Origin of the sequence: Acidovorax sp. FJL06, assembly GCF_003852545.1 — a bacterium.
Taxonomy (GTDB): Bacteria; Pseudomonadota; Gammaproteobacteria; order Burkholderiales; family Burkholderiaceae_C; genus Acidovorax.
This window is the reverse complement of sequence record NZ_QAJR01000005.1, coordinates 56,338-113,040: the sequence shown is the minus strand read 5'-3', so window position 1 is coordinate 113,040 and position 56,703 is coordinate 56,338. Positions and strand designations below refer to the sequence as shown.

Annotated in this window: 50 protein-coding genes and 2 tRNA genes (2 of these 52 cut by a window edge); 38 read left to right on the top strand and 14 right to left on the bottom strand. The window is 65.7% G+C overall.

All coding sequences use genetic code 11. The features are described from left to right. The 4 genes from DBV10_RS03765 to DBV10_RS03750 form a co-directional block, all read left to right on the top strand. A protein-coding gene (locus DBV10_RS03765; RefSeq protein ID WP_124510774.1) for a Cd(II)/Pb(II)-responsive transcriptional regulator crosses the window boundary here: on the top strand, positions 1-157 show its 3' end. Its footprint begins 308 nt before the window's first position; the window shows 157 of its 465 coding nt (coding positions 309-465); its start codon lies beyond the left edge, outside the window; it ends in the stop codon at positions 155-157. Between the two features lie 144 nt (positions 158-301). Next, positions 302-1,102 carry an ABC transporter permease gene (locus DBV10_RS03760; protein WP_124510772.1) on the top strand — a complete coding sequence of 267 codons (801 nt, stop codon included), beginning with the start codon at positions 302-304 and terminating at the stop codon, positions 1,100-1,102. A 22-nt stretch (positions 1,103-1,124) separates the two neighbouring features. Beyond that, positions 1,125-2,135: an MlaD family protein gene (locus DBV10_RS03755; protein WP_124510770.1), complete on the top strand. Its 1,011-nt coding sequence runs from the start codon at positions 1,125-1,127 to the stop codon at positions 2,133-2,135. Beyond that, complete coding sequence (locus DBV10_RS03750) at positions 2,132-2,821, top strand: hypothetical protein (protein ID WP_370451094.1); 690 nt, start codon at positions 2,132-2,134, stop codon at positions 2,819-2,821. The genes DBV10_RS03755 and DBV10_RS03750 overlap by 4 nt, the downstream gene beginning before the upstream one ends. Before the next feature lie 16 nt (positions 2,822-2,837). Here DBV10_RS03750 and DBV10_RS03745 read toward each other — a convergent pair whose 3' ends face one another. From DBV10_RS03745 to DBV10_RS03730, 4 genes are all read right to left on the bottom strand, one after another. After that, positions 2,838-3,215 carry a hypothetical protein gene (locus tag DBV10_RS03745; protein ID WP_233589793.1) on the bottom strand — a complete coding sequence of 126 codons (378 nt, stop codon included), beginning with the start codon at positions 3,213-3,215 and terminating at the stop codon, positions 2,838-2,840. Between the two features lie 142 nt (positions 3,216-3,357). Continuing rightward, positions 3,358-3,543 (bottom strand): hypothetical protein, encoded by a 186-nt coding sequence (locus tag DBV10_RS03740; protein ID WP_124510768.1) that lies wholly within the window; start codon positions 3,541-3,543, stop codon positions 3,358-3,360. Positions 3,544-3,929: 386 nt separating this feature from the next. After that, positions 3,930-4,014: transfer RNA gene (locus DBV10_RS03735), tRNA-Leu, on the bottom strand. A 291-nt stretch (positions 4,015-4,305) separates the two neighbouring features. Then, positions 4,306-4,390, bottom strand: a tRNA-Leu gene (locus DBV10_RS03730). Between the two features lie 19 nt (positions 4,391-4,409). On the opposite strand from DBV10_RS03730, the gene rnr reads away from it, so the two are divergent. After that, positions 4,410-6,740 carry a ribonuclease R gene (gene rnr / locus DBV10_RS03725; protein ID WP_124510766.1) on the top strand — a complete coding sequence of 777 codons (2,331 nt, stop codon included), beginning with the start codon at positions 4,410-4,412 and terminating at the stop codon, positions 6,738-6,740. A gap of 93 nt (positions 6,741-6,833) precedes the next feature. On the opposite strand, the gene DBV10_RS03720 is transcribed toward rnr, so the two are convergent. After that, a complete protein-coding gene (locus tag DBV10_RS03720; RefSeq protein WP_124510764.1) occupies positions 6,834-7,829 on the bottom strand; it encodes an alpha/beta fold hydrolase in 996 nt (331 codons plus the stop codon). A gap of 134 nt (positions 7,830-7,963) precedes the next feature. On the opposite strand from DBV10_RS03720, the gene DBV10_RS03715 reads away from it, so the two are divergent. After that, entirely contained in the window at positions 7,964-8,713 is a 750-nt protein-coding gene (locus DBV10_RS03715; RefSeq protein WP_124510762.1) for an AraC family transcriptional regulator, read from the top strand. 17 nt (positions 8,714-8,730) lie between these two features. Here the strand turns inward: DBV10_RS03715 and DBV10_RS03710 are convergent, their stop codons facing one another. The 3 genes from DBV10_RS03710 to DBV10_RS03700 all read right to left on the bottom strand — a co-directional run bounded on the left by DBV10_RS03710 (position 8,731) and on the right by DBV10_RS03700 (position 12,983). Continuing rightward, positions 8,731-10,260: an NAD(P)H-hydrate dehydratase gene (locus DBV10_RS03710; protein WP_124510760.1), complete on the bottom strand. Its 1,530-nt coding sequence runs from the start codon at positions 10,258-10,260 to the stop codon at positions 8,731-8,733. Between the two features lie 82 nt (positions 10,261-10,342). Next, positions 10,343-11,575 carry an FAD-dependent oxidoreductase gene (locus DBV10_RS03705; protein ID WP_124510758.1) on the bottom strand — a complete coding sequence of 411 codons (1,233 nt, stop codon included), beginning with the start codon at positions 11,573-11,575 and terminating at the stop codon, positions 10,343-10,345. A gap of 49 nt (positions 11,576-11,624) precedes the next feature. Further along, complete coding sequence (locus DBV10_RS03700) at positions 11,625-12,983, bottom strand: amidase (protein WP_124510756.1); 1,359 nt, start codon at positions 12,981-12,983, stop codon at positions 11,625-11,627. A 182-nt stretch (positions 12,984-13,165) separates the two neighbouring features. Here DBV10_RS03700 and rpsB point away from each other — a divergent pair, with 182 nt between their 5' ends. From rpsB to DBV10_RS03600, 20 genes are all read left to right on the top strand, one after another. Beyond that, positions 13,166-13,918, top strand: a complete 753-nt coding sequence (gene rpsB / locus DBV10_RS03695) for a 30S ribosomal protein S2 (protein ID WP_124510754.1) — start codon at positions 13,166-13,168, stop codon at positions 13,916-13,918. Positions 13,919-14,021: 103 nt separating this feature from the next. After that, positions 14,022-14,948: a translation elongation factor Ts gene (tsf, locus tag DBV10_RS03690; protein WP_124510752.1), complete on the top strand. Its 927-nt coding sequence runs from the start codon at positions 14,022-14,024 to the stop codon at positions 14,946-14,948. A gap of 56 nt (positions 14,949-15,004) precedes the next feature. Further along, complete coding sequence (gene pyrH, locus DBV10_RS03685) at positions 15,005-15,727, top strand: UMP kinase (RefSeq protein WP_026436856.1); 723 nt, start codon at positions 15,005-15,007, stop codon at positions 15,725-15,727. 49 nt (positions 15,728-15,776) lie between these two features. Then, positions 15,777-16,337 carry a ribosome recycling factor gene (gene frr / locus DBV10_RS03680; protein ID WP_124510750.1) on the top strand — a complete coding sequence of 187 codons (561 nt, stop codon included), beginning with the start codon at positions 15,777-15,779 and terminating at the stop codon, positions 16,335-16,337. Between the two features lie 23 nt (positions 16,338-16,360). Next, entirely contained in the window at positions 16,361-17,092 is a 732-nt protein-coding gene (gene uppS / locus DBV10_RS03675; RefSeq protein ID WP_124510748.1) for a polyprenyl diphosphate synthase, read from the top strand. A 27-nt stretch (positions 17,093-17,119) separates the two neighbouring features. Beyond that, positions 17,120-17,974 (top strand): phosphatidate cytidylyltransferase, encoded by an 855-nt coding sequence (locus DBV10_RS03670; protein ID WP_124510746.1) that lies wholly within the window; start codon positions 17,120-17,122, stop codon positions 17,972-17,974. Next, the gene (gene ispC, locus DBV10_RS03665) at positions 17,974-19,152 is read left to right on the top strand and encodes a 1-deoxy-D-xylulose-5-phosphate reductoisomerase (protein ID WP_124511005.1); all 1,179 of its coding nucleotides are present in this window, start codon (positions 17,974-17,976) and stop codon (positions 19,150-19,152) included. Before DBV10_RS03670 ends, ispC begins: the two co-directional genes overlap by 1 nt. A 29-nt stretch (positions 19,153-19,181) precedes the next feature. Beyond that, positions 19,182-20,546 (top strand): RIP metalloprotease RseP, encoded by a 1,365-nt coding sequence (rseP, locus tag DBV10_RS03660; RefSeq protein ID WP_124510744.1) that lies wholly within the window; start codon positions 19,182-19,184, stop codon positions 20,544-20,546. Positions 20,547-20,590: 44 nt separating this feature from the next. Then, positions 20,591-22,888 carry an outer membrane protein assembly factor BamA gene (gene bamA, locus DBV10_RS03655; RefSeq protein ID WP_124510742.1) on the top strand — a complete coding sequence of 766 codons (2,298 nt, stop codon included), beginning with the start codon at positions 20,591-20,593 and terminating at the stop codon, positions 22,886-22,888. After that, positions 22,888-23,412 (top strand): OmpH family outer membrane protein, encoded by a 525-nt coding sequence (locus DBV10_RS03650; RefSeq protein ID WP_124510740.1) that lies wholly within the window; start codon positions 22,888-22,890, stop codon positions 23,410-23,412. The genes bamA and DBV10_RS03650 overlap by 1 nt, the downstream gene beginning before the upstream one ends. 36 nt (positions 23,413-23,448) lie before the next feature. Next, complete coding sequence (gene lpxD, locus DBV10_RS03645) at positions 23,449-24,423, top strand: UDP-3-O-(3-hydroxymyristoyl)glucosamine N-acyltransferase (RefSeq protein WP_124511003.1); 975 nt, start codon at positions 23,449-23,451, stop codon at positions 24,421-24,423. A 16-nt stretch (positions 24,424-24,439) separates the two neighbouring features. Then, positions 24,440-24,880: a 3-hydroxyacyl-ACP dehydratase FabZ gene (fabZ, locus tag DBV10_RS03640; RefSeq protein ID WP_094287840.1), complete on the top strand. Its 441-nt coding sequence runs from the start codon at positions 24,440-24,442 to the stop codon at positions 24,878-24,880. 20 nt (positions 24,881-24,900) lie between these two features. Continuing rightward, a complete protein-coding gene (lpxA, locus tag DBV10_RS03635; RefSeq protein ID WP_124510738.1) occupies positions 24,901-25,689 on the top strand; it encodes an acyl-ACP--UDP-N-acetylglucosamine O-acyltransferase in 789 nt (262 codons plus the stop codon). Between the two features lie 9 nt (positions 25,690-25,698). After that, complete coding sequence (gene lpxB, locus DBV10_RS03630; protein ID WP_124510736.1) at positions 25,699-26,862, top strand: lipid-A-disaccharide synthase; 1,164 nt, start codon at positions 25,699-25,701, stop codon at positions 26,860-26,862. Further along, a complete protein-coding gene (gene rnhB / locus DBV10_RS03625) occupies positions 26,828-27,454 on the top strand; it encodes a ribonuclease HII (protein WP_124510734.1) in 627 nt (208 codons plus the stop codon). The genes lpxB and rnhB overlap by 35 nt, the downstream gene beginning before the upstream one ends. Positions 27,455-27,474: 20 nt before the next feature. Then, on the top strand, positions 27,475-28,248 hold the full coding sequence (locus DBV10_RS03620) for an RNA methyltransferase (RefSeq protein WP_124510732.1): 774 nt from the start codon (positions 27,475-27,477) through the stop codon (positions 28,246-28,248). Positions 28,249-28,550: 302 nt separating this feature from the next. After that, positions 28,551-29,714, top strand: a complete 1,164-nt coding sequence (carA, locus tag DBV10_RS03615) for a glutamine-hydrolyzing carbamoyl-phosphate synthase small subunit (RefSeq protein WP_124510730.1) — start codon at positions 28,551-28,553, stop codon at positions 29,712-29,714. After that, complete coding sequence (gene carB / locus DBV10_RS03610) at positions 29,714-32,959, top strand: carbamoyl-phosphate synthase large subunit (protein ID WP_124510728.1); 3,246 nt, start codon at positions 29,714-29,716, stop codon at positions 32,957-32,959. Before carA ends, carB begins: the two co-directional genes overlap by 1 nt. A 201-nt stretch (positions 32,960-33,160) precedes the next feature. Further along, positions 33,161-33,637, top strand: coding sequence for a transcription elongation factor GreA (gene greA / locus DBV10_RS03605; protein ID WP_124510726.1), 477 nt, complete (start codon positions 33,161-33,163; stop codon positions 33,635-33,637). Positions 33,638-33,654: 17 nt separating this feature from the next. Next, a complete protein-coding gene (locus DBV10_RS03600) occupies positions 33,655-34,104 on the top strand; it encodes a DUF4149 domain-containing protein (RefSeq protein WP_124511001.1) in 450 nt (149 codons plus the stop codon). A gap of 94 nt (positions 34,105-34,198) precedes the next feature. Here DBV10_RS03600 and DBV10_RS03595 read toward each other — a convergent pair whose 3' ends face one another. Next, the gene (locus DBV10_RS03595; protein ID WP_124510724.1) at positions 34,199-34,966 is read right to left on the bottom strand and encodes a glycosyltransferase; all 768 of its coding nucleotides are present in this window, start codon (positions 34,964-34,966) and stop codon (positions 34,199-34,201) included. Further along, positions 34,966-35,439 carry a YhbY family RNA-binding protein gene (locus tag DBV10_RS03590; RefSeq protein WP_124510722.1) on the bottom strand — a complete coding sequence of 158 codons (474 nt, stop codon included), beginning with the start codon at positions 35,437-35,439 and terminating at the stop codon, positions 34,966-34,968. Before DBV10_RS03590 ends, DBV10_RS03595 begins: the two co-directional genes overlap by 1 nt. 33 nt (positions 35,440-35,472) lie before the next feature. Between DBV10_RS03590 and DBV10_RS03585 the strand changes: the two genes are divergently transcribed. The 5 genes from DBV10_RS03585 (at position 35,473) to DBV10_RS03565 (ending at position 41,248) form a co-directional block, all read left to right on the top strand. Further along, positions 35,473-36,135, top strand: a complete 663-nt coding sequence (locus DBV10_RS03585; RefSeq protein ID WP_124510720.1) for an RlmE family RNA methyltransferase — start codon at positions 35,473-35,475, stop codon at positions 36,133-36,135. A gap of 173 nt (positions 36,136-36,308) precedes the next feature. Next, positions 36,309-38,231, top strand: a complete 1,923-nt coding sequence (gene ftsH, locus DBV10_RS03580; RefSeq protein ID WP_124510718.1) for an ATP-dependent zinc metalloprotease FtsH — start codon at positions 36,309-36,311, stop codon at positions 38,229-38,231. 138 nt (positions 38,232-38,369) lie between these two features. Then, positions 38,370-39,200: a dihydropteroate synthase gene (gene folP, locus DBV10_RS03575; RefSeq protein ID WP_124510716.1), complete on the top strand. Its 831-nt coding sequence runs from the start codon at positions 38,370-38,372 to the stop codon at positions 39,198-39,200. A gap of 100 nt (positions 39,201-39,300) precedes the next feature. Next, entirely contained in the window at positions 39,301-40,635 is a 1,335-nt protein-coding gene (gene glmM / locus DBV10_RS03570) for a phosphoglucosamine mutase (protein ID WP_124510714.1), read from the top strand. 70 nt (positions 40,636-40,705) lie between these two features. Next, positions 40,706-41,248: a GNAT family N-acetyltransferase gene (locus DBV10_RS03565; RefSeq protein ID WP_124510712.1), complete on the top strand. Its 543-nt coding sequence runs from the start codon at positions 40,706-40,708 to the stop codon at positions 41,246-41,248. A 37-nt stretch (positions 41,249-41,285) separates the two neighbouring features. On the opposite strand, the gene DBV10_RS03560 is transcribed toward DBV10_RS03565, so the two are convergent. Together DBV10_RS03560 and DBV10_RS03555 are read right to left on the bottom strand one after the other, a co-directional pair. Next, positions 41,286-43,538: a bifunctional diguanylate cyclase/phosphodiesterase gene (locus DBV10_RS03560; protein ID WP_124510710.1), complete on the bottom strand. Its 2,253-nt coding sequence runs from the start codon at positions 43,536-43,538 to the stop codon at positions 41,286-41,288. Positions 43,539-43,722: 184 nt separating this feature from the next. After that, positions 43,723-46,674, bottom strand: coding sequence for an EAL domain-containing protein (locus DBV10_RS03555; RefSeq protein WP_233589792.1), 2,952 nt, complete (start codon positions 46,672-46,674; stop codon positions 43,723-43,725). Between the two features lie 207 nt (positions 46,675-46,881). Between DBV10_RS03555 and DBV10_RS03550 the strand changes: the two genes are divergently transcribed. The 5 genes from DBV10_RS03550 to DBV10_RS03530 all read left to right on the top strand — a co-directional run bounded on the left by DBV10_RS03550 (position 46,882) and on the right by DBV10_RS03530 (position 52,374). Beyond that, a complete protein-coding gene (locus tag DBV10_RS03550; RefSeq protein WP_124510705.1) occupies positions 46,882-47,718 on the top strand; it encodes a GNAT family N-acetyltransferase in 837 nt (278 codons plus the stop codon). Further along, positions 47,718-48,590, top strand: coding sequence for a UDP-2,3-diacylglucosamine diphosphatase (locus tag DBV10_RS03545; RefSeq protein WP_124510703.1), 873 nt, complete (start codon positions 47,718-47,720; stop codon positions 48,588-48,590). The genes DBV10_RS03550 and DBV10_RS03545 overlap by 1 nt, the downstream gene beginning before the upstream one ends. Beyond that, positions 48,587-49,678 carry a glycosyltransferase family 1 protein gene (locus DBV10_RS03540; protein WP_124510701.1) on the top strand — a complete coding sequence of 364 codons (1,092 nt, stop codon included), beginning with the start codon at positions 48,587-48,589 and terminating at the stop codon, positions 49,676-49,678. Before DBV10_RS03545 ends, DBV10_RS03540 begins: the two co-directional genes overlap by 4 nt. A 174-nt stretch (positions 49,679-49,852) precedes the next feature. Then, positions 49,853-51,913 (top strand): polyphosphate kinase 1, encoded by a 2,061-nt coding sequence (ppk1, locus tag DBV10_RS03535; RefSeq protein ID WP_124510999.1) that lies wholly within the window; start codon positions 49,853-49,855, stop codon positions 51,911-51,913. Next, entirely contained in the window at positions 51,910-52,374 is a 465-nt protein-coding gene (locus DBV10_RS03530; RefSeq protein WP_124510699.1) for a histidine phosphatase family protein, read from the top strand. The genes ppk1 and DBV10_RS03530 overlap by 4 nt, the downstream gene beginning before the upstream one ends. An 85-nt stretch (positions 52,375-52,459) precedes the next feature. Here DBV10_RS03530 and DBV10_RS03525 read toward each other — a convergent pair whose 3' ends face one another. After that, a complete protein-coding gene (locus DBV10_RS03525; protein ID WP_124510697.1) occupies positions 52,460-52,993 on the bottom strand; it encodes a hypothetical protein in 534 nt (177 codons plus the stop codon). Positions 52,994-53,045: 52 nt separating this feature from the next. Beyond that, a complete protein-coding gene (locus tag DBV10_RS03520) occupies positions 53,046-54,524 on the bottom strand; it encodes a Ppx/GppA phosphatase family protein (protein ID WP_124510695.1) in 1,479 nt (492 codons plus the stop codon). A gap of 262 nt (positions 54,525-54,786) precedes the next feature. On the opposite strand from DBV10_RS03520, the gene pstS reads away from it, so the two are divergent. Both pstS and pstC read left to right on the top strand, forming a co-directional pair. Next, complete coding sequence (pstS, locus tag DBV10_RS03515; RefSeq protein ID WP_124510693.1) at positions 54,787-55,809, top strand: phosphate ABC transporter substrate-binding protein PstS; 1,023 nt, start codon at positions 54,787-54,789, stop codon at positions 55,807-55,809. An 80-nt stretch (positions 55,810-55,889) separates the two neighbouring features. After that, positions 55,890-56,703, top strand: partial view of a phosphate ABC transporter permease subunit PstC gene (pstC, locus tag DBV10_RS03510; protein WP_124510691.1) — the 5' portion only. 206 nt of this gene lie beyond the right edge of the window; the window shows 814 of its 1,020 coding nt (coding positions 1-814); it begins with the start codon at positions 55,890-55,892; its stop codon lies off the right edge, out of view.

Genomic DNA, 56,703 nt, shown 5'->3' with positions numbered 1-56,703 from the left:
CGAGCTGCAGGCGCTGGAGTCCGACCTGCTCGCACTGCGCAGCCGCTGCGATGGCTCGGACGCCACCTGCCACATCATCGAAGCCCTGCACGAGCGCGCCGACGCGCAGCAGGCGGCCCTGCCCGCCCCGGCGGGGCTGGGCAAGCGCCATGTGTGAGGGCATGTTTCCCGGTGGAAGGGGATGCTCTATTTTTGATAGCTGGTAGCGCTGGTGGTGAAAGCCCTGGAGCCAGAAAATGCCGGAAGGCCCCGCCTGCCCGCGGGAGGGCGCCCGCCTGCAGGCCGCCGCTATGATCCGGCCATGATCTCGCGCCTGCCCGGCCTTGCCCTGCCCGAACGTGTGTGGAACACCGCGCGGCGCTGGGCGGTGGCCTGGTGGCGCATCCTGTACCTGGGGGCGGTGGTGCTGGTGTTGGTGCTGTCGCCGTCGAGCTACGGCAAGGGCACGCGCCGGGCATTGGCCCGCCACCTGGTTCTGGACACGGCGCCGGTGCTGCTGGGCTTTACGGTGCTGGCGGCGCTCATCAGCCTGGTGCTCACGCGCATCGTGGTGGTCACGGCGCTGAGCTATGGGCTCTCGCGCTATGCGCTGGAGATGGTGATCCGCGTGCTGGTGCTGGAGCTGATTCCGCTCACGGCGGCTTTGTTCGTGGCCATGCGCTGCACCATCCCCAACGGCGCGCAGCTGTCGCGCCTGCGGCAGGCGGGCCGGTTCGATGCGCTGCGCAGCCAGGGCTCCGACCCCGTGCGCACCGAGCTGCTGCCGCGTGTGATGGCCGGCGTGTTTGCCTGCGTCACGCTGGCGGCGTTGAGCTGCGTGGTGGCATTGGTGCTGGCCTACCTGGGCGTGTATGGTTTCAGCATGGCCGGGCTGTCCGGCTACACGCGCATGTTCGGCCAGGTGTTCTCGCCCAGCGTGACCCTGGTGTTCGTGCTCAAGACGCTGTTCTTCAGCCTGGCCGTGGCGCTGATTCCCATGGCCGCAGGCCTGTACGACGGCGGCGAACGCACCCAGCCCGATTCGGAGCTGGGTGGCCTGGCCCGCATGTTTGCCGTGCTGCTGCTGATCGAGATGGCCTCGCTCATGGGCAACTACTACTGACTTACTGGCTCTACACGACGCAATGACCGACCCCACCCCGACGACGCCCCCCACCGCAGCTGATGGCATGCCACCGGTCGAAACCCTGCGGCCGGTGGCCCACCTGGAGCTGAAGGCGGCGGCGCTGCTGCTGTTCACGCTGGCGCTCATCGTGGGCTCGGGCCTGTACCTGTTGTATGCGCGGGGCGCGTTCGAGCCCACCCAGACCCTGGTCCTCACGGCCGACGATTCCGAAGGCGTGGTGGTGGGAATGGACATGACGTTCTCGGGCTTCCCCATCGGCCGGGTGCGCCGCATCGAGCTGGCCGACAGCGGCAATGCCCGCATCCTGGTCGATGTGCCCCGCAAGGACGCGCACTGGCTGCGCGTGTCCAGCGTTTTCACGCTGGTGCGGGGGCTGGTGGGGGGCACCAACATCCGGGCGTACTCTGGCATCCTCACCGACGATCCGTTGCTCGACGGCGCCGTGCGGCCCGTGCTGCGCGGCGATGCCACCGCCGAGATCCCTCAGCTCATGGCCACCGCGCGCGAGCTGCTCACCAACCTCAATGCGCTGACCGCCCCCGATGCCGCGCTGGGCAACAGCCTGACCAATGTGAAAACCCTCACCGACCGCCTCAGCGGCCCCGGTGGAGCGCTGGGCGTGCTGATGGGCAACGAGGCCGATGCCAGGAAGGTCATTGCCACGCTGGAGCGCACCAACGCGCTGCTGGCGCGGCTTGATGGCATGGCCGCGCGGGCCGACCGGCAGGTGCTGGGCAGCGACGGCAGCAAGGATGCGCTGGTGCCCGAGGTGCGTGCCGCCGTCGCGCAGCTCAATGGCCTGCTGGCCGACACCCGCGCCAGCGTCAAGAAGGTGGACGCCGTGCTGGCCGAGGCCCAGGCCGTTGGCGCCAACGCCCGCGAGGCCACCAATGACCTGGGGGCTTTGCGTGCCGAGGTGGAGAGCAACCTGCGCAAGGTGGAAAGCCTGGTCAACGAGATCAACCGCAAATGGCCTTTTGCGCGTGACACGGAGCTGAAACTGCCATGAAGCCATTTGCGATGTCCCGCCTGCGGGCGCCGGTGCGGCTGGGCGCCATGGCCTGCGCCTTGCTGCTGGCGGCCTGCTCCAGCAAGCCCCCGGTGCCCGATTGGCAGATGAATGCCCAGGCGGCCGCCACCAAGGCCACCGAGGCCTATTTGTCGGGCAATGCGCGCGTCGAGCTGCTGGAGTGGGAGCGGGCCCGCGCCGAAGTGGCCCGCACGGGCCGCCCTGATCTGCTGGCCCGGCTGGAGCTGATGCGCTGCGCTGCGCAGGTGGCCAGCTTGGTGGTGGCTCCGTGTGATCGGTTCGAGGCGCTGCGCCCGGATGCGGCGGCGCAGGAGCAGGCCTATGCCGACTATCTGGCCGGTCGTGTGTCGCCGCAGCAGGTGCCGCTGCTACCCGGGGCGCAGCGCAAGGCGGTCGCTTCGGGAGAGGCCGCCACGCTGGCGGGCATCGAAGACCCGCTTTCGCGCCTGGTCGCTGCCGGCGTCTTGTTCCAGGCCGGGCGTGCGGGCCCTGCGGTGATCGCTGCTGCCACCGACACGGCATCGGCCCAGGGCTGGCGCAGGCCGTTGCTGGCCTGGTTGCTACTGCAGGCACAGCGGGCCGAGGCAGCGGGGGATGCAGAAGCCGCCGCCGCACTGCGCCGCCGCGCGGGCATCGTGGAGCAGGGCGCGGCCCGGGTGAAGTAGGTGGCGGCGGCGCGGCTCAGCGCAGGCGCGCCTGGAGCTGGCTTTCGATGTCGTTGCGCTCTGCAGCAAATTGCTGGGCGTTGATCTCGTTCGATTCAAATTTGCGCGCCGTGGAAAGCAGCAGCACCGTGTTTTCCAGGCGCGTGTCCTGCTGCAGCGACGGTGGCAGGGCCGTGAGGCGGTCAAAGCTCTGCTTGTACAGCTCGCTCCAGCTGAGTGCACCCGCCTGGGCCTGGGCCCGCGCGTTGTCATGCCATCGCGAGAACTCCTCCAGCGCCCCGTCGCGGGGGCTGGAGCAGCCCAGCAGCGTCCCCAGGAGCACCAGGGCCGCCCAGGGCCGGGGCCTGGTGCGTGTGCAAAGAATGTCTGCAGGGATCCGAAAACGTGGGGTCACGATCGTCCTCCATTCCTGAATGCCACCAAAATCAAGGTGTGCAGCGCCGAATGGTACTCTGATGCTATCGTTTTTGCTACGGTGTTGCTGTTTTGACCCACACGCCCGCGTGTCGGGCGTGGTACCCAAGCCGCCAGGGGGCTCAGTGGCTCACAAAACCGCTGGACAAAATCTCGTCCAGCCCGGCAGGCAGGTGCAGCACCGAATCCACCGACTGCACGGCCACGTCCGGCATCAGCACGGTCACCGCCGCCAGCACAGCCAGCACCACGGTGCCCAGGAAGGCGGCCACGGCGCGCGCTCCGGGTGGGAGGGAATGGCGTTTCATGATGAGATCCTCGTCATCAAGAGACAAAAAAGGGTGGGCGTCGCAATGACCGCCCGGGCAGCCTCAATGGCTACTGCATAGGATTTCAGCAAGGTGCCGCAGTTCCGTCTGTAAGACAAGGGCGATACAGGGGCTCCATAGGGAGGCTGTTACGGCTGGTTGCCTTCTTTGCGAAACCGAAATGCGCAGAGAGGTCGATGCGTGGGGGCGGGGCGGGGCAGGGCAGGCAATGCTCTGGCCTTGGGTGGGTTCCCAAAGTCGACGATCTGGCGCCGTCTATGTCAGGGATGCCCGAACGTTTGGGTGCCGATGTTCGAAGGCATTTTTCGATGCAAGAGCGGGTAAAGAAAAAGCCTGCAAGTTTTTCAACTTGCAGGCTTCATATTTGGTGCCCAGGAGAGGACTCGAACCTCCACGATGTTACTCGCTAGTACCTGAAACTAGTGCGTCTACCAATTCCGCCACCTGGGCTTTCAGATCAGCTTTGAATTATAGAGCGTTTTTTGGGGCCTCCGGCCAAATCGCTCATTTTTTTGAAAATTGTGTGCGGCATCTGCTTTTCAAAGGGGAGGGCGCAGTTGATGGGTCTATGCACTGGCGCAGGCGGCTGGTGCGATCTGCGCCAGCCGTGCTGGCATCCGCAGGTTGCTGTCCGCGCAGGCAGCGGTTGGGTACTTGCACTGTGCATTCGAAAAATAAAAAAGCCGCTGTGGGTACAGCGGCTTTGATATTTTGAAAACCGTCGCCGGTTCTCGTTAAACTTGGTGCCCAGGAGAGGACTCGAACCTCCACGATGTTACTCGCTAGTACCTGAAACTAGTGCGTCTACCAATTCCGCCACCTGGGCATTTCAGGAAAGACTCAGATTGTATAACAAAAAAACCACCCCCGGCGCGCAGTCCGCGCATTTGTCGGACGAAATTGAAGGCAGCGTGCAGGGGCACCGTGATGGACACGGTTTCGTCATCCGCGACGATGGCGAAGGCGACATCTTTATTCCCCCCAACGAAATGCGCGCCGTGCTGCACAAAGATCGTGTGCGCGTGCGCATCGTGCGCCAGGACCGCCGCGGCCGCCCCGAAGGCCGCGTGGTCGAAATCATCGAGCGCCCACCCCAGCCCATCATCGGCCGCCTGCTGCAGGAAAGCGGTGTGTGGCTGGTGGCGCCGGAAGACAAGCGCTACGGCCAGGACGTACTGATTCCCAAGGGTGCCACTGGCGCCGCCAAGCCGGGGCAGGTTGTTGTTGTTGAACTCACCGAGCCTCCCGCGTTGTTTGGCCAGCCCGTGGGCCGCATCACCGAGGTGCTCGGTGAGGTCGATGACCCCGGCATGGAGATCGAGATCGCCGTGCGCAAATACGGCGTGCCACACGAGTTCTCGGCCGAGTGCCTCGCCCAGGCGAAGGACCTGCCCGACAAGGTGCGCGCGCAGGACAAGAAGCGCCGCGTGGACCTGACCGACGTGCCGCTCGTCACCATCGACGGCGAGGACGCGCGCGACTTCGACGATGCCGTGTACTGCGAGCCCGCCAAGGTGGGCCGCAGCAAGGGCTGGCGCCTGCTGGTGGCGATTGCCGATGTGAGCCACTACGTGGAGACCGGCAGCGCCATTGACATTGATGCGTATGACCGCGCCACCAGCGTGTACTTCCCGCGCCGCGTGATCCCCATGCTGCCCGAGAAGCTCAGCAACGGCCTGTGCTCGCTCAACCCCGAGGTGGAGCGCCTGTGCATGGTCTGCGACATGCTCGTCACCGCCAAGGGCGAGGTGCACGCGTACCAGTTCTACCCGGCCGTGATGTTCAGCCACGCGCGCTTCACGTACACCGAGGTCGCAGCCATCCTGGCCAACACGCGCGGCCCCGAGGCCAGCAAGCGCAAGGACCGGGTCAAGGACCTGCTCAACCTGCACGACGTGTACCGTGCGCTGCTCATTGCACGCCAGGCGCGCGGCGCCGTGGACTTCGAGACCACCGAGACACAGATCGTCTGTGACGAGAACGGCCGCATCGAAAAGATCGTGCCACGCACCCGCAACGACGCACACAAGCTCATCGAGGAGGCCATGCTGGCCGCCAACGTGTGCAGCGCCGACTTCATCGCCCAGGGCGGGCAGCCCGGCCTGTTCCGCGTGCACGAAGGCCCCACGCCGGAGAAGCAGGAGATCCTGCGCAACTACCTCAAGGCCATGGCCGTGGGCATGACGATTGGCGACGACCCCAAGCCGGGCGACTTCCAAGCCATTGCCGAGGCCACCAAGGAGCGGCCCGACGCGCAGCAGATCCACACCATGCTGTTGCGCTCCATGCAGCAGGCCATCTACACGCCCGTCAACAGCGGCCACTTTGGCCTGGCGTTCGAGGCGTATACCCACTTCACCAGCCCCATCCGGCGCTATCCCGACCTGTTGGTGCACCGGGTCATCAAGGCCATTCTTAACAAAACGCAGTACAAGCTGCCCGCGCTGCCCACGCCGGGCGAGGCGCATGCCAAGCTGGCCAAGCGCCTGGCTTCGCGCGTGGCCGCGCCCGGCATGAAGCCGCGCAAGGACGTCAAACCGCCAAGCCGCGAGACCCAGGCCTGGGAGGCCGCAGGCCTGCACTGCAGCGCCAACGAGCGCCGCGCCGACGAGGCCAGCCGCGACGTGGAAGCCTGGCTCAAGTGCAAGTACATGCGCGAGCACCTGGGCGAGGAATACAGCGGCGTCGTCAGCGCAGCGACCAGCTTCGGCATCTTCGTCACTCTGGATGCGATGTACGTCGAAGGCCTGGTGCACATCACCGAGCTGGGCGGCGAATACTTCAAGTTCGACGAGGCGCGCCAGGAACTGCGCGGCGAGCGCACCGGCATCCGCTACGCCATCGGCGCGCGGGTGCGCGTGCAGGTGAGCCGTGTGGACCTGGACGGCCGCAAGATCGACTTCCGCCTGGTGCGCGAGGGCGAGGAACTGCTGGGCCGCGCGCTCAAGGACAAGGGCGTGGGGGCCGACGGTGCCGGTGGCGGTGCTCGCAAGGCTGGTGGCCGTGCAGGCGCGCGCAAGGCGGACAAAGGCGCTGCCATGTCGGCCACCGAAAAGGCGGGCTTGACGCGCGAGCGCGCGGCGCGTTCGCCCATCCAGTCGCTGAAGGCTTCGGTCAAGAAGGCGGTGGAGGGCAAGCCCGGCAAAGGCAAGGCGCGCAAGCCGCGCCGGGGGTGATCGGCCCCAGGGCCATGGGCGTTGATGGTTGATGCTGGTTGCTCATTAATTGATAGCTGCTATCGCTTTTTGGATGGGCGATAGCGGCTATTTTTATTGAACTCTCTGGGATGCCTGCGTGCTGGCTGGGGCCAGACCATCCAGAAAACGGGCATACCGCTGCGCCGTGTCGGCGGGCGCTTCCATCATGGGCAGATGGCCGATGCCGGGCAGGGTTTCCAGGTGGGCCCGGGGCAGCAGCTTTCGCAGGGGCTGCAGGCCGGAGCGGTCGAACACGCGGTCGCTGTCACCCCACAGCGCCAGCACGGGGTGCTGCTGCAGGCCGCCCAACTGTTGCTCCAGCAGGTAGCGGTCTTTGAGCTGTGCATCCCACAGGCGGGCGTTCGATGGCGCATGGCTCAGTGCCGCCTGCTCGCTGGCGTGCAGGATGGGGTAGGGCAGGAAGGGGCGCTTTTCAAACACCAGATCCATCATGGCGCTGAAAGCTGCCGCGTCGTGGGCGATCAGCGGGCGCTGCCCGGCGTCGATGAGGCGGTCCATGGGGCTGGGCTTGGGCGAGCGGATGCCATGGGGCGCGCCGATGAAGGCCACGCTGGCCACGCGTTCGGGGTGTTGCAGCGCATACAGCGCGGCAATGGTGCCACCCATGGAGTTGCCTGCCAGGTGGGCCTTCTCGATGCCCAGGGCGTCCAGCAATGCGCCCAGGCGCTGGGTGTGCGCGGCGTAGTCATAGGGCTGGTCTTCCAGGCGGGTGCTCTCGCCAAAACCGGGGAAGTCGGGGGCAATCACCCGGTACTGGCCGGTGAGGGGGCGCGCAAAATCCACCCAATGGTCCTTCTCCGCAAAAATGCCGTGCAGCAGCACCAGGGGCGTATTACCCGGGTTGCCAGACGCCGGTGGGGGCGGTGCACCGCTGTCCAGGTAGTGGATGGTGTGCATTGCGGCGGTGGTGGTTTTTTCTTCCATGCCCGAGAGGCTGCGGTTGAGGTGCAGCAGGGGCTCCTTGAGCAGCGACGGCGCGCCGTAGTAGAGGCCGATGCTGCCCAGGGCCAGGGCGGTGGCAACAGAAAAGAAGGCAATGCGTTTCAAGAACCAGTCTCCAGAAAGAAAAGTAAGGGCGACGTGCGGGCGTTGGTCTGCCGCAGCGCGCCGTGCTTGGCGGCACGCACATGGCCCGGGCAAGACTACCGAGAGCCGTGCTTCAAGACTTGTAGGTTTGGGCTATGCCGCAGCGAACGAACACCCTGACGCTGGGCACTGACCGGGCGCTGTATGTGGGTGAGATCCCGGCCACGGGCTGGCATTGCCATGCATCGCCTGTGTTGCTGATGGGGCTCTCGGGCCGGTTTGCTTTGCACTGGGGGCCGGGGCGGGTGGAGACCTGCCGCAGCGCGCTGGTGGATGCGGGCGTGGAGCATCTGTTCGACCCTTGCGGCGAGGTGGTGGCGCTGGTGTACCTGGAGCCGGATTCGCTGGAGGCGCGCAGCCTGCGCAACATGTTCCAGCGGCAAGGCGGGGTGTTGCTGGATGTGGCGGCGCCCGTGCGCACCCGTGCCGCTATGGACGCTTGTCTACACGCCTTTGATCTACCGTCCCTTCTGCATTGCCACCTGCTGGAGGCCGGCCCCCCGCTCGACCCGCGCGTGGCCCGCAGCCTGCAGTTCCTGCGCCGCCCGCAAGAGGAGCAGGGGCGCCTGGCGCGGGCGGGGCTGGCATCTGTGGCACAGCTGTCCGCTTCGCGCTTCAATCATTTGTTCCGCGCCGAAATGGGCGTGAGCCTGCGCAGCTACCGCGTGTGGTCGCAGGTGCGGCTGGCCATGGCCGGGCTGGCGGTCAGCCCGCGCCTGACGGATGCGGCACTGCATGGTGACTTTGCCGACTCGGCGCATTTCAGCCGCATGTTCCGCCAGACCTTTGGCATGACGCCATCGAGTGTGCTCAAGCCGCTGCGGCAGGTCACGCTGCTCGGGTAACTCCCGGTACCCGCCCATCAACCGCCCACGTGCCGCGCCAGTGCACTGGCTGTCAGCGCCTGGCCCGCTGGCCAGGCATCGGCCGCCTGGCCATGTTGGTACACGGCTTCGCTCGCTGCGCGCAGGGCGCTGGCACCGGCGGCCAGGTGCGCGCCCACCATGCCCGCCAGCACATCGCCCGTGCCTGCCGTGGCCAGCCGCGCATTGCCCGTGGGGTTGATGGCCGGAACACGGTCGGGCGCCGCCACCACCGTGCCCGAGCCTTTGAGCACGGCCACGCAGTTGAACTGGGCTGCCAGCTGCTGCGCGGCGCCCAGCCGGTTGGCCTGGACTTCGGCGGTGCTCAGGCCCAGCAGGCGGGCGGCCTCCAGCGGGTGGGGCGTCAGCACCGTGGGTTGCCCGTGCTGGCCGCGCGCCACCACCAGCGCGTGCAGCGCGGCTTCGGTGGCGATGGTGTTGAGTGCATCGGCGTCCAGCACCAGGCGGGCCGCGCGGGTGATGACCTCGGGCAACACCCGCGCGACGGCCTGGCCGCCGCCACAGCCGCAGACCACGGTGAGCTGCTCCAGTGCCAGCGCATCGAAGCGGCGGAACATCAGCTCGGGCTGCTGGGGGGCGAGCTGCTGGTGGCCGTTGTCGAGCAGGGCCACCAGCACACGGCCCGCGCCACCGTGCAGGGCCGCCGACGCGGCCAGCAGCGCGGCGCCCGCCATGCCCTGGCCGCGCGCGGCCAGCCCCTCGCCACCCACCACGGCCACGTCGCCGTAGCTGCCTTTGTGACTGGCATGGACACGGGGCGCGGGCAGAGGGGGGCCGCAGAGCCAGGCCGTGGGCGGCTCGTGCCCGGGGTGGGTGCCCAGGTCGTCCCACCACACCTGGCCCGCAGCATCGCGCCCGGCGGCGGTGAACAGGCCGGGCTTGAGGGTCAGCAGGCTCAGCGTGTGGCGTGCAGGGCCTGGCGTGTGTAGATGATGGTGCTGCGCAGCGTGGGGCGCAAAGCCTGCCGCGAACTGGCCGGTGTCGGCATCCAGCCCGCTGGGCAGGTCCACCGCCAGCACGGGCGTGGGGCTGTGCTGCAGGGCGTGTTGGCAGGCCTGCAGTCGCGCATCGGGCACACGGATGGGGGCTTGGGGTGACGAGGACAGGCCAATGCCCAGCAGCGCGTCAATGCACAGGTCATCTGCGCCGAGGTTGGTGGGGGCGGTGTCGGCCCAAACAATGCCAGCGGCCTGCGCGCGTTGCCAGGACGCCCTGGCATCCACCGGGGCCTTGTCGGGCTGGCCCAGCCAGGTCACCACCACCTGGCGACCGCTGCGCCGCAGGTGCATGGCGGCCTCTAGCCCGTCGCCCCCGTTGTTGCCGGGGCCGCAGGCGATCCACACCGTGCGTGCGTGGGGCGCCAGGGCCTGGGCCAGTTGCGCCACGGCCAGGCCTGCGCGCTGCATCAGCGTGTGCGGGGGCAGGGCTCTGGCCGCCGCCTGCTCGATGCGGCGGGTGGCGGCGGTGTTGAACAGCGGGTGGGGTTGGTGGGGCGTGATGCGGTGCATGGTGGCGGCGGGTGCTGCACGGCGCCATGCCGTGCGCCTGCCATTGTGCGTTGCCGCCCCCAGGGCGACAACGCGCCGTGCGTCAGAACTGCCGCATGCCCAGGCCGTCGAGTGGCACCTCGGGCTCGCGCTGTGCCATCAGGTCGGCCAGGGCGCGGGCGCTGCCGCAGGCCAGGGCCCAGCCACCCGCGCCGTGGCCGGTGTTGAGCCACAGGCCGGGCACGCCGCTGGCGCCCACCACCGGAGCACCGTCGGGCAGCAAGGGGCGTGCGCCGCGCCAGACCTGGACCCCCGAGGACAGCTGCGCGCCGCCCGGGAACCAGTCGTTGAGCGTGCGGTACAGGCGCTGCAACGTGGCGGTGTGGTGCTCGGCATCGGCACCTGCCAGTTCGGCGCCGCCTGCAATGCGCACACGCTGCCCCAGCCGGGTGATGGAGATCTGCTGGGCCACGTCCACCACGCTGGCTTGGGGGGCGTGGGTGGATTCGCGCAGCGGGGCGCTGACGGAGTAGCCATACACCGCCGCCATCGGCAGCCGCAGGCCCAGCGCCGGCAGCAGTGCGGCCGAGGCCATGCCGGCGCACAGCACCACGGCATCAAAACGCCGCAGGTCGGTCTCGCCGTGCACCACCACGCCTGTCGGGCTGGTCCCGATGCGAGCGATGCGGGTGTTGAAGGCGAAGTGCACGCCCGAGCCTTGTGTGCCCTGGCGCAGCAGCTGCGCAAACAGGCGGCAGTTGCCGGCGCGGGCATCGGGCAGGTGGATGGCGCCTGCCAGTGGTGCTTCGGGGGACAGGCCGGGCTCGATCTGGCGCGCCACATCGGCGCCGATCTCTCGCAAGGCCACGCCGCTGTCGCGCAGCACCTGCAGCGCGGGCTGGAGCTGGGTGCGCTCTTGTTCCGTGCGCAGCAGCACCAGCCGCCCTTCGCTGGCTTCCAGGTCGAGTTCGTGCCGGTGGGCCAGGGTCTGGAGGCGGCCCTGGCTGTATTGCGCCAGGCGTTCCAGGGCTGCGGCCGGTGCGCTGCCGGCGCGCGCTGTGCTGCGCCAGCGCCGCAGCCAGGCCCAGTTGGCGCGGCTCCACCCGCCGGCCAGTCGCAGCGTGGCGTGCGGCCCCATCAGCCGCAGGGCATGGCCGAACCCGGGCACGGCCCAGGGGCTGAGCAGGTGGGGGGCGAGCAGGCCGGCCGTGGCAAAACTGGCTTCTTCGGCGGCGGCGCTGCGTTGTTCAAAGACGGTGACTTCATGGCCGTCGCTGGCCAGCTCGTACGCGGTGGTGACGCCGACAATGCCGGCGCCCACGATGGCTATCTTCATGGGTTGGAGTAATTCTGGCGTCTGGCGCTTGATTATCAAGCGCTGGCAGCTATTGTTTTTGTAGTATTTGCTCGATCTGCCGGCCCACATTGAGCACGGTGTCATCCCGCAGGGCCCCGTGCCAGACCATCAGGCCCACCGGGAGTTCCCCCGCTGTGTGGCAGGGCAGGGACAGCGCGCAGCCGTCCAGCAGGTTGACCACGCTGGTGTTGCGCAGCAGCAGGTTGTTGACGCGGAAGAACTCGGCGTCTCTCGCCGCGTCCTGTGCCTTGTCGGCTCCGGTGGCCGGGGCGACATCGGCAATGACAGGCGCCACGATGGGCACGGTGGGCGAGAGCAGCGCGTCGTAGCCTTCCATGTCGGCCTGCATGCGCGCGATCCACTGCTGGCGGGCCTGCAGCAGGTCCAGGTATTCCCAGGCCATGAGCGCGGCACCCCGTTCGATGCGGGCGCGCACCCGGGGGTCGTAGCGGTCACCTGCACGCTGCAGCAGGTCGCGGTGCCATGCGTAGCTTTCGGGGGCTGCAAAGCCATAGGCGGGCTGCTCCAGCGCGGCAGGCAGGGCGATGGTGTCGATGCGGGCGCCGGCCTGGCGCAGGGTTTGCAGGCTGCGCTCGAAGGCGCGGGCCACGGCGGTGTCCAGCCCGTCCAGGAACAGGGTGGATGGAACGGCCAACTTGTACTGGGACAGCGGCGCCAGGCTGCGCGTGACGCGCCGGGCCGCCAGCACCTCGTGCGCCACGATGGCGTCGCGCACGGTGCGTGTCATGGCGCAGGCGGTGTCGAGCGTGGTGGACAGCGGCACGGCGCCGGTGGTGGGCGCCAGGTGGGCGGTGTTCTTGAAGCCCACAATGCCGTTGAGCGCTGCGGGGATCCGGATGGAGCCACCGGTGTCCGACCCCAGTCCAATGAAAGCCGCCCCCGTGGCCACCGACACCCCGGCACCCGAGGAGGAGCCCCCGGGCACGCGTGGTGCGCCGGGCAGGGCGCCAAACCGGGCGTCCCAGGCGGCGGGTGTCCCGTGGTGGGGGTTGATGCCCACGCCGGAGAACGCGAACTCCACCATGTTGGTGCGCCCGATCAGGCTGGCCCCCGCCGCACGCAGGCGGGCGACGGCGGGGCAGTCCTGGGCGGCCGCAGGCGCATCGGCCAGAACGGTGGAGCCCGCAGGCGTGGCCTGGCCTGCGATGTCGAACAGATCCTTGACGGACACCGCCAGTCCCGCCAGAGGCAACTGGGCCACGCCGGCCTGCACCGCCGTGGTGCGCGCTTCGTCGAACATCGTCCGGACAAAGCTGTGGGCATTGGCCGGGGCCTGGGCGGCTTCGATGCAGCGCTCCAGCTCGGCGGGCGCGGTGGCGGCACCGTCCCGCAGTTGGCCTCGGGTGGTGATCAGGTCAAGAAGCATGGTGTGCTAGAATCTTTGGGTTTTGCTGGGAGCTACAGCGCAGGCGGTGCATGCACTGTATGTGTGGTGGCCCTCGCAAAACCAATCGCAAAGCAGCCCCGTCAAGGTGTTGCGGCGTTCGTGGGAAACACGGCGCTGCAAATATGGGGGCTGATTTTAGACCTAACCTTTGGAGTATTTTTATGTCCGTTACCATGCGCGAAATGCTGGAAGCCGGTGTCCACTTTGGTCACCAAACCCGCTTCTGGAACCCCAAGATGGCCCCCTACATCTTCGGCCATCGCAACAAGATTCACATCATCAACCTGGAAAAGTCGCTGCCACTGTTCCAGGAAGCCCAAAAGTTCGCCAAGCAACTGGCGGCCAATCGCGGCACCATTCTGATGGTCGGCACGAAGCGCCAAGCCCGTGAAATCCTGTCCACCGAAGCCCTGCGCGCTGGCGTGCCTTTCGTGGACCAGCGCTGGCTGGGTGGCATGCTGACGAACTTCAAGACCGTGAAGACCTCGATCAAGCGCCTCAAGGACATGAAGGCCCAGCAAGAAGCTGGCCTTGAAAGCCTGAGCAAGAAGGAGCAACTGACGTTCTCCCGCGAAATCGAAAAGCTCGAAAAGGACATCGGCGGCATCCAGGACATGGCTGCCCTGCCCGACGCCATCTTCATCATCGACGTGGGCTTCCACAAGATCGCCGTGGCCGAAGCCAAGAAGCTGGGCATTCCGCTGATCGGTGTGGTCGATACCAACCACTCGCCCGAAGGCATCGACTACGTGATCCCTGGCAACGATGACTCGGCCAAGGCCGTGACGCTGTACGCCCGTGGCATCGCTGACGCGATCATCGAAGGCCGTGCCAACGCCGTGAACGAAGTGGTCAAGGCTGCTGCGTCCGAAAGCTCGGACGAGTTCGTGGAAGTGCAAGAAGCCGCCGCCTGATACCCGGCTGCGCGATACGTCGCGAAGAAAAGCGGGGCCCCTGTGAGCCCCCTTTTTTTTAGGCTGAATCCAATCGATTGAACTGAATACTGAAGGAATAAAGATGGCTGCAATTACCGCAAGCATGGTTGCTGAACTGCGTGGCAAGACCGATGCCCCCATGATGGAATGCAAGAAGGCGCTGACGGAAGCCGACGGCGACATGGCCAAGGCGGAAGAGCTGCTGCGCGTCAAGCTGGGTACGAAGGCTGGCAAGGCCGCTTCGCGCGTCACGGCTGAAGGCGTGGTCGCCAGCTTCATCAACGGCACCACCGGCGCCCTGGTCGAAGTGAACAGCGAAACCGACTTCGTCTCCAAGAACGACAGCTTCATCGCGCTGGCCAACGCCGCCGCCAAGCTGGTGGCCGAGCACAACCCCGCCGACGTGGCGGCCCTGGGCGCACTGGCCTACGAGCAAGACAGCTTCGGTCCCACGCTGGAAGACGTGCGCAAGGGCCTGATCGGCAAGATCGGCGAAAACATGTCGTTCCGCCGCTTCAAGCAATTCAGCGGCTCCAACCTGGCGGCCTACCTGCACGGCTCGCGCATCGGTGTGGTCGTCGAGTTCGACGGCGACGCTGCCGCCGCCAAGGACGTGGCCATGCACGTGGCTGCCATGAAGCCCGTGGCCCTGACCAGCGCCGACGTGCCTGCCGACCTGATCGCCAAGGAGCGCTCGGTCGCTGAAGGCAAGGCCGACGAAGCCAACAAGGAACTCGTCGCTGCTGGCAAGCCCGCACAAAGCGCCGAAATCACCGCCAAGCGCATCGACGGCGCTGTGCAGAAGTACCTGAAGGAAGTCTCGCTGGCCGATCAGGTCTTCGTGAAGGCTGCCGACGGCAAGCAGACCGTGGCCCAGATGCTCAAGGCTGCCAACACCACCATCAAGGGCTTCACGCTCTACGTGGTGGGCGAAGGCATCGAGAAGAAGGTCGACGACTTCGCTGCCGAAGTGGCCGCCCAAGTGGCTGCCGCCAAGGCCGCTGCCTGATCGCTCCCCACAACAACCCCACCCAAGCCCTGCACCACCTACCGGAGAAATTTCCCATGTCCCACGCCGCACCAGCCCACAAGCGCATCCTGCTCAAGCTGTCTGGTGAGGCGCTGATGGGGGATGACGCCTTCGGCATCAATCGCGCCACCATCGTCCGCATGGTGGAGGAGATCGCCGAGGTCACCCGCCTGGGGGTGCAGGTGGCGGTGGTGATTGGTGGGGGCAATATTTTCCGTGGCGTCGCGGGCGGCTCGGTTGGCATGGACCGCGCCACCGCCGACTACATGGGCATGCTGGCGACCGTGATGAACGCGCTGGCCCTGGCCGATGCCATGGACAAGCAGGGCCTGGTGGCCCGCGTGATGTCCGCCATCGCGATCGAGCAGGTGGTCGAGCCCTATGTGCGCCCCAAGGCCTTGCAGTACCTCGAAGAGGGCAAGGTCGTTGTGTTTGCCGCTGGCACGGGCAATCCCTTCTTCACCACCGACACGGCGGCAGCCCTGCGCGGCGCCGAAATTGGTGCCGAACTGGTGCTCAAGGCCACCAAGGTGGACGGCGTTTATACTGCCGACCCCCAGAAGGACCCCACGGCCACGCGCTACACGAAGCTGAGCTTTGACGAGGCCATGTCCCGCAATCTGGGCATCATGGATGCGACCGCCTTTGCCCTGTGCCGTGACCAGAAGCTGCCAGTGAAGGTGTTCTCCATCATCAAGCACGGCGCCTTGAAGCGCGTGGTGATGGGTGAGGACGAAGGTACGCTGGTTTACGCTTGACGACGATGGATGGGCCTGCTGGGATGCAGGCCGGTCCCTAGGAGAAAACATGACGATTGCCGACATCAAGAAAACCACAGAGACCAAGATGGACCAGTCCATCACGGCCTTCAAGAACAACCTGCAGAAGATCCGCACCGGCCGCGCCAACCCTGCGCTGCTGGATACGGTGCAGGTCGAGTACTACGGCTCCATGGTTCCCTTGAGCCAGGTGGCCAATGTGGCCCTCATCGATTCGCGCACCATCAGCGTGCAACCCTGGGAAAAGGGCATGGGCGCCAAGATCGAAAAGGCCATCCGCGAAAGCGATCTGGGCCTGAATCCCGCATCTCTGGGGGATTTGATCCGCGTTCCGATGCCTGCGATGAGTGAAGAGCGCCGTAAGGAAATGACCAAGCTGGCCCGCAACGAAGGCGAGAGCGCCAAGATCGCCGTGCGCAATCTGCGCCGTGACGCGAACGAATCCGTCAAGAAGCTGGTCAAGGACAAGCTGGCGTCGGAAGACGACCAGAAGCGCTCCGAAACGGACGTGCAGAAGTTCACCGACAGGCACATCGCCGAGATCGATGCACTGGTGGCCGCCAAAGAGCAGGAAATCATGGCGGTTTAAGCCCCCAGGGCTTGATCGTTCCCATGTCTGCATCTCCGGTGGTGCCACACCACATCGCCATCGTCATGGATGGCAACGGTCGCTGGGCCACGCGCCGCTTTCTGCCGCGCCTGGCGGGCCATAAGCAGGGGGTGGATTCACTGCGCCGCTGTGCACGCGCTTGCGTGCAGCGCGGGGTCGGTGTGCTCACCGTCTTTGCCTTCTCTTCTGAAAATTGGAACCGCCCGGCCGACGAGGTTTCGGGCCTCATGGAGCTGCTGGCGATGGCCCTGGCACGCGAAGTGCCGCAGCTCAAGAAGGATGGCGTGCGCCTGTACTTCGTGGGTGAGCGTGCGGGCCTCTCGCCCAAGGTGCGGGATGGCTTGGCGCAGGCAGAAGCCGCGACGGCAGACAACACGCGCCTGGTGCTCAACGTGTGCTTCAACTACGGCGGCCGCTGGGACATTGCCCAGGCGGCAGCTTCGCTGGCGGCGCGTGGGGAGCCCATCACCGAGGCCAGCCTGCACGGTGCCATGGGCATGTCCCATGTGCCCGACCCGGACCTGGTGATCCGCACCGGTGGCGAAATGCGGATCAGCAATTTCCTGCTCTGGCAGTCTGCCTACGCGGAGTTTGTCTTCAGTGACCGGCTGTGGCCGGATTTCGATGAGTCGGCGCTGGACGAGGCGATTGCTGCCTTCGGCAGCCGCGAGCGCCGTTTTGGCAAAACTTCCGAACAGATCCTGTCCGCGCATCCCGATCCGATGCCGGGCTGAGAACCCCAGCAGGTTCTGAAAGGCCCCATGCTCAAACAGCGTGTCATCACCGCCCTTGTTCTGCTGGCCATCTTGCTGCCAGCGCTTTTCTATCCGTCCGCCGTGCCGTTCGCCGTGGTGGTGCTCGTGCTCATGGCCGCTGGTGCGTGGGAGTGGGGCCGTCTGAGCGGTTTGGGTCAGGCGGGCTCCGTGGCTGTGGGGGCTATCTGCACGGCGTTGTGTGCTTGTTCCTGGGCGCTGGGCTGGGTGGACCGCCCATTGACGGCGCTGTGGATTGCCGGGGGCGGGCTCTGGGTGCTGGCAGCCGCCTGGCTGCTCCGGGCGGGGGTGCCGGGTTGGCCCCGCATTCCGGCAGCGGTGCGCCTGGTCGCCGGGGTGTTGGCCCTGTGGCTGGCTTGGCTGGCGGTGGTGCAGGCACGCAATGTGGGGATCAACTTCCTGCTGTCGGTGCTGCTGCTGGTATGGGTGGCCGACATCTTTGCCTATTTTTCCGGCCGTGCTTTTGGCCTGCGTTTCACCAAGGGCAAGCTGGCCCCCTCCATCAGCCCGGGCAAGAGCTGGGAAGGGGTGTGGGGTGGCTTGGCGGGCGTGGTGGTGATGGCCTTTGTCTGGGTGGCGGCCGATGCCCACTGGCAGGCGGTCGTGCCCAGTTTCTACAGCCGCATGGCGCAGCAGGGCTGGTGGCTGCTGGTGGTCGCGGCATTGTTCATGGTGGCCATGAGCGTGTCGGGTGACCTGGTGGAATCGCTCATCAAGCGCAGCGCGGGGGTCAAGGACAGCAGTGGACTGCTGCCCGGGCACGGCGGTGTGCTGGACCGGGTGGATGCCCTGCTGCCAACCTTGCCGCTGGCCATGATGCTCACGCGCCTGACGACCCCATGATGAAACAACGAATCACTGTTCTCGGCTCCACCGGTTCCATCGGCACCAGCACCCTCGATGTGGTGGCCCGCCACCCGGATCGTTTTGAGGTGTTTGCCCTGAGTGCGGCCACCCAGGTGGATTTGCTGCTGGCCCAGTGCGCGCAGTTCCGGCCCCGCTATGCGGTGATGGCCAGTGCGCCCCATGCGCAGTTGTTGGCCGAGAAGCTCAAGGCAAACAGCCTTCCAACGCAAGTCCTGCTTGCGGAAGATGCTCTCGAAGAAATAGCATCGCATCCAGAGGTCGATGCCGTCATGGCGGCCATTGTCGGGGCTGCGGGCCTGGCCCCCTGTCTGGCTGCTGCCCGGGCGGGCAAGCGCTTGCTGCTGGCCAACAAAGAGGCGCTGGTGGTGGGGGGGGGGCTGTTCATGCAGACGGTCAGGCAGGGCGGTGCCACGCTGCTGCCCATCGACAGCGAACATTCCGCCATCTTCCAGTGCCTGCCCGAAGACGCCTCCACCTGGCCCGAACGGGTGGACAGCATTTTGCTTACGGCATCCGGGGGGCCGTTCCGGCAGCGCGACCCTGCGACCCTGGCGGAGATTACCCCGGCCCAGGCCTGTGCTCACCCCAATTTTTCGATGGGACGCAAGATCTCGGTCGATTCGGCCACGATGATGAACAAGGCGCTGGAGGTGATCGAGGCGCGCTGGCTGTTTGATCTGCATCCCGACCAGATCAAGGTGGTGATCCATCCGCAGCAAATCATCCATTCGATGGTGCAGTTCAAGGATGCGTCCATCCTCGCCCAGCTGGGCACGCCGGACATGCGCGTGCCCATCGCCTGCGGCCTGGCCTGGCCCGAGCGCATCACCAGCGGTGCGAGCAAGCTGGATTTCTCGACTTTGGGCGCACTCGCGTTCGAAGATGCCGATGCCACCCGCTTTCCGGGTCTGCACCTGTCCTGGCAGGCGCTGAAGGCGGCCGAGGGCACGACGGCGGTGCTGAATGCCGCCAACGAGGTGGCCGTGGGCGCGTTCTTGTCCGGGCGCCTGCGTTTTGACCATATCCATGCGGTCAACCTTGCAACTTTGGAGGCCGTGATGCCCTCCAAGCCAGATTCGCTCGAAGCCTTGCTGGATCTGGACACCCAGGCCCGCAGTGCCGCTGAGCATGCCGCAGGCCGCTTGGCGGCCTGAGCCCTCCCGACCCACGGAATCCTTTCGCCATGCTGCTGACCATTGTTGCTTTCATCGTGGCCCTCGGTCTTCTGATTGCGGTGCACGAGTACGGGCACTACCGGGTGGCGGTCGCGTGCGGGGTGAAGGTGCTGCGCTTCTCGGTGGGTTTTGGCCACCCCCTGCTGCGCTGGCAGCCCAAAGGGTCCCCCACGGAGTTTGTGCTCGGAGCCTTTCCGCTGGGCGGCTATGTCCGCATGCTGGACGAGCGGGAGGCACCGGTGCCGCTCGAAGAGCGCCACCTGGCATTCAACACCCAGCCTCTGCGCTCGCGGGCGGCCATTGTGGCGGCGGGGCCTGTGGCCAACCTGCTGCTGGCGGTGCTGCTGTACTCCATGGTGAACTGGAATGGTGTGGAGGAGCCGCGTGCCCTGCTGGCCAGCCCGGTGGCTGGGTCGGTTGCGCACAAGGCGGGTTTGCGCGGGGGCGAGCTGGTGGAGCGTGCGGCGCTGGGGGCGGACGACATGGAGCCGGTCCGGTCCTTCGAGGACCTGCGCTGGCTGCTTACGCGCGGAGCCCTCGAAGGGCACACCGTGCGCCTGGATGTGAAGCCGCAGGCGGGCGCCGTGCACAGGGAGATCCTGCTGGACATGGCGAGCATCGACAGCCGCGAGGCCGACGCACAGCTGTTCCGCAAGATCGGGATTCTGGGCCCGTGGACACGCCCGGTTCTGGGCGAGGTCATGCCCGATGGTGCTGCGGCCCGGGCCGGCCTGCGCCAGGGCGATGTGGTGCTCAAGGTCGGTGCCATGGACGTGGTGGACGGGCAGCAGCTGCGTGAACTGATCCGCCAGTCGCTGCGGGGCAGCGAACCGCTGGTGCAGGCCTGGCGCATCGATCGTGCGGGGCAGTCGCTCACGCTGGATGTGCAGCCCGAGGCCAAGCAGGAGCAGGGCGCCACGGTGGGGCGCATTGGTGCCTATGTGGGGGCGCCCCCTGAATTTGTCACCGTCGAATATGGCCTGCTGGAAGGCGCCTGGGGGGGGCTGGTCAAGACCTGGGATGTGTCGGTGCTGACCTTGCGCATGATGGGGCGGATGGTCATCGGCGAGGCCTCTCTCAAGAATCTGAGCGGCCCCTTGACGATTGCCGACTACGCCGGGCGTTCGGCCAGCATGGGGTTGACCCAGTACCTCGTGTTTCTTGCCCTGATCAGTGTCAGTCTGGGGGTGCTCAACCTGCTGCCGCTGCCCGTCTTGGACGGTGGGCACCTGATGTATTATCTTTGGGAGGGTGTCACGGGCAGGGGAGTGTCGGACGCATGGATGGAGCGTCTGCAGCGTGGAGGCGTTGCAGTTCTGCTTCTCATGATGTCCATCGCTCTGTTCAACGATATCACCCGGCTCTTTGGCTAACCTTTTGCCGCGCATGCCCTGCAATCGCGGCTCCAGCTTCATTCATGAAAAAACACATCAATCGCCTGGGCGTGCGTACTGCATCGGCCGTTGCAGCCATGGTTTTTGCCGCCAATGCGGCATGGGCTCTGGAGCCTTTCAAGGTGCAGGACATCCGCGTGGAAGGCTTGCAGCGTGTGGAGCCCGGCACCGTGTTCGCCTCCATGGCCCTGCGGGTGGGTGATGACTACAACGATGAGAAGGGTGCTGCGGCCATCCGCGCGCTCTTCGGCCTGGGCCTCTTCAAAGACGTGCGCCTGGAAGCCAGTGGCAACGTGCTGGTGGTGGTGGTCGAAGAGCGGCCCACCATCGCCGACGTGGATTTCGCGGGGGCCCGCGAATTCGACAAGGATGCGCTTAAGAAGGCCATGCGCGATGTGGGCCTGACGGAGGGGCGTCCTTACGACAAGGCCCTGGCCGACCGCGCCGAGCAGGAGCTCAAGCGCCAGTACATCAACAAGAGCCTGTATGGCGCCGAGGTGGTGACGACGGTGACGCCCATTGAGCGCAACCGTGTGAACCTGACCTTCACGGTGGTGGAGGGCGAACCCGCGCGCATCAAGGAAGTGCGCCTGGTGGGCAACAAGGCTTTCAGCGAATCCACACTCAAGGGCTTGTTCGACCAGGACACGGGCGGTTGGCTCAGCTGGTACACCAAGTCCGACCGCTATTCGCGCACCAAGCTCAATGCCGACCTGGAAACGCTGCGCTCGTACTACCTGCAGCGTGGCTACCTGGAGTTCCGGGTGGACTCCACGCAGGTGGCGATTTCGCCGGACAAGCAGGACATCTCCATCACCGTCAACCTCACCGAGGGCGAGCGGTTTGTGGTGTCGGGGGTGAAGCTGGAGGGCAACTTCCTGGACCGTGAAGACGAGTTCAAGTCCCTGGTGACGATCCGCCCTGGCGAGCCCTACAACGCCGACCAGGTGACGGAGACCACTAAGGCGTTCTCCGAGTATTTTGCGCGCTTCGGTTTTGCGTTTGCCCGGGTCGAGGCCGTGCCGGAAATCGACCGTGAAAACAACCGGGTGGCCCTGGTCGTTCAGGCCGAGCCATCGCGCCGGGCCTATGTGCGCCGCATCAACGTGAGCGGCAACAACCGCACACGGGACGAAGTGATCCGCCGTGAGTTCCGGCAGTACGAAGCCTCGTGGTACGACGGCGACAAGATCCGTCTGTCGCGCGACCGCGTGGACCGCCTGGGCTTCTTCACGGAAGTCAATGTGGAGACTCAGGAGGTGCCGGGCGCTCCCGACCAGGTCGATCTGGTGATCAACGTGGCCGAAAAGCCCACGGGGTCGCTGCAGATGGGGGTGGGCTTTTCCAGCGCTGAAAAGGCATCGCTCTCGTTCGGTATCAAGCAGGAGAATATTTTCGGTTCCGGCAACTACCTGGGGATCGATGTCAACACCAGCAAGTACCGCCGCACGCTGGTGTTCAGCACCACCAACCCCTATTTCACGCCCGAGGGGATTTCGCGCACGCTGGACGTGTACTACCGCACCGACAAGCCCTACGAGGACCAGGGGGGCAACTACCAACTGGTCACCAAGGGAACCTCGGTGCGCTTCGGGGTGCCGTTCACCGAGACCGATACCGTGTTCTTTGGTGGCGGGCTGGAGCAGACCCAGATCAAGCCTGGGACCAACATCCCCGCGACCTATCTCTACTACGCCGACCGCTTCGGCTACAGCAGCACGTCCATTCCCCTGACCGTCGGCTGGTCGCGGGACGACCGTGACAGTGCGCTGGCGCCCAACTCGGGCCGCTACCAGCGCCTGAACTCCGAGTGGTCCGTGGCGGGGGATGCGCGCTATGTGCGCGCCAATTACCAGTACCAGCAGTACATACCGCTCAACAAGCGTTTCACCGTGGCCTTCAATGGTGAAGCGGGCATTGGCAAGGGCATGAATGGCCGCCCCTTCCCGGTGTTCAAGAACTTCTACTCGGGGGGGCTGGGCTCGGTGCGTGGCTTTGACCAGGGAACGCTGGGGCCGCGTGACGTGACGGGGGCTTCGCTGGGTGGACCCAAGAAGGTCACCTTGAACGCGGAGCTGATCGCCCCCTTCCCGGGTGCGGGCAACGACCGGACCCTGCGCGTCTTCACCTTCGTGGACGTGGGTAACGTGTACGGTGAGAACGACAAGGTCACTTTCAGTGACATGCGGGCCTCCGTGGGCCTGGGTCTGAGCTGGATTTCCCCGCTCGGGCCCTTGCGCCTGGCGTTTGCGCAGCCGGTGCGCAAATTTGCCGGCGATAGAATCCAGAAACTGCAATTCCAGATTGGAACGTCTTTCTAATGAAATCCTTTTCTCGCCAACTCTCTGTGGCCCTGCTGCTTGGCTCCATGGCCGTCGCAGCCCCTGCTCAAGCACAAGAGTCCTTCAAGGCAGGTTTTGTCAATACCGATCGCATCTTCCGTGAAGCCAGCACCGCCAAAGCTGCGCAGGCCAAGCTGGAGCAGGAATTCTCTCGCCGGGAGAAAGAACTCGTCGATCTGGGCAACACGCTGAAGACCGCCACCGACAAGTTCGAACGCGAAGCCCCCACCATGGCCGAAAGCCAGCGCACGACGCGCCAGCGCCAGCTGGTGGACCAGGACCGCGACTTTCAGCGCAAGCGCCGTGAGTTCCAGGAAGACCTGAGCGCGCGCAAGAACGAAGAGCTGTCCCAGGTGCTGGAGCGTGCCAACAAGGTGGTCAAGCAAGTGGCCGAGGCCGAGAAGTACGACGTGATCCTGCAAGAGGCCGTCTACATCAACCCCAAGCATGACATCACCGACAAGGTGATCAAGGCGTTGAATGCCGCTGCTGGCGCCAAGTAATCAGCCACAGCGCTGGACGGGTGGCGCGTGAGCGGCTTGCTTCTCGGGCACATCGTTGATGCGCTCGGTGGTTCGCTGGAGGGGGGGGCGCGTGACACCGCCATTGCCCGCATCGCGCCACTGGAGGTTGCAGGCCCGGGGGACCTCAGTTTTCTGAGCAACCCCCGCTACCAACAGCAACTGGCCGCCTCCCGGGCGGCCTGTGTCATTGTGGCGCCGGCCCTGCGTGAGGCGGCGCTGGCGCGGGGAGCCTGCATCGTGGCAGACAACCCCTATGTCTACTTTGCGCGGGCCACCCAGCTGTGGCGGCAGCGCAATGCGCCCGCACGGCCCGCTGGCGTGCATGCCAGCGCCGTGGTGGACCCCATGGCCCAAGTGCATCCCACGGCGACCATTGGCCCGCTGTGCGTGGTCGAGCGCGGGGCGCACGTGGGCGCGGGCACCGTGCTCAAGTCACGGGTCACCGTGGGCGAGGACTGCCATGTCGGCGCGCGTTGCATCCTGCATTCCGGTGTGGTGATCGGGGCCGACGGGTTCGGCTTTGCGCCTGAAAACGGGCAATGGGTCAAGATCGAGCAACTGGGTGCCGTGCGCATTGGCGACGATGTCGAGATCGGTGCCAACACCTGCATCGACCGGGGCGCGTTGCAGGACACCGTGATCGAAGACGGTGTGAAGCTCGACAACCTGATCCAGGTGGGCCACAACGTGCACATCGGCAAACATGCTGCCATGGCCGGGTGCGTGGGCATTGCGGGCAGCGCCACCATTGGTGCGCATTGCACCGTTGGGGGCGGTGCGATTGTGCTGGGGCACCTGGAGCTGGCCGACAATGTGCACATCTCGGCGGCCACGGTCGTCACCCGATCGCTGACCCAGCCCGGACAGTACACGGGCATGTTTCCCATCGACGACAATGCGCGCTGGGAAAAGAACGCTGCGACACTCAAACAATTACACAGTCTGCGCGAGCGCATCAAGGCGCTGGAGCAGGCCCTGAAAGCAGCATGAACGGAAGAACAACTCGATGATGGATATCCACGCAATTCTCAAGCAACTGCCGCACCGCTACCCCTTCTTGCTGGTGGACAAGGTGATCGAGCTTGAGAGCAACACCCGCATCAAGGCGATCAAGAACGTCACCTTCAACGAGCCTTATTTCGGTGGGCATTTCCCGGGGCGCCCCGTGATGCCCGGCGTGTTGATCCTCGAAGCCCTGGCCCAGGCCGCCGGGCTGCTGGCCTTCGATGCCATGGGCAAGGTGCCCGATGAGAACAACATCTACTACTTTGTCGGCATCGACGGGGCGCGCTTCAAGCGTCCGGTGGAGCCGGGGGACCAGTTGGTCCTCACCATCACCATCGACCGCGTGCGCGGCGGCATCTGGAAGTTCAAGGGCGTGGCCAGCGTGGGCGATGAGGTGGCCTGCGAAGCCGAGCTGATGTGCACCATGCGCAGCGTGGGCTGACTGACTCTGACCGTTGGATCGTGAGCAACATTCATCCCACTGCCATCGTTGAGGCGGGCGCCCGCATTGACCCCTCTGTCACGGTCGGGCCCTATGCGGTGATCGGTTCGCAGGTTGTGATCGGTGCAGGCAGTTCCGTGGGCCCCCACTGTGTGATCCAGGGCCGCACCACCATTGGCCAGGACAACCGGATCTTCCAGTTCGCCTCCCTGGGGGCCGAGCCGCAGGACAAGAAGTACAAGGGCGAGGACACCGAGCTGGTCATCGGCGACCGCAACACGGTGCGTGAGTTCTGCACCTTCAACCGCGGCGTTCCGGGCGCGGGCGGCAAGACCAGCATCGGTGACGACAACTGGATCATGGCCTACACCCACATCGCGCACGACTGCCATGTGGGCAATCACACGACCATGGCCAACAACACCACATTGGCGGGCCATGTGCTGATCGGCGACTGGGTCACGGTGGGTGGGCTCACCGGTATCCACCAGTTCGTGAAGGTGGGGGCGCACGCCATGATCGGCTTCTCCAGCGCGGTGTCGCAGGACGTGCCGCCCTTCATGATGGTCGATGGCAATCCGTTGGCCGTGCGGGGACTGAACCTGGAAGGCTTGCGCCGCCGGGGCTTCTCGGCCGCGCGCGTGGCAGGCATCAAGCAGATGCACCGCGTGCTGTACCGCCAGGGGTTGACGCTGGAGGCTGCGCGCACTGCCATGGCCGACTTGCCCGCCACCCACCCAGAGGCGGCTGTCGATATCGCCCTGGCGTTGGCGTTCCTGGATGCTTCCACGCGCGGCATTGCGCGCTGAGGGGCCGCGATGAGTGCATCCCCCCGCGTCGCCATGGTGGCGGGCGAGACATCGGGCGATTTGCTCGCCGGTCTGTTGATCGATGGCATGCAGGCCCATTGGCCGGGGCTGCAGTCCTGCGGGATTGGCGGCCCGCAGATGGTGCGCCGTGGGTTCAGTGCCTGGTGGCCCAGCGACAAGCTGGCCGTGCATGGCTACAGCATGGAAGTGCTGCGCCGCCTGCGCGAGCTGCTGGGCATCCGCAAACAACTGCGCGAGCGCTTGCTCAAGGATCGCCCCGATGTGTTCATTGGTGTGGACGCGCCCGATTTCAACTTGGGGCTGGAGGCCGATCTGCGTGCTGCCGGCATCAAGACGGTGCACTTCGTGTGTCCGTCGATCTGGGCCTGGCGTGCCGACCGGGTGGAGAAAATCCGCCGCAGTGCGCATCACGTGCTGTGCATCTTCCCGTTCGAGCCGGAGCTGCTCGCGCAGCACGGCATTGCTGCCACCTATGTGGGCCATCCGCTGGCAGGGGTGATCCCCATGGTGCCCGACCGCTCGGCGGCCCGTGTGCAACTGGGCCTGCGGGACGAAGACGAAGTCCTGGCCATCCTGCCCGGCAGCCGGTCTTCGGAAATCCAATACATCGCCCGACCCTTTTTCGAGGCTGCAGCGCTTGTTAGGCAAGCGCGACCAGCTATTAAATTGATAGTTCCCGCTGTGCCGGCGCTGCGCAGCCGCATCGAGCAGGTGGCCCAGGCCTGTGGCCTGGGCGATGCGGTGCAGATCATCACGGGGCAGTCCCACGCCGTGCTGGCGGCCTGTGATGCCACGCTGATTGCCAGTGGCACGGCCACGCTCGAAGCCGCGTTGTTCAAGCGCCCGATGGTGATTGGCTACCACATGCACCCGCTGAGCTGGTGGCTGATGCGGCGCAAGCAGCTGCAGCCCTGGGTGGGCTTGCCCAACATTCTGTGCCGTGAATTTGTGGTGCCTGAGCTGATCCAGGACGCCGCAACGCCGCAGGCCCTTTGTGCTGCGACGCTGGAATGGTTGGACGCGCGGCGCCACCGCCCCGAAAAAATCGCCGCGCTGGAGCAGCGCTTTGTGGCGCTGCATGAAAGCCTGCAACGCAATACCCCCCAACTGGCTGCCGATGCGATCCAGAAAATCCTCTCCCCCGCAGCCTGAGCAGGCCTGCCTGCCCTGGCATCCTCCCGGCTTGGTGGCCGGCGTGGACGAGGCCGGCCGGGGGCCCCTGGCCGGGCCGGTGGTGGCTGCCGCCGTCATCCTGGACGACCTGCACCCGATCGCGGGCCTGGCCGACTCCAAAAAGCTCACCCCTGCGCGGCGCGAAAAGCTCTATGACGAGATCCGTGCCAAGGCGCTGTGCTTTTGCATTGCCGAGGCCAGCGTGGAGGAGATCGACCGGCTCAACATCCTGCAGGCCACGCTGCTGGCCATGCGGCGCGCCGTGATGGGACTGCGCCTCAAGCCCGTCATGGTGTTGGTGGATGGCAACCGGCTGCCCGTGCTGGATGTGCCGGCGGAGGCCATCGTCAAGGGCGATGCGCTGGTGCCGTCCATCTCGGCGGCGTCCATTCTGGCCAAGGTGCACCGCGACCGCTGGTGCGTGCAGGTGCACGAAGAATTTCCCCAATACGGTTTTGCCGGGCACAAGGGCTACGGCACGGCCGTGCACATGGCCGCCCTGCGTGAGCATGGTGCCTGTGTCCACCACCGGCGCTCGTTCGCTCCGGTGGCCCAGAGCCTGGCGGCCTGACCGGCCGCACGAGACTACCGATGACTTCTTCGTCTGTGATTGCCATCCATTCCCGGGACAACCCCTTCGTCAAGGACCTGCGCCGCCTGGCCCAGGACACCACGGCCTACCGCAAGCAAGGCCGCGTGTGGCTGGAGGGGGACCACCTCTGCCGTGCTGCGCTGGCGCGGGGGCTGCGTGCGTCGGTGGCGGTGTTTGCGGAATCCTTTTGGCCGCAAGGGCAGGTCGAGTATGCGCAGGCTGCTACCAAAATCATAGTTCTTGCAGATGCGCTGTTTGCCGACATCAGTGGGTTGGAATCCCCGGCGCGCATGGGCTTTATCCTGGACCTGCCTGCGCCCACCGCCTTGCGGCCCGATGCCGCGACCGTGGTGCTGGACCGGGTGCAGGACGCGGGCAACGTGGGCTCCATTCTGCGCAGCGCCTCGGCATTCGGGTTCCGGCAGGTGGTGGCCATCAAGGGCAGCGCTGCACTGTGGTCGCCCAAGGTCTTGCGGGCCGGGATGGGGGCGCATTTCGCGCTGGATCTGGTGGAGGGTGTGGGGCTGGAGGATGTCCAGGCACTCCAGGTGCCCCTGCTGGTGACCAGTTCACACGCGGGCGACTACCTGCACCGCGCCGCCTTGCCCTGGCCTTGCGCCTGGGTCATGGGGCACGAGGGGCAGGGTGTTTCTGCAGCTCTGGAAGAGCGGGCCGCCCTGCGCATCCGCATTGCCCAGCCCGGCGGTGAGGAGTCGCTGAACGTGGCGGCCGCTGCAGCCATCTGCCTGCACGCGAGCGGTGCTGCCCGCTAGCGCCATGGCCTGTCTGGCGCGCTGCCGCTGAATCTAGCGTGGCGGCAGCCCGGCAGGCGCCACGGAGTGCGGCGGTACCCCTGCAGGCTGTAGAGCCATAGGCGCTTGTCACAGGGTTATGCAAGACATGCATTGTGGGGGCGGTGGCAGGGAGGGGTATAATCGGGAGCTTTTCTCGCAACAGCGTCGCCCGACCGCACCCAAAGCAACAACCCATCTGAGAGCAGCCACTGGCACTATCGCACCTTGTGTGTGCGGGTGGCCTGCAGGCGCCGGGCGACCGTAACCATCCGGAGAACCCAGTGCTTTTGTCTCTACAGGGAAGTTTCCCGCCCGCCATCCTGGCGCTCGCAGACGGCACGGTCTTTATCGGCAACTCGATTGGTGCCACCGGCACCACGGTCGGCGAAGTGGTGTTCAACACCGCCATCACCGGCTACCAGGAAATCCTCACCGACCCCAGCTATTGCCAGCAGATCGTGACGCTCACGTATCCGCACATCGGCAACTACGGCGTCAATGCGGAAGACATCGAAGCCGACAAGGTCCATGCCGCAGGCCTGATCATTAAAGACCTGCCCCTTCTGGCCAGCAACTTCCGATCCACGGAAACGCTTTCGCAGTACCTCGTGCGCGAAAAGACGGTGGCCATTGCCAACATCGACACCCGCAAGCTGACCCGCCTGCTGCGCACCCAGGGTGCCCAGAATGGCGCCATCGTGGGCCTGGCCGCAGGGCAGGTGGTGACGCAGGGCCTCATCGATGAAGCCATCGCCAAGGCCAAGGCCGCCCCCAACATGGCCGGGCTGGACCTGGCCCAGGTGGTGACCACGGCATCGCGCTACGAATGGACGCAGACCGAGTGGCAACTGGGTTCTGGCTACGGCGTTCTCGCACAGCCCCGCTTCCATGTGGTGGCGTACGACTTCGGTGTGAAGAAGAACATCCTGCGCATGCTGGCCGAACGTGGCTGCAAGGTCACCGTGGTGCCCGCACAAACGCCTGCCGCCGATGTGCTTGCCCTGAACCCCGATGGGGTCTTCCTGTCCAACGGCCCAGGCGACCCAGCGCCCTGCGACTACGCCATCGAGGCCACGCGCCAGATCATCGAGGCGGGCGTGCCCACCTTCGGCATCTGCCTGGGCCACCAGATCATGGCCCTGGCCAGCGGCGCCACCACCTTCAAGATGGACAACAGCCACCACGGCGCCAACCACCCCGTGAAGGACCTGGACAACGGCCGCGTGAGCATCACCAGCCAGAACCACGGCTTTGCGGTGGACATGGCCTCGCTGCCCGCCACGCTGCGCGCCACGCACATCAGCCTGTTCGACGGCACGCTGCAGGGCCTGGCCCGCACCGACAAGCCCGCGTTCTGCTTCCAGGGCCACCCTGAAGCATCGCCCGGACCGCACGACATCGCCTACCTGTTTGACCGCTTCACCGCGCTGATGGAGAAGAAATAATGCCAAAGCGCACAGACCTCAAATCGATCCTCATTATTGGCGCTGGCCCGATCATCATCGGCCAGGCCTGCGAGTTCGACTACTCCGGCGTGCAGGCCTGCAAGGCCTTGCGCGAAGAGGGCTACAAGGTTATCCTGATCAACAGCAACCCCGCGACGATCATGACCGACCCGGCCACGGCCGATGTGACCTACATCGAGCCCATCACTTGGCAGACGGTCGAGAAGATCATCGCCAAGGAGCGCCCTGACGCCATCCTGCCCACCATGGGCGGCCAGACCGCGCTCAACTGCGCGCTGGACCTGTGGCACCACGGCGTGCTGGAAAAGTACAAGGTGGAGCTGATCGGCGCCACGCCCGAGGCCATCGACAAGGCCGAAGACCGCCTCAAGTTCAAGGACGCCATGACCAAGATCGGTCTGGGCTCCGCGCGCTCCGGCATCGCCCACAGCATGGACGAAGCCTGGGCCGTGCAAAAGAGCGTGGGTTTCCCTACCGTCATCCGCCCCAGCTTCACGCTGGGCGGCACGGGCGGCGGCATTGCCTACAACCCCGAAGAGTTCGAGACCATCTGCAAGCGCGGCCTGGAAGCTTCGCCCACCAACGAGCTGCTGATCGAAGAGTCGCTGCTGGGCTGGAAGGAGTACGAGATGGAAGTGGTCCGTGACAAGGCGGACAACTGCATCATCATCTGCTCCATTGAGAACCTGGACCCGATGGGGGTGCACACGGGCGACTCGATCACTGTGGCCCCCGCGCAGACGCTGACGGACAAGGAATACCAGGTTCTGCGCAATGCGTCCCTGGCCGTGCTGCGCGAAATTGGCGTGGACACCGGTGGCTCCAACGTGCAGTTCTCGATCAACCCCAAGGACGGCCGCATGGTCGTGATCGAGATGAATCCGCGCGTGTCGCGGTCCTCGGCGCTGGCCTCCAAGGCCACGGGCTTCCCGATCGCCAAGGTCGCGGCCAAGCTGGCGGTGGGCTATACGCTGGATGAACTCAAGAACGAAATCACGGGCGGCGCCACGCCCGCGTCGTTCGAGCCCTCCATCGACTACGTGGTCACCAAGATCCCGCGTTTCGCGTTCGAGAAGTTCCCGACTGCAGACAGCCGACTGACCACGCAGATGAAGTCGGTGGGCGAAGTCATGGCCATGGGCCGCACCTTCCAGGAATCCTTCCAGAAGGCCCTGCGCGGCCTGGAAGTGGGCGTGGACGGCATGAACGAAAAGACCCAGGACCGCGAAGTGCTCGAAAAGGAACTGGGCGAGCCCGGCCCCGAGCGCATCTGGTACGTGGGCGATGCGTTTGCCATGGGCCTGTCGGTCGATGAAGTGTTCGAGTTGACCAAGATCGACAAGTGGTTCCTGGTGCAGATCGAGCAGATCGTGAAGATCGAGCTCGACATCGACCAGCTTGTCGCCGAGAAGGGCGAGGGCGCACTGGCTGCGATCGACGCGACCACGCTGCGCACGCTCAAGCAAAAGGGCTTCTCCGACCGCCGCCTGGCCAAGCTGCTCAAGACCAGCGAGAAGGCCGTGCGCGAAGCGCGCCGCGCCCTCAACGTGCGCCCCGTGTACAAGCGCGTGGACACCTGCGCCGCCGAGTTCGCGACCAATACCGCCTACCTGTACTCCACCTACGACGAGGAGTGCGAGGCCGAGCCGACGAACAACAAGAAGATCATGGTGCTGGGCGGTGGCCCCAACCGCATCGGCCAGGGCATCGAGTTCGACTACTGCTGCGTGCACGCGGCGCTGGCGATGCGCGAGGACGGCTACGAGACCATCATGGTCAACTGCAATCCCGAGACCGTCTCCACCGACTATGACACCTCCGACCGCCTGTACTTCGAGCCCGTCACGCTTGAAGACGTGCTGGAGATCGTGGACAAGGAAAAGCCGGTCGGCGTGATCGTGCAGTACGGCGGCCAGACGCCTTTGAAGCTGGCCCTGGGCCTCGAAGCCGAAGGCGTGCCAATCATCGGCACCACGCCCGACATGATCGATGCGGCCGAAGATCGCGAGCGCTTCCAGAAGCTGCTGGGCGACCTGGGCCTGCGCCAGCCGCCCAACGCGACGGCGCGCACTGAGCCCGAAGCGCTGGAAAAGGCCGCCGCCCTGGGCTACCCCCTGGTGGTGCGCCCCAGCTACGTGCTGGGCGGCCGTGCGATGGAAATCGTGCACGAGCAGCGCGACCTGGAGCGCTACATGCGCGAAGCCGTCAAGGTGAGCAACGACTCGCCCGTGCTGCTGGACCGGTTCCTCTCCAACGCCATCGAGTGCGATGTGGACTGCGTGCGTGACTCCGCAGGCGTCACCTTCATCGGCGGTGTGATGGAGCACATCGAGCAGGCCGGCGTGCACAGCGGCGACTCCGCCTGCTCGCTGCCCCCGTACTACCTGTCGCAGCCGACCATCGACGAGATCAAGCGCCAGACTGCCGCCATGGCCGAAGGCCTGAGCGTGGTGGGCCTGATGAACGTGCAGTTCGCGATCCAGGAAGTCGACGGCAAGGACGTGATCTACGTGCTTGAAGTGAACCCGCGCGCATCGCGCACGGTACCTTTCGTGAGCAAGGCCACCGGCATCCAACTGGCCAAGGTGGCCGCGCGCTGCATGGCGGGCCAGACCCTGGCTTCGCAAGGCATCACCAAGGAAGTGACGCCGCCGTACTTCAGCGTGAAGGAGGCCGTGTTCCCCTTCGTGAAGTTCCCCGGCGTGGACACCATCCTCGGCCCCGAGATGAAGTCCACCGGCGAAGTCATGGGCGTGGGCAAGACCTTCGGCGAAGCCTTCGTGAAGAGCCAGCTGGGTGCGGGTACCAAGCTGCCCACGGCCGGCAAGGTCTTCCTCACCGTGAAGAACGCCGACAAGCCCCGCGCGGTGGACATTGCGCGCCAACTGGTGGCCCTGGGCTTCGAGCTGGTGGCCACCAAGGGCACGGCAGCGGCCATCGAGGCGGCAGGTGTGCCTGTCAAGCTGGTCAACAAGGTCACGGAAGGCCGTCCGCACATCGTGGACATGATCAAGAACAACGAGATCGTGATGGTCATCAACACCGTGGAAGAGCGCCGCAACGCGATCGCCGATTCGCGGGCGATCCGCACAAGTTCGCTGCTGGCCCGTGTGACCACCTTCACCACCATCTTCGGTGCCGAGGCGGCCGTGGAGGGCATGAAGTACCTCGACAAGCTCGATGTGTACTCGGTGCAGGAGCTGCACGCCCAGTTGGTCGCTTGATCGCGGCTTGGGGGTGGCTTGCTGCGCCCTAAAGGCGGCATAATCTGCTCCTGACCAGACACCGCCGCGCGGCAACGTGCGGCGGTTTCCTTTTGTAGATTGCCCTTTCACATCGCCTGGCGTGCCCAGGGTGTGACATGGCGGCTGACCGGTGGAAGTGCCTTGCGCTTTCACCGTTTTGATTTGTGGAGTCTCAACAAAATGGCCACCATTCCGATTACCAAACGCGGCGCTGAAAAGCTCAAGGAAGAGCTGCACCGCCTCAAGACCGTGGAACGCCCCTCCGTGATCACGGCCATCGCCGAAGCGCGTGCGCAAGGCGACCTGAGCGAAAACGCCGACTACGACGCGGCCAAGGACCGCCAGGGCTTCATCGAAGGCCGCATTCAAGAGATCGAAGGCAAACTGTCCGTGGCCCAGGTCATCGACCCCAGTGCGGTGGACGGTGGCGGCAAGGTGGTGTTTGGAGCCACGGTCGAACTGGAAGACGAAGAGTCCGGTGATGCCGTGAAGTACCAGATCGTGGGCGAGGATGAGGCCGATCTGAAACAGGGCCTGATCAATATCTCCAGCCCCATCGCGCGCGCGCTGATCGGCAAGGAAGAGGGCGACACGGCCGAAGTGCAGGCGCCCGGTGGCATCCGCCGCTACGAAGTGGTGGGCGTCAGCTACCGGTGAACGCCACCGTGCAGCGCATGCGCCGCCGCCTTCCTGCGTTGGTGGCCGCCCTCTGGTGGGGCAGCTTGACCACCATCGGCTTTCTGGTGGTGCCCCTGCTGTTTGCATACCTGCCGTCCCCCAGCATCGCTGGCAACATGGCGGCCCGGCTGTTTGCCGCGCAGACCTGGGTGGCTGTGGCATGTTGCCTGGTGTTGCTGTTGATTTCCCGGCCCAGAAATGCCGTAGCGCAATACCCATGGGCGCAGGCTGCTATGCTTTTCATACTGGGTGGGCTGCTGTTGGCGTTGCTCAACCAGTATGGTGTGGCGCCCCGCATCGTGGCCCGGCAGGACCTGCGCCTGTGGCACAGCGTGGGGTCGGTGCTGTACGCGTTGCAGTGGTGTTGTGCCCTGGCGGTGTTTTGGCACACCTTGCGTCAGGAGGTGGCCCCGACCGAGGCTGGGTGCGATCCGGACGGGGTCTGAGTGGGCTGGGGCTGGCCAGGGCTGTCTGGGAGGGCCCCAGGGCTACCGTCGTGCACCACCATTGGGCTTGGGTCGCGGCGGCTGCACCGTTGGGCTATTCGTGCCAGTGCTCAGCCACCCAGGCGGCGGGCCGGATGTAGCGAAAGCGGCGGTTGCGCCGGCCGGCGAGGGCATCGGGCGGGTTGCATTCCCCGTGAAAGATCACGATGCGAGCACCGGGCGGCACAAAGGGCGCACGCCAGTAATTGGTGGGCCAGGGCGGGATGCCGTGGTACTTGAAGCTTGGGCACCAGTCCGCTGGCCAGTAGGCGAGTTTGCCCTGGCGGTGCAAAAAGTCCGACAGGTAGGCTTGTTCGTTGCGGAACTGCGCGCGAATTTCCTCGAAATGCCCGCGAAAGTGCTCCAGCACATCGGGGTGTGCGCCCAACTCGAACCGGTACACCGACGAATTGCCCGTGATGCGCCAGGGGCGCTTGTAGTCGTGGATGATCAGGAATTCGCCGGGCTGGGTAAAGAAATCATCCAGAGCGCCAGTGATCACCACGTCCACATCAAGGAACAGGGCCGTGCCTTTCAGGCCATGCAGGTCCTGGCTGAAAGTGGCCAGCTTGGTCCACCCCCGCTCGGGAATGCCGGACGGCAGATCAAGCGGCGGAATGGGCAGGCATTGCACTTCGTGGCGGATGCCGGTGCTGTCATCCGTCAGGCAGACAAAGCGAAAGTCGCCGCTCAGGTGCCGCCTGACCATGGCATACAGCCGGTTGACGTATTCGGGGCCGTATTTCGTGCCCCATTTCATGCAGAGAATGTGGCGGATAGGCGCCGCGCCGGCCGGGGCTGCAGATGCTGCCGCTCGGTTCATCAGTCTGCCTGGCGCTTCTTGATGGATTTTTGCTTGGGCTTGGCGCGCTTGATCTGGCCGCCCGAGGTGAGGCGCTGGTTGCCCAGCACGCGCAGTTGCTTGATTTCGGGGCGCTGGCCGCCCCGCTTGCTGAACTTGAGCACCTTGACATCGCGCGGGCCGGGCATGCGGTCCTCGTCCACCGTCTTGGCCTTGGCAGGCATGGGGCGCCAGAGCACCAGCAGCTTGCCAATGTGCTGCACGGGGGCAGCGTTGAGTTCGGCGGCGAGTTCCTGGTACATCAGTTCGCGCGCCGCGCGGTCGTCGCCAAAGACGCGGACCTTGATGAGCCCGTGGGCATTGAGGGCGGCGTCCACCTCTTTCTTGACGGCAGGGGTCAGACCATCGCCGCCGATCAGGACCACGGGGTCCAGGTGGTGGGCATTGGCGCGTTGTTCCCGGCGCTCGGCGGGAGTCAGTTGAATTTGGGGCATGGGCCGTATTATCGAGGCTGAAAGAAAAAAGTAATGAAAGTCAAAACCCAGAGCAAGAAGGTCAATAAGGCGTGGCTGAACGACCACGTCAACGATACCTACGTCAAATTGGCCCAGAAAGAGGGATACCGCGCTCGTGCCGCCTACAAGCTCAAGGAGATTGACGAGCAGCTGGGCCTTATCAAGCCGGGTTACACGGTGGTGGACCTGGGCTCCACCCCGGGGGCCTGGAGCCAGTACCTGCGCCGGCGCCTGTCACCCACGGGCGCGGCGGCGGGGCAGCTCAACGGCGCGATCATCGCGCTGGACATTCTGCCCATGGAGCCCATCGAGGGTGTGACCTACCTCAACGGCGATTTTCGCGAGCCCGAAGTGCTGGAGCGCCTGGAACAGGCGCTCGACGGACGGGTGGTGGATGTGGTGGTGTCCGACATGGCGCCCAACCTGTCGGGCATTGAGTCGGCCGATGCGGCCCGGATTGCCCACCTGGTGGAGCTGGCGGTGGATTTTGCTTGCAACCATTTGAAACCGGACGGGGCGCTGGTGGTCAAGCTCTTCCATGGCAGCGGCTACAGCGATCTGGTGACCCTGTTCAAACAGACCTTCAAGGTGGTCAAGCCGCTCAAACCCAAGGCCTCGCGCGACAAATCGTCCGAGACCTTTCTGGTGGGCATGGGCCTGCGAAAGGCGACCTGAACGGGCTTGCCCCCGGTCAAGAATCCGTGAAGTTTGCCGGCAAAGTCCGCGCTGATTCCATGGCCGTGAGTGGGAATAAGAGTGGCCCGGCAGCTTGAAAGACCTAAAATGGGCCACACATACGCCGTGACGGCAGTGTGTCCGTTTTCTGTTCCCTGCAACTGGAGCCCCGCTTGAACAATCAGTGGTTTTCAAAAATTGCCGTATGGCTGGTCATCGCCATGGTGCTGTTCACGGTGTTCAAACAGTTTGACACCCGCACCGGCGCCAGCGCAGGGCACATCGGCTATTCCGAATTTCTTGACGAAGTTCGGAACAACCGCATCAAGAGCGCCACCATCCCCGAGGGCTTGAGCGGTGGTGAAATCGTGGCCATCACCAACGATGACCGCAAGATCCGCACGAACGCTTCGGTGCTGGACCGGGGTTTGGTGGGCGACCTGCTCAACCACAACGTCAAGTTCGACGTGAAGCCCCGTGAAGAAGGCTCACTGCTCATGACCCTGCTGGTCAGCTGGGGCCCCATGCTGCTGCTGATCGGCGTGTGGGTGTACTTCATGCGCCAGATGCAGGGCGGCGGCAAGGGCGGCGCCTTCAGCTTCGGCAAGAGCAAGGCGCGCATGCTCGACGAGAACAACAACCAGGTCACGTTTGCGGACGTGGCCGGTTGCGACGAGGCCAAGGAAGAAGTCAAGGAAGTCGTGGACTTCCTGAAAGACCCGCAGAAGTTCCAGAAGCTCGGCGGCCGCATTCCGCGCGGCCTGCTGCTGGTGGGCCCGCCCGGTACCGGCAAGACCCTGCTGGCCAAGTCCATCGCGGGCGAAGCCAAGGTGCCGTTCTTCAGCATCTCGGGCTCTGATTTCGTGGAAATGTTCGTCGGCGTGGGCGCGGCCCGCGTCCGCGATATGTTCGACAACGCCAAGAAAAATGCCCCTTGCATCATCTTCATCGATGAAATCGACGCCGTGGGCCGCCAGCGTGGCGCGGGCCTGGGCGGTGGCAATGACGAGCGCGAACAGACCCTGAACCAGATGCTGGTCGAGATGGACGGCTTCGAGACCAACCTGGGCGTGATCGTGGTGGCAGCCACCAACCGCCCCGACATCCTGGACGCGGCCCTGCTGCGCCCCGGCCGCTTTGACCGCCAGGTGTATGTAACGCTGCCCGACATCCGGGGCCGCGAACAGATCCTGAACGTGCACATGCGCAAGATCCCGATCGGCCAGGACGTGGCCCCGGCGATCATTGCCCGTGGCACGCCCGGCATGAGCGGTGCCGACCTGGCCAACCTGTGCAACGAGGCTGCGCTGATGGCGGCCCGCCGCAACGCGCGCACCGTGGAGATGCAGGACTTCGAGAAGGCCAAGGACAAGATTCTCATGGGCCCTGAGCGCAAGAGCATGGTCATGCCCGAGGAGGAGCGCCGCAACACGGCCTATCACGAGTCCGGCCACGCCCTGATCGGCAAGCTGCTGCCCAAGTGCGATCCGGTGCACAAGGTCACCATCATCCCCCGCGGTCGTGCGCTGGGCGTGACGATGAGCCTGCCCGAGCAGGACCGCTACAGCTACGACCGCGAGTACATGCTCAACCAGATCAGCATGCTGTTCGGTGGCCGCATTGCCGAAGAGGTGTTCATGAACCAGATGACCACCGGCGCCAGCAACGACTTCGAGCGCGCCACGCACATCGCGCGCGACATGGTCACCCGCTATGGCATGACGCAGGCCCTGGGCCCCATGGTCTATGCCGAGAACGAAGGCGAAGTCTTCCTTGGCCGCTCGGTCACCAAGACCACAAACATGAGCGAGCAGACCATGGAGAAGGTCGATGGCGAAGTGCGCCGCATCATCGACGAACAGTACAACCTGGCCCGTCGCCTGATCGAAGAGAACAGCGACAAGATGCACGCCATGGCCAAGGCCTTGCTCGAATGGGAAACCATTGATACCGAGCAGCTGGATGACATCATGGCCGGCAAGGAGCCCCGTCCTCCCAAGGACTGGACACCGCGCACGCCTCCCTCGGGAGGGGACAATTCCAGCGGCGGTACGCCCGCAGTGGCGGCAGACGCGACCGCCCCCACGGCAGCCTGAAGGCTTGCCTGGTCAGCCGTTCCAACGGGGCCTTGTGCCCCGTTTTTTCATGGCGGCTGAGGCGGTTGTGGCGCTTCTTGCACGGCCTCTGGTGACACTCAAACGCACCATGCCTCCTGGCTTCCTTGGGGTGATTTCATGATTTGGCAGACCTCCCGTTTTTCCATTGACCTGGGGCGGCCCAAGGTCATGGGCATTGTCAATGTGACCCCGGACTCCTTCTCTGACGGTGGGTGCCATGGCTCCACCATCGCGGCGTTGCGGCACTGCGAGCAGCTGCTCAAGGACGGTGCCGATATCCTGGACATCGGGGGAGAGTCCACCCGCCCCGGCAGCCCGGCCGTGCCTCTGGACGAGGAACTGGCCCGCGTGGTGCCCTTGGTGCGCGATGCGGTGGCGTTGGGCGTTCCGATTTCTGTGGACACGTACAAACCTGCGGTGATGCAGGCGGTGCTCGACCTGGGGGCCGACATCGTCAATGACATCTGGGCCTTGCGGCAGCCGGGCGCCTTGGCTGTTGTCGCCTCCCACCCCCAGTGCGGTGTGTGCCTGATGCACATGCACCGCGATCCGCAGACCATGCAGGCAGCCCCCATGGTCGGGGACGTACTGCCTCAGGTGCTATCGTTTTTGGAGCTGCAGGCGCATAATCTGCTTGCCCTGGGGGCTCAAAAGGAACAGATCCTTCTAGACCCGGGCATTGGATTCGGTAAGACGGTGGAGCAGAACTTCGCCCTGCTGGCCCGGCAGGACGCCTTGCTGGCCGCAGGTTATCCACTGTTGGCAGGCTGGTCGCGGAAGTCTTCGTTGGGGGCCGTAACCGGGTTGGAGGTGGACCAGCGCATGGTGCCCAGCGTGGCCGCCGCCGTGCTGGCGGTGGACCGGGGGGCCTCGGTGGTGCGCGTGCACGATGTGAGAGAGACGGTTGCGGCGCTGGCGGTGTGGTCGGCCATGCAGCGGGTGGGCTGACAGGCCGGGTGGGGCGCATGCCCCGCAGGCCACAAGGGCAAAAAGGGAGGGGGAGAACCCCTCCGCCAACAACGAGATCAACACGAGGAGACGCAACAACATGACGCGCCAGTATTTTGGAACCGATGGCATCCGTGGCACGGTGGGGCAGCCGCCCATCACGCCGGATTTTGTGTTGCGCCTGGCGCATGCGGTGGGCCGGGTGTTGCGCCAGACGGAAGAGCGCCCCACGGTGCTGATTGGCAAGGACACCCGCATTTCGGGCTACATGCTGGAGAGCGCGCTGGAGTCTGGTTTTAATTCTGCGGGGGTGGATGTGGTGCTGCTCGGGCCGCTGCCGACGCCCGGCGTGGCCTATCTGACCCGTGCGCAGCGGGCCAGCCTGGGGGTGGTCATCAGTGCCAGCCACAACCCTTACCCTGACAACGGCATCAAGTTTTTCAGTGCGCAGGGCACCAAGCTGTCCGATGCCTGGGAGCATGCCGTCGAAGAGGCCCTGGCCCAGCCCCCGGTATGGGCCGACTCGGCCAGCCTGGGCAAGGCGCGGCGGCTGGACGATGCCGCAGGGCGCTACATCGAGTTCTGCAAGAGCACCTTTCCGCAGGATTTAACCCTCAAGGGGCTGAAGATCGTGGTGGATGCCGCCCATGGCGCGTCCTACCAGGTGGCCCCCAAGGTGTTCCACGAACTCGGGGCCGAAGTTCTGTCGATCGGGTGCGCCCCTGATGGCCTGAACATCAACCACGAAGTGGGTGCCACGCACCCTGACGCCTTGGTGCGCGCGGTGCGTGCCAACCGGGCCGACTATGGGATTGCACTTGATGGCGATGCGGACCGGCTGCAGGTCGTGGATGCCACGGGGCGCCTGTACAACGGCGACGAGCTGCTGTACCTGATGGCTTCTGACCGCATGGGCCGCGACGAGCATGTGCCCGGTGTGGTGGGCACCCTGATGACCAACATGGCGGTGGAAGTGGCCCTGCAGTCCCGGGGCGTGAAGTTTGTGCGCGCCAAGGTGGGGGACCGCTATGTGCTTGAAGAGCTGGCACGCCACCACTGGGTGCTCGGCGGGGAAGGCTCTGGCCACCTGCTGGCGCTGGACCGGCACACCACCGGTGATGGCCTGGTGAGTGCCCTGCAGGTGCTGCAGGCCTGCGTGCGCAGTGGCCAGACGCTGGCCCAGCTGCTGGGAGGGGTCACGCTGTACCCCCAGGTGCTGCTCAATGTCCGCTTGGCCCCGGGCCAGGACTGGAAGTCGAATCGCCTGCTGGCGGACACGACGCAGGCCGTGGAGCGCGATCTGGGGACTTCGGGCCGTGTGCTCATCCGCGCCAGCGGCACCGAGCCCTTGCTGCGCGTGATGGTGGAGGCCCAGGACGCGCAAATGGCCAGCTCCTGCGCGCAGCGGCTGGCCGATGCGGCCCGTGCGGGCTGAGACTCAGGCCCGTGCACATGCCTCCACGGGGACCATTCTTCCCCGCCATTTCCGCTCGCAGGAGTGACTGATGACACCGACCACGGACCCCATACCCCGCGTCACCGTGCGAACGGTGGACTACGCCGATCCCCGTGACGCGGCCGCACTGCTGGCCTTGCTGGACGGTTATGCGCAGGACATGGCGGGCGGCGGCAAGCCCCTGGGTGCTGCGGTCAAGCAGGGGCTGGTCCAGGCGCTGCGCCAGCGGCAACCGCAGGCGTTCAGCGTCATGGCCTGGGTGGAGGAGGAGGGCGCGGCCTCTGCGCCCGGTGCCGGGGTGGCGGTGGGGCTGGTCAACTGCTTCGAGGGGTTCTCGACCTTTGCCTGCAAGCCCCTGGTCAATGTGCACGATGTGGTGGTGGCGCCGGCCTGGCGCGGCCACCGCATTGCGCAGCGCATGCTGCAGGAGGTCGAAGTCCTGGCCCGGGGGCGGGGCGCCTGCAAGCTCACGCTGGAGGTCCTGGCTGGCAACCGGGCCGCGATCCACGCCTACGAGCGCGAAGGCTTCGCGGCCTATGCGCTGGACCCCCGGATGGGGTCGGCACAATTTTTTCAGAAGCTGCTGGATTGACGGGGCCTTTGGGCTCCGTCAGGCAACACCGGGGCGCTCAGGCCAAGGCCCTGGTGTCGGGTGCCCGATGCAGGTGCTGGCGCATGAACACTTCCAGGTCCGCCGCCGGCAGCGGTGTGCTGAAGTGGTAGCCCTGGGCCTCATCGCACCCCTGTTCGTGAAGAAAGGCCAGCTGGCATTCCGTTTCGACGCCCTCGGCCGTGGTGCGGATGCCCAGGGCCTGCGCCATGCGGATGATGGCGCTCACGATGGCGCGGTCGTTGCTGTCGTTGCCCAGGTCGCGCACGAACGACTGGTCGATCTTGAGCTTGAAGATCTGGAACCGCTTGAGCTGGCTCAGTGAGGAGTAGCCGGTGCCAAAGTCATCCATGGACATGCGCACCCCCCGTGCATGCAACTGGTCCATGGTCGCCACGGCAGCATGGGGGTCGTCCACGGCCACGCCTTCGGTCAGCTCCAGCTCCAGCGAGTCGGGCGGGAGGTCAAACTCCGCCAGCATGCGGCTGACGAGCTCGGGCAACTGGGGCTGGCGGAACTGGATGGCGGAAAGATTCACCGCCATCGTGAGCCCGGGGAAGCCGCAAGACCGCCAGGCCTTGAGCTGCGCCAGTGCCGTGCGCAGCACCCATTCCCCAATCTGCAGGATTTGCCCGCTGTCTTCAGCGATGGGAATGAATTCGGCGGGAGAGACCTGCCCCAGTTGCGGGTGCTGCCAGCGCAGCAAGGCCTCCACGCTGCGGACATTGCCCGTGGCCAGACTCATCTGGGGCTGGTAGTGCAGGCGGAGCTGGTCGCGCTCCAGAGCGCGGCGCAGGGCGTTTTCCAGCTGCAATGCGCGCACCGACTGGGCCTGCATTTCGGGGGTGAAAAAGCGGAAGGTGTTGCGGCCATCGAGCTTGGCGCGGTACATGGCCACGTCGGCGGACTGAGTGAGCGTGTCGAAGTCGCTGCCGTCCTGCGGGAACAGCGCCACCCCCATGGACGGGGCCATGGTGAGTTCGTGGTGATCGATCTGGTAGTGCTGGCGCGATGCCTCCTGCAGCTTGCCTGCCACCCGGGCCGCGCCATGGGCATTGGCGCCTGGCAGCAGCAGGATGAACTCATCGCCGCCGAGGCGTGCCACGGTGTCCTTGTCGCGCACCACGGCCCGCAGCCGCTTGGCGATCTCGACCAGCAACGCGTCGCCCACGCGGTGTCCCAGCGAGTCGTTCACGTGCTTGAAATGGTCCAGGTCCAGGAAGATCACGGCCAGCGGCGTGTTGTTCTCCTGGGCCACCTGGATGGCCTGTTGCGCACGCTCGGCCAGCAGCGCGCGGTTGGGCAGGCCGGTGAGGGCGTCGTAGTGGGCCAGCCAGTAGATGCGCTCCTGGTCGGCCTTGCGGTCGTTGATCTCGCGGTGCAGGTTATCCACCGTCTCGCGCAGCTCGCGGGTGCGGTCCTGCACCTGCTGCTCCAGTTCTTCGTGCGTGCGGGCCAGCGCCGCCTGGGCCTGTTTGCGGTCGGTGATGTCCATCGTGATCCAGATGGAGCCCTGCGAAGGGTCGGCAGGGTCGATGGGCTTGCTGCGGACCTCGCAGATCACGGGGGTGCCGTCCTTGCGGCAAAGCTCCACCTCGCCCTCGTAGGACTGTCCGGTGGCCAGACCTGGATAGCAACGGCGGCCCACTTCCTCCCAGGCTTCGTCACTGGCGTACCAGCGGCGCGACGAACTGCCCAGGAGTTCGCCGGGCTGAAAGCCCAGCATCTGCTCGAAGTGGTCGTTGCACCGGGTGAGGTGCCGGTCACGCAGAAAAACGATGCCCACCATGGCGCTGTCGAACAGCAGCTGCTTTTCGCGCACTGCGGCGCTCAGCGCGGCCTGGGCGCGCTTTTGCTCATCGATGTCGTCCAGGATCCAGATGGAGCCTTCGGTGGTGTCGTGCGGGTTGATGAGCCGGCCCGTGAGGCTGCCCCAGAACAGCGTGCCATCGCGGCGGCGCAGCTGGCGTTCCACGCGGAAGGATTGTCCCTGGGCCAGCACCGGGTAGGCCATGCGCCCCAGCTCGCGGAATGCATCGCGGTCGGGGTAGAAGGTTTCGGTGTTGAGCCCCACCAGGCGTGCCGGGCTGGAATAGCCAAAAATCTCGGCATACCGCTGATTGCAGCGGACGACGCTGCGCTGGCGCAGGAAAACAATGCCCACGCCTGCGCTGTCGAGCAGGATCTGTTGCTCACGCAGGGTGCGGTGCAGAGGGGGGGCGGGGGCAACTCCAAGGCGCTGCAATTCCGGAGTGCTGTACAGCGGAGACATAGAGACCAGTTCGGGCGGCAGGGCCAGACGGCCTCAATGATTTGTACCAAAGTGTAGCAGTGCCGGCTTACAACCCCACTGCGGGTATGCCGCAGGAGCGGATGCGTTGCCAACGGTGCTGTGCCAGGTGCAGCGGGGCGCTGCACGGAGGCGCCCCATCACCAAAAGCCTTGTGGCCGGTGCTTTAGCCGCTGTGGTATGCGCGCAGATAGGCCTCGAACGCGTCTGCGGGCAGGGGGCGGCTGAAGTAGTAGCCCTGGCCTTCATCGCAGCCTTGTTCCCGCAGGAATGCGAGCTGGCCCGCGGTTTCCACCCCTTCGGCCGTGGTCTGCATGCCCAGCGCCTGCGCCATGCGGATGATGGCGCTCACGATGGCGCGGTCATTGGCGTCTTCGTCCAGGTCGCGCACAAACGACTGGTCGATTTTCAGTTTGTAGATCTGAAAGCGCTTGAGGTAGCTCAGCGAAGAGTAACCGGTGCCAAAGTCGTCCATCGACAGACGCACCCCCCGCTCATGCAGTTGGTCCATCATGGCCAGCGCGGCTGCGGGGTCGTCCACTGCTGCGCCCTCGGTCAGCTCGAGTTCGAGTCGGCGTGCCGGCAGTCCTGCCTGCTGCAGGCAGCGCGTCACCATTTCGGGAAGCTGCGGGTGGCGGAACTGCACCGCAGAGAGGTTGACCGATATGGCCCGCAGGGGCAGCTGCAGGTCCAGCCACCGCTTGGCGTCGTTCACGGCGGTGTGGAGCACCCACTCGCCGATGGCCACAATCATGCCGCTGCTTTCTGCCACGGGGACGAACTCTGCAGGGGACACCATGCCCAGCTCAGGATGGCGCCACCGCAGCAAGGCTTCGGCGCCGACGACCTGGCGTGTGGTGAGCGACACCTGCGGTTGGTAGTGCAGTTCGAACTGGTTGCGCTCCAGGGCGCGGCGCAGCGCGTTTTCGATCTGCAGGGCGCGGGCCGTGCGCGCTTCCAGGTCGGCCGTGAAGAAGCCATACCGATTGCGCCCACCTTGCTTGGCCCGGTACATGGCGGCATCCGCGCGCTGGTACAGCGTGTCGAAGGAGTCGCCGTCGGCCGGGTACATCGCAATGCCCACGGACAAGGTGGTGGTCAGCTCGTAGGGGTCGATCTGGAAGGGTTGGGCCACGGCGGCCAGCAGCCGGGTGGCCACCTCGGCCGCATGGGCTGCGGAGGCCGAGGGCAGCAGCAGCAGAAACTCGTCCCCGCCCAGGCGCGAAACGGTGTCCTGGGCGCTGAGCAGGGACTGCAGCCGGCGCGCGACAGCTACCAGCAGGATGTCGCCAATGCGGTGGCCCAGCGAGTCGTTCACATTCTTGAAGTGGTCCAGGTCCAGGAACAGCATCGCCAGCGTGCCGCCCTTGGCCTGCTCGTCGCTGATGTGCTGCCGGGCCCGCTCGGCCAGCAGGGCGCGGTTGGGCAGGCTGGTCAGGGGGTCGAAGTGCGCCAGGCGCTGGATGCGGTCCTGCGCCTCGCGCTGCACGGTGATGTCGTGGAACAGCGTGATGGAATGGGTGGCGCTCCCATTGCCATCGCGCACGCTGCTCACGGACAGCCATTGCGGATAGGTGGAGCCATCCTTGCGGCGGCCCCAGGCCTCGCCCTCCCAATGCCCTTCCTGGGTGAGGCGGGCGTAGACGGTGTCGGCGCTGAAGTCCTGGGTGGACTCGGCCACGGTGAGCAGGCGCACGGATTGGCCCACGGCCTCGGATTCGGAATACCCCGTGATGCGCGTGAAGGCCCGGTTGATGCGCACGATGGTGTGGGACGCATCCGCGATCACGATGGCTTCGCTGCTTTGGTCGAACACCTGGGCGGTCAGCTGCAGCTGCTCCTGAGAGCGCTTGCGCTCCGTGATGTCGCGGGACAGCAGGATGAAGCGGGGCGCGGCGCCTTCCGGGCCGGGTTTGCGGGCCGCTGACAATTCGAACCAGGTGGTCCCGAGGCCGGGCAGGTCCAGCATGATCTGCCGCCCTGTGGACCAGCCCTGCCCCTGGGCTTCCGTCAGAACATCCATGACCGACAGCGCCGCCAGGGCGGGCAGCACATCGGTCACATTGCGTCCGATCAACTGGTCGGCAGGCATGGTCAGCAGTTCGGCGCGCTGGCTGTGCACGCTGTAGTAGCGGCCCTCCTGGTCCAGCTCGAACAGGGGGTCGGGTATGGCATCGATGGTGGCCCGCAGCTGCTGTTGGGTGGCCTCGATTTCCGTGGTGCGCTCGGCCACCTGGAAGGCGAGCCCGCGTTCGTGGGCCTTCAGGGCCACAAGCAGGCGGGCCAGGTAGGCCATCAGCAGTGCAAACAGCAGGCCCAGGGCGCCGCGCAGGGCGAGTACGGCCGGGGCACCCCAGCCGCTGGCGGGTTCCAGGCTCAGGGTCCATTGCCCGTTGGGCAAGGTCAGCGAGCGGCCCACGGCGTCGCTGCCGGGTGGCGGGCTGGAGGCCGTGATGGTCTGCTCTTCACCGGTGTCGGGCCGCACGCGCCACAGCCGATAGCGGTAGCCGCGCTCGGTGAGCTGCGGCAAGCGGGTGGCGGCCAGCACTTCGGGCAGGCGGATGGTGACGTAGGTGAAGCCCCAGAAGCTGCGCTGGCCTTGCTCGTCGTCCAGATACACGGGCTGGCGGCCCACCACCCCGAGCCCCCCCTGCACCAGCTCGATCGGGCCGGCCAGCGTGAGCAGGCCCGTGTCCCGCGCGCGGATCGACTCGGCGCTTTGCCGGGGGTCCTGGAGCTGGTCGAAGCCGATCAGGTTCTCGTTGCCCCGCCGGGGCACCACCTGCCGGACGACCCCCCCGGGCGAGAGGCCCATGGCCGCAATGCCGGGATAGAACGGCAGCATTTGGGTGCCTACCTCTTCGAACTGGGTGACGTTGCCTTGCCCTTGCCGGACCAGTGCCACGAGGGCGTTGTTGGCAGAGAGGGCCAGTTCTATGGCGCGCTGCAGCGCCTGCACGTGATCGCCTGCCATGTCTGCGGCCTGGGTGCGCTGCTGAGCGCGTTCCTGGCGCTCCAGGGTCCAGATCAGCGCGCCTGCGCAGATCGCCGCCAGGACAAACACCGCCAAAAAGGCGGTCGTGGGGCGGCGGGAGGAGGTGAGGGCGGGTGCGGACACGGTGCGGTTTCCTGGACCAATTATGCAGGCGGGCAGGCCGCAGGGAACCCGGCAGCGCGAGGGCTTTCTTGTCATGGCCCTGACATGCCTTCGACACGGCGGCGTCACTTTCCAATTCCACACTTCGGGCCAGGGAAATGGATTCCCTGGGTCTGAGTGGCTGGAGTTTTCAGCCAGCCCCGTCCTCACAGAAAGAGACGCTGCACCATGAATGAACTGCCCAACCTGACGCTGCCCCCCGCCCCCGATGCGATTGCCGCAGGCACTCCCCACCGCCCTGCGGCCGTGCCCGGGGCTGCAAAGCCCGGCCCGGAGCGCGGCGCGATCCAGGTGGCGTGGGCGCGGCACCTGGATGAAGTGCGGGAGGCACAGCGGCTGCGGTTCGATGTGTTTGCGGCAGAGATGGGCGCTCGATTGACGACCCCCATCCCCTGCCACGACGTGGACCTGTTCGACGACTATTGTGAGCACCTCCTGGTGCGCGATGCCCAGAGCCAACAAGTCATTGGGACTTACCGGGTGCTCACGCCTGCACAGGCCAAGCGGGTGGGCGGCACTTACAGCGATACCGAATTCGACCTGACGCGCCTGCGCACCCTGCGCCCCCGCATGGTGGAGCTGGGCCGCAGCTGTGTGCATCCCGACCACCGCCATGGGGGGGTGATCATGGCGCTGTGGAGCGCACTGGCGGACTTCATGGTGCGCAACCAGCTCGACACCATGATTGGCTGCGCCAGCATCCCGATGCTGCACAACGGGGTGGTCAGTGGCGATGCTGCAGCCAGCATCTGGCAGCAGGTGCGCAAGACCCATCTTGCGCCGATTGAATACCATGTGCTGCCGCGCCTGCCCCTGCCGGTGGAGCACCTGGATGGCTCCATTGCGGTGGAGCCGCCGGCCCTGATCAAAGGCTACCTGCGCCTGGGCGCGCGCGTGCTGGGCGCTCCCGCCTGGGACCCCGATTTCAACACCGCAGACCTGCCCATGCTGATGCGCCTAGCAGACCTGCACCCCCGCTATCGCAAGCACTTCCTGGGGGCCTGATGCGCGCCGCGTTCGACGCACTCGGCCCCTGGCTGCATGAGCCCCTGGGGCCGGACGGCGCCGGGTCCGACACCCTCCTGCCCGCTGGCGGGCCGCGCCGGTACCGCGCGGTGTTCATTTCGGATCTGCACCTGGGCACGCCCGGATGCCAGGCCGTTGCCTTGCTGGACTTTCTCAAGCACCACCCCAGCGACCACCTGTACCTGGTGGGCGACATCGTGGATGGCTGGCAGCTGCGGCGCAGATGGTTCTGGCCCCAGGCCCACAACGACGTGGTGCAGAAGCTGCTGCGCCGTGCGCGCAAGGGGTGCCGGGTGGTGTTTGTGCCGGGCAACCACGACGAGTTTGCCCGGGCGTTTGTGGGCCATTCGTTTGGCGGCATCGAGGTGGTGGCCGAAGCGGTGCACATCACGGCCGATGGCCGCAGCCTCTGGGTCACGCACGGGGACCATTTTGACGGCGTCATCCAGTGCGCCAAGTGGCTCGCGTACCTGGGTGACAACCTGTATGAGTTCACGCTCAAGCTCAATCGCCACCTCAACACCCTGCGTGCGCGCATGGGCCTGCCCTACTGGTCGCTGTCGGCCTATCTCAAGGGCAAGGTGAAGAAGGCCCTCAACTACGTGACCGATTTTGAGGTGGCTGTCGCTGCAGAGGCGCGCCGCCGTGGCCACGACGGCGTGGTGTGCGGCCATATCCACCGGGCCGAGATGCGGGAGATCGGCGGCACGCTGTACTGCAACGACGGCGATTGGGTGGAAAGCCACACCGCGCTGGTCGAGCACCTGGACGGCCGGCTTGAACTGCTGCAGTGGCCCGCTGCGCCCGTGCACACCACAATATCCCCTGCAAAAGCCGGAGTCGCCGCATGAGAATTGCCTTGCTGACCGATGCCTGGTTGCCCCAGGTCAATGGGGTGGTCACCACCTTGCTGCAACTGGTGCGGGAGCTGGAGGGCGCGGGGCACGAGGTGCAGGTGGTGCACCCGGGTCAGTTCACCACCCGGCCCTGCCCAGGCTATGCGGGCATTGACCTGGCGGTTCGCCCGGGCCGGCTGGTGGCCAAGATGCTCGATGCGATGCAACCTGACGTGATCCACCTGGCCACCGAGGGCCCGTTGGGCTGGGCGGGGCGCCGCTATTGCCTTCGGCGCGGGCTGGCGTTCACGACCGCGTTCCATACCAAGTTTCCGGAAATCCTCCATGCGGCGTTGCGCGTTCCCCTGTCCTGGGGGTATGCGCTGTTCCGGCATTTCCACCGGCCTTCGTCCGGTGTGATGGTGCCCACGCAGGGGGTGTTGCAGATGTTGGAGCAGCGGGGCTTTCGCAATCTGCGCCAATGGACCCATGGGGTGGACACCCAGGCCTTCCCGTTCCACGGTGAGGCCTGCCCGAGCCCGCTCACCGGTGTGCTGGCCCACCCTGTGTCCCTGTATGTGGGGCGCATTTCCTACGAAAAGAACATCGAGGCCTTTTTGCGGCTGGACATGCCTGGGACCAAGGTGGTGTGCGGCGTCGGGCCGCTGGAGGCCCGGCTCAAGGCAAAGTACCCGCAGGTGCGCTGGCTGGGTATTCTGGACCGCGCGACCCTGGCGCAGGTGTACGCGGCGGCCGATGTCTTTGTTTTCCCCAGCTGCTCGGAAACGTTTGGGCTCGTGATGCTGGAGGCCATGGCCTGCGGAACCCCGGTGGCCGCCTTTCCGGTGGATGGGCCCATGGAGGTGTTGGGGGCGCACCAGGGGCGTTCCCCTCGCGGCGGCGTGCTGCATGACAACCTGTTGACAGCCAGCCAGCAGGCACTGGCGATTCCGCGCGCTGAAGCGCGCAGCCGGGCGCTGGATTTCACCCGGGCCCAGGCCGCACAGTTGTTTCTGCGCTACCTGGTGCCCACCCGCAGCGCGGGTGTGACGGGTTCTGTGGCTGTCACAAAATCTGTCACATCATTGTCATCTGGTCGTTAAATACTGGAGCCATCCTGCATTTGCCGCGTTTGCGTATCCATGTTGCCCTTGCTTCCTATTGATGCTGCTTCCGCGCAGCGCGAGCGTTCAGACACCGTGGCAGATATGTCCCTGGCGCCGTTGCCTGACCAGGGGCCTTCGCCAGAGGCGTTCCACCACGGCGCGCCGCCCCCCATGTTCCTGGACCGCGACCACAGCATCCTTGCGTTCAACGAGCGGGTCTTCGACTGGGCGGTGCGCACGGACGTGCCGTTGCTGGAGCGCCTGCGCTACCTGTGCATCGTGTCCTCCAACCTGGATGAATTCTTCGAGGTGCGCGCGGCACCCCACATCACCGCCGCCAAGAAGGGGGAGACCAAGGGGCTCTACACCATGGGCTCGTTCGAGGCCCTCTCGGCCAAGGTCCACGACCTGGTGGAGCGGCAATACACCCTGTACAACGATGCCCTGGTGCCCGCCTTCGCCCAGCATGGCATCCGCATCGTGGGCCATGGCGATCGATCACCCGAGCAAAAGCGCTGGGTGCACGAGTACTTTGTGCGCGAAGTCCGCCCGCTGCTGATCCCAGTGGGGCTGGACCCGGCGCACCCCTTTCCGCAGGTTGCCAACAAATCCCTGAATTTCATCGTCCGCCTCAAGGGGCGTGACGCCTTTGGCCGCGAAAACGAAATTGCCATCGTGAAGGTGCCGCGTGCGCTGCCACGCCTGATCCGCATGCCCGCGAAGGTGGCGCCCAGGGAGGCGCTGTTCGTCAGCCTGTCGAGCATCATCCGCGCGCACCTGGAGGATCTTTTCCCGGGCCGCGAGGTGACCGAGTTCTCGCAGTTCCGCGTCACGCGCCATTCCGATCTGGCGCTGGACGAGGAAGATGTGCGCAACCTGCGCACCGCCCTGCGCCAAGGGCTGCAGCACCGCCACTATGGGCAGGCTGTGCGCCTGGAGGTGTCGGCCGGTTGCTCGAAGTTCCTGTCGGATTTTTTGCTGGCGCAGTTTGGCCTTCCGGCCGCCGCCTTGTACCGCGTGCAGGGCCCGGTCAACCTGGTGCGGCTCACGCAGCTGGTGGATCTGGTCAACGACCCTGCGTTGCTGTTCCCTGCCTGGAGTTCGTCGTGGCCCCGCCAACTGCAGCCCGGGGTGTCGATCATGGAGCAGCTGCGGCAGCGGGACGTGCTGATCCACCAGCCCTTCGAGAGCTTCGACGGCCTGCTGGCCTTCCTGCGCGAGGCGGTGAACGACCCGCAGGTGCTGGTCATCAAGCAGACCATCTACCGCACCGGGGCCGATTCGGAACTCATGGACCTGCTGTCCGAGGCCGTGCGCCGGGGCAAGGAGGTCATGGCGGTTGTAGAACTCAAGGCGCGCTTTGACGAAGAGGCCAACATCAACTGGGCCGAGGCGCTGGAGTCGATTGGCGCGCAGGTGGTGTATGGCGTGGTGGGGCTGAAGACGCATGCCAAGATGCTGCTGGTCACGCGCCGCGAAGGGCGGCAACTGCGGCGCTATGGGCACCTTTCCACGGGCAACTACAACGTGCGCACGGCCCGGCTCTACACCGACCTGAGCTATCTCACGGCCGATGAGGAAACCACGGCCGACATGGACGGTGTGTTCAACCACCTGGCCAGCCAGAACCGACCGCCCAAGCTGCGCAAGCTCATGTTGGCACCCTTTCATCTGCACCGCCGCATGATCGAAAAGATCGAACAGGTCGGGCAGGCTGCCAGCCGGGGCGAGGACGCGCGGATCGTCGCCAAGATGAACGCCCTCACGGACGAGTCGCTGATCCGTGCGCTCATCCTGGCGGGGCAGCGCGGAGCGCGCATCGACCTCATCGTGCGCGGTGCCTGCATGCTGGCCGCGCAGGTGCCCGGGGTCACGGACAACATCCGCGTGCGCTCGGTGATTGGCCGTTTCCTCGAACACACGCGCGTTTTCTACTTCCGCGCGGGGGCCGAGGAAGACCTGTACCTTTCCAGCGCCGACTGGATGAACCGCAACATGATGCGCCGTGTCGAACTGGCCTGGCCCATCACGGACCCCGGCCTGCGCCAGCAGATCGTGGATGAATGCCTGGTGGCCTATCTGCACGACGACCGGGATGCCTGGACCTTGAATGCGCGTGGTACCTATGACCGTGCGCCGCGCCCAGGCGTGGGGTTGGGGGCACAGGACGCCTTGATGGTGCGCTACGGGCCCGCCGCAGCCCTTTCCCGGATCGAGCAAAGGACGGCATGATGGACCTGATTCTGTGGCGCCACGCTGAAGCCGAAGAGGCGCCGGATGGCTGCGATGACCTGGCGCGCGCCCTGACCTCCCGGGGGGAGAAGCAGGCTGCGCGCATGGCCGCATGGCTGGACCGGCAATTGCCGGAAGGTCTGCGCGTGCTGGCCAGCCCCGCGCGCCGGACCGAACAGACGGCCAATGCACTGGGGCGCAAGTTCAAGATGCGGGCGGAGCTGTTGCCAGGCGGAGGCGTTCAGGACCTGCTGGAACTGGCCCAGTGGCCCCGCGCCAAGGGCACGGTGCTGATCGTTGGGCACCAGCCCGTGCTGGGGCAGACCATTGCCCAATTGCTGGAGTTGCAGGCGGCGGAGTGCGCGGTCCGCAAGGGGTCCGTGTGGTGGCTGCGCCAGCGCCAGCGACTGGACCAGAGCCAGACGGTGTTGCTGACGGTGCAATCGCCGGAGTTTTTATAGCCCGCAATGCGCGAGGAGGGCGCAGCGGGCAGAGTGTGCTTTCGCTCTCAAGCGCTCGGCCGTGGCTGTATCCGCACTTTTTGCCTTACTTGCGGGGTTTTGCGCTGATTTTCTTCGCGGCCGGTGCTGCAGGTGCGGCAGCAGGGGCCGCCGCCTCTGCTTTGGGGCGCCCCGTCTTGATGGAGGGCACGGCCTGCAAGGCGCTGCGCAGTGCGCTGTCGGACAGGCCTGCCAGCACCTTGAGGCCTGCACGCAGCAACTCGCTCTTCTTGACCGGCTGGGCCAAGGTGGCTGCGCGCTGCTTGAGCGCTTCGATCACGGCGTACTCATCCTTGGGGATGGTGAAGCTGTCACGCACCAGTTTGGGCTTCTTGGCCTTGGCATCTTTGGTTGCCTTGGCGGCTGCTGGTGCCGCAGCTTTGGGCGCCTTGGGGGTCACGGGCTTTGGGGCTGCGGGGGGCTTCTTGGCTTCGGCCTTTTTGGCGGGCTTGGTTGCCACGGTGGCTGCTGGTGTGGCCGCTTTGGCAGGCTTGGTGGTCTTGGCCGGTTGTGCCGCCGGGGCGGGGGCGGATGCTGCCGGGGCGGCGGAGGCGCTGGGTGCGGTAGAAACGTTGGTCATGGCAATAAGCAAATAAACGGTATAAACAGTTTATATAGTTTATTGCCGATGCTCACGGCAGGTCAAGGACCAGCTCCCAGGGCGTTTTCTGCCAGGCCTGCGCTTCTTCGCGCAGAAGGTGCGCCGACTGCGGGTAGGCCGCGGCCCAGCCAGCCCGCGTGCGGGCCTGAAAGCGCTGCCCGTTGCGCAGCAGGGCCAGGCCTGCGGTGTCTGGATCGCGGCGCGCGTGGCACAGGGCCACGGCCAGCCGCAGGCTCAGCAGTTGCAGCACAAAGGTGGGGTCGTCCAGGTCCGCGCCGAGCTTGCGGACCTTGCCCCGCTGCCCCTGCACGAGCACGCCAAGCCGGTGCAGCTCGGGCACGGCAAAGCCGGCGGCATCGGTGTTGTCGAGGATGTAGGCGCCGTGGCGGTGTGAGTCGCTGTGCGAGATGAGGCAGCCAATCTCGTGCAGGCGGGCCGCCCAGTCCAGCTTGCGCGAGGCGCGCTCGCTGTCCTGGGGGGCGGCCTGGTCGAACAATGCGCAGGCCGTGCGCGCCACCCGCTCCGCATGCTCCATGTCCACGCCAAAGCGCTGCATCAGCCCGTTGACGGTGGTGGTGCGCAGGTCGGTCTCGGGTTGCTCGCGGTCGAGCAGGTCGTAGAGGGCGCCTTGGCGCAAGGCGCCTTGCGCCACCTGCATTTCGTTGATTTCCAGCAGGTCAAAAATGGCGCGCAGCACACTGATGCCGCCACCGATGACGGCGCGCCGCTCTTCTTTCAGCCCATCCAGGCGCAGGCGGTCAGCGCTCTGTGCGCGCAGGAGGCGGTCATGGAGCCAGTTCAGGCCGTCGCGCGTGATGAGGCCTTCGGGGCCGCCTGCGGCCGCAAGCAGGTCGCCCACGGCGCCTGCGGTGCCCGAGGAGCCATAGGCGACCTCCCAGGCGTCGGGCCGAAAGGTTGCCAGGGCCTCGTCCAGCACCGCCTTGGCGGCAATTTCTGCCGCCAGGAACGCCTGGGCGGTGAACTCGCCTTGGGCGAAGTAGCGCTGGGACCAGGCAACACTGCCGACGCGAAACGATGCCACTGCATGGGGGGTGAATTGCTGGCCCAGGATGAATTCGGTGGAGCGGCCCCCGATATCGACCACCAGCCGCCGTTCATCCGATTGCGGCAGAAGCCGCGCCACGCCCTGGTAGATCAGGCGGGCTTCCTCGGGGCCGGACACCACGTCGATGGGGTAGCCCAGCACTTCGCTGCCGCGCGACAGGAATTCTTCGCGGTTGCGGGCCTCCCGCAGGGTTTGGGTGGCCACTGCCCGGACTTGGGCGCGCGGGAATCCTGCCAACCGTTCGCCAAACCGCGCCAGGCAGGCCCAGCCGCGCTCCATGGCGTCCCGCGTCAGGTTGCGGTCCTCGTCCAGGCCGTTGCCCTGGCGCACGGTTTCCTTGAGGTATTCGACCCGCTGGATATGGCCGAACTCATAGCGCCCGATTTCAAGGCGAAAGCTGTTGGAGCCGAGGTCGACCGCGGCGAGGCGTGTGCCGTTCTGCATGTTGTTCTGGTGAAAGCGTCGTCCGGCATCGTACCGCGAGCTTTCAGGGGGGGCCGGGGCTGGGGCCCCGTTGCCGTTTGGCGTGGGGGGCTTTTAATTCGTGGAAGTGTGTCGCTGGTTTGTGACAGGCGGGTGACCTTCCAAAGTGCTGCCTGCCAGCTTTGTGGCAATGACCCCGGAGATGCCTTTTGTGTCACTGAACTGTCATCTTGGGCCCCTAGAGTTCGTGCTGTTCCTGTTAACCCTAGCCGAAAGGTCATCAATGAAACGCGCATTTCTCAAAACCGTTGCTGTCGCACTGGCCTCCCTGGCTGTTGGAAGTGCTTTCGCAGCGGACATCACCGGCGCAGGTGCAACCTTTCCGTTCCCCATGTATGCCAAGTGGGCGGAAGCCTACAAGAAGGAAACGGGAACGGGCCTCAACTACCAGTCCATCGGTTCTTCCGGTGGCATTCGCCAGATCCGTGCCAAGACCGTTGTGTTTGGCGCCACGGACGCCCCGGTGTCGGGAGCAGACCTGGACAAGGATGGCATGGTGCAGTTCCCCGCCATCATTGGCGGCACGGTGCCCGTGATCAACCTGGAAGGCTTCAAGCCCGGCGAGCTGCGTGTGACGGGCCCGGTGCTGGCCGAGATTTTCCTGGGCAAGATCGCCAAGTGGAATGACGCCAAGCTCTCCGCACTGAACCCCGGCAAGTCCCTGCCCGACCAGAACATCACCGTGGTCCACCGTGCAGACGGTTCGGGCACCACGTTCAACTGGACCGACTACCTGTCTGCCGTCAGCAAGGAATGGGCGGATTCCGTGGGCAAGGGCGCTGCCGTGAAGTGGCCTGCGGCCTCTTCGGTGGGCGGCAAAGGCAACGAAGGCGTGGCCGCCAACGTGACCCGCGTGAAGGGCGCCGTCGGCTACGTCGAGTACGCCTATGTCAAGAAGAACAACATGAACTTTCTGCAACTGCAGAACGCCGATGGCAAGTACGTGAGCCCTGACGACACCACCTTTGCCGCCGCTGCTGCCAGTGCCGACTGGTTCAGCGCGCCGGGCATGGGCATTTCGATGGTGAACGCCAAGGGCGCCAGCAGCTGGCCGGTGAGCACGGCCTCCTTCATCCTCATGTACAAGGACCCCGCCGACAAGGCCCAGTCGGCCGAAGTGCTGAAGTTCTTTGACTGGGCGTTCAAGAACGGCAAGGGCATGGCGGCAGACCTGGACTATGTGCCCCTGCCCGACAGCCTGACCGCCGAGATCCGCTCCAAAGTCTGGTCGCAGATCAAGAAGTAAGTTCGTTTGCTCCAAAATAGCCTCCATCGGCCGGCCGGTCTGGCCGATGGGTGCTGGTTTGTGGAGCCTCCAGAAGCCAGATGGGAGTCAACATGAGCGTGGGAACCACCATGAGTTCGCAACCTGTGTCCGCCAAGACGACGGACGTCCCCACCAAAACCATGGTGTCGATTGCCAGGCGCCAGCACCTGCAGGACATCTTCTTCCACCGGTTGACCCAAAGCCTTTCGTTGCTGGTGCTTGCAGCGTTGCTGGGCATCATCGTTTCTCTTTTTGTCTATGCATGGCCAACGTTCCACAAGTTCGGCGCCCAGTTCATCTGGCGCGTGGAGTGGGACATCGTCAATGAAGAATTCGGTGCCGCCATCGCCATCGTGGGCACCCTGGCCAGTGCGGGCATTGCGCTGCTGATCGCGGTGCCGCTGGCCTTCGGCATTGCGCTGTTCCTGACCGAAACCTGCCCAGTGTGGCTGCGCCGCCCGCTGGGCACGGCGGTGGAATTGCTCGCGGCCGTGCCGTCCATCATCTACGGCATGTTCGGCCTGTTCGTGTTTGCGCCGCTGTTTGCCGACTACTTGCAGGTGCCGGTGCAGAAGCTGCTGAGCTCCATGCCGCTGGTGGGCTTCCTGTTCGGCGGCAGCACCAACGGTTTCGGCATTCTGGCGGCGGGCATCGTGCTTGCGTTCATGGTGCTGCCCTTTGTGGCGGCCGTGATGCGCGATGTGTTCGAGATCGTGCCCCCCATCCTGCGCGAGTCGGCCTATGGCCTGGGTTGCACGACCTGGGAGGTGGTGCGCCGCGTCGTGCTGCCTTACACGCAAAAAGGCGTGATTGGCGGCGTGATGCTGGGCCTGGGCCGCGCTTTGGGTGAAACCATGGCGGTGACCTTTGTGA

What these genes read in the sequence shown, in the direction of transcription:
- DBV10_RS03760 (WP_124510772.1), top strand. Translation starts at nt 302, where the DNA reads ATGATCTCGCGCCTGCCCGGCCTTGCCCTGCCCGAACGTGTGTGGAAC.
- DBV10_RS03755 (WP_124510770.1), top strand. Translation starts at nt 1,125, where the DNA reads ATGACCGACCCCACCCCGACGACGCCCCCCACCGCAGCTGATGGCATG.
- DBV10_RS03750 (WP_370451094.1), top strand. Translation starts at nt 2,132, where the DNA reads ATGAAGCCATTTGCGATGTCCCGCCTGCGGGCGCCGGTGCGGCTGGGC.
- DBV10_RS03740 (WP_124510768.1), bottom strand. Translation starts at nt 3,543, where the DNA reads ATGAAACGCCATTCCCTCCCACCCGGAGCGCGCGCCGTGGCCGCCTTC.
- DBV10_RS03715 (WP_124510762.1), top strand. Translation starts at nt 7,964, where the DNA reads ATGCCGCAGCGAACGAACACCCTGACGCTGGGCACTGACCGGGCGCTG.
- DBV10_RS03710 (WP_124510760.1), bottom strand. Translation starts at nt 10,260, where the DNA reads ATGCACCGCATCACGCCCCACCAACCCCACCCGCTGTTCAACACCGCC.
- DBV10_RS03705 (WP_124510758.1), bottom strand. Translation starts at nt 11,575, where the DNA reads ATGAAGATAGCCATCGTGGGCGCCGGCATTGTCGGCGTCACCACCGCG.
- DBV10_RS03700 (WP_124510756.1), bottom strand. Translation starts at nt 12,983, where the DNA reads ATGCTTCTTGACCTGATCACCACCCGAGGCCAACTGCGGGACGGTGCC.
- rpsB (WP_124510754.1), top strand. Translation starts at nt 13,166, where the DNA reads ATGTCCGTTACCATGCGCGAAATGCTGGAAGCCGGTGTCCACTTTGGT.
- tsf (WP_124510752.1), top strand. Translation starts at nt 14,022, where the DNA reads ATGGCTGCAATTACCGCAAGCATGGTTGCTGAACTGCGTGGCAAGACC.
- pyrH (WP_026436856.1), top strand. Translation starts at nt 15,005, where the DNA reads ATGTCCCACGCCGCACCAGCCCACAAGCGCATCCTGCTCAAGCTGTCT.
- frr (WP_124510750.1), top strand. Translation starts at nt 15,777, where the DNA reads ATGACGATTGCCGACATCAAGAAAACCACAGAGACCAAGATGGACCAG.
- uppS (WP_124510748.1), top strand. Translation starts at nt 16,361, where the DNA reads ATGTCTGCATCTCCGGTGGTGCCACACCACATCGCCATCGTCATGGAT.
- DBV10_RS03670 (WP_124510746.1), top strand. Translation starts at nt 17,120, where the DNA reads ATGCTCAAACAGCGTGTCATCACCGCCCTTGTTCTGCTGGCCATCTTG.
- ispC (WP_124511005.1), top strand. Translation starts at nt 17,974, where the DNA reads ATGAAACAACGAATCACTGTTCTCGGCTCCACCGGTTCCATCGGCACC.
- rseP (WP_124510744.1), top strand. Translation starts at nt 19,182, where the DNA reads ATGCTGCTGACCATTGTTGCTTTCATCGTGGCCCTCGGTCTTCTGATT.
- bamA (WP_124510742.1), top strand. Translation starts at nt 20,591, where the DNA reads ATGAAAAAACACATCAATCGCCTGGGCGTGCGTACTGCATCGGCCGTT.
- DBV10_RS03650 (WP_124510740.1), top strand. Translation starts at nt 22,888, where the DNA reads ATGAAATCCTTTTCTCGCCAACTCTCTGTGGCCCTGCTGCTTGGCTCC.
- fabZ (WP_094287840.1), top strand. Translation starts at nt 24,440, where the DNA reads ATGATGGATATCCACGCAATTCTCAAGCAACTGCCGCACCGCTACCCC.
- lpxB (WP_124510736.1), top strand. Translation starts at nt 25,699, where the DNA reads ATGAGTGCATCCCCCCGCGTCGCCATGGTGGCGGGCGAGACATCGGGC.
- rnhB (WP_124510734.1), top strand. Translation starts at nt 26,828, where the DNA reads ATGCGATCCAGAAAATCCTCTCCCCCGCAGCCTGAGCAGGCCTGCCTG.
- DBV10_RS03620 (WP_124510732.1), top strand. Translation starts at nt 27,475, where the DNA reads ATGACTTCTTCGTCTGTGATTGCCATCCATTCCCGGGACAACCCCTTC.
- carB (WP_124510728.1), top strand. Translation starts at nt 29,714, where the DNA reads ATGCCAAAGCGCACAGACCTCAAATCGATCCTCATTATTGGCGCTGGC.
- greA (WP_124510726.1), top strand. Translation starts at nt 33,161, where the DNA reads ATGGCCACCATTCCGATTACCAAACGCGGCGCTGAAAAGCTCAAGGAA.
- DBV10_RS03600 (WP_124511001.1), top strand. Translation starts at nt 33,655, where the DNA reads ATGCGCCGCCGCCTTCCTGCGTTGGTGGCCGCCCTCTGGTGGGGCAGC.
- DBV10_RS03595 (WP_124510724.1), bottom strand. Translation starts at nt 34,966, where the DNA reads ATGAACCGAGCGGCAGCATCTGCAGCCCCGGCCGGCGCGGCGCCTATC.
- DBV10_RS03590 (WP_124510722.1), bottom strand. Translation starts at nt 35,439, where the DNA reads ATGCCCCAAATTCAACTGACTCCCGCCGAGCGCCGGGAACAACGCGCC.
- DBV10_RS03585 (WP_124510720.1), top strand. Translation starts at nt 35,473, where the DNA reads ATGAAAGTCAAAACCCAGAGCAAGAAGGTCAATAAGGCGTGGCTGAAC.
- folP (WP_124510716.1), top strand. Translation starts at nt 38,370, where the DNA reads ATGATTTGGCAGACCTCCCGTTTTTCCATTGACCTGGGGCGGCCCAAG.
- glmM (WP_124510714.1), top strand. Translation starts at nt 39,301, where the DNA reads ATGACGCGCCAGTATTTTGGAACCGATGGCATCCGTGGCACGGTGGGG.
- DBV10_RS03565 (WP_124510712.1), top strand. Translation starts at nt 40,706, where the DNA reads ATGACACCGACCACGGACCCCATACCCCGCGTCACCGTGCGAACGGTG.
- DBV10_RS03560 (WP_124510710.1), bottom strand. Translation starts at nt 43,538, where the DNA reads ATGTCTCCGCTGTACAGCACTCCGGAATTGCAGCGCCTTGGAGTTGCC.
- DBV10_RS03550 (WP_124510705.1), top strand. Translation starts at nt 46,882, where the DNA reads ATGAATGAACTGCCCAACCTGACGCTGCCCCCCGCCCCCGATGCGATT.
- DBV10_RS03545 (WP_124510703.1), top strand. Translation starts at nt 47,718, where the DNA reads ATGCGCGCCGCGTTCGACGCACTCGGCCCCTGGCTGCATGAGCCCCTG.
- DBV10_RS03540 (WP_124510701.1), top strand. Translation starts at nt 48,587, where the DNA reads ATGAGAATTGCCTTGCTGACCGATGCCTGGTTGCCCCAGGTCAATGGG.
- ppk1 (WP_124510999.1), top strand. Translation starts at nt 49,853, where the DNA reads ATGTTCCTGGACCGCGACCACAGCATCCTTGCGTTCAACGAGCGGGTC.
- DBV10_RS03530 (WP_124510699.1), top strand. Translation starts at nt 51,910, where the DNA reads ATGATGGACCTGATTCTGTGGCGCCACGCTGAAGCCGAAGAGGCGCCG.
- DBV10_RS03525 (WP_124510697.1), bottom strand. Translation starts at nt 52,993, where the DNA reads ATGACCAACGTTTCTACCGCACCCAGCGCCTCCGCCGCCCCGGCAGCA.
- DBV10_RS03520 (WP_124510695.1), bottom strand. Translation starts at nt 54,524, where the DNA reads ATGCAGAACGGCACACGCCTCGCCGCGGTCGACCTCGGCTCCAACAGC.
- pstS (WP_124510693.1), top strand. Translation starts at nt 54,787, where the DNA reads ATGAAACGCGCATTTCTCAAAACCGTTGCTGTCGCACTGGCCTCCCTG.